General features: G+C 71.1%; 54 protein-coding genes (2 of these 54 only partly in view). 19 read left to right on the plus strand and 35 right to left on the minus strand.

Going from position 1 to position 56,086, the window contains the following annotated elements:
- From EV375_RS25685 to EV375_RS25695, 3 genes are all read left to right on the plus strand, one after another.
- Positions 1-146, plus strand: the end of a protein-coding gene (locus EV375_RS25685) for a GNAT family N-acetyltransferase (protein WP_130302321.1). The gene continues 373 nt to the left of window position 1, outside the view; 146 of the gene's 519 nt are visible here — the last part of the coding sequence; its start codon lies off the left edge, out of view; its stop codon occupies positions 144-146.
- Positions 147-286: 140 nt separating this feature from the next.
- Positions 287-1,300 carry a non-homologous end-joining DNA ligase gene (gene ligD / locus EV375_RS25690; protein ID WP_130302322.1) on the plus strand — a complete coding sequence of 338 codons (1,014 nt, stop codon included), beginning with the start codon at positions 287-289 and terminating at the stop codon, positions 1,298-1,300.
- Between the two features lie 265 nt (positions 1,301-1,565).
- On the plus strand, positions 1,566-3,179 hold the full coding sequence (locus EV375_RS25695) for a serine/threonine-protein kinase (RefSeq protein WP_130302323.1): 1,614 nt from the start codon (positions 1,566-1,568) through the stop codon (positions 3,177-3,179).
- Positions 3,180-3,218: 39 nt separating this feature from the next.
- Here the strand turns inward: EV375_RS25695 and EV375_RS25700 are convergent, their stop codons facing one another.
- The gene (locus tag EV375_RS25700; RefSeq protein WP_130302324.1) at positions 3,219-3,860 is read right to left on the minus strand and encodes a TetR family transcriptional regulator; all 642 of its coding nucleotides are present in this window, start codon (positions 3,858-3,860) and stop codon (positions 3,219-3,221) included.
- Positions 3,861-4,042: 182 nt separating this feature from the next.
- Here EV375_RS25700 and EV375_RS29280 point away from each other — a divergent pair, with 182 nt between their 5' ends.
- Together EV375_RS29280 and EV375_RS25705 are read left to right on the plus strand one after the other, a co-directional pair.
- Positions 4,043-4,201: a hypothetical protein gene (locus EV375_RS29280; RefSeq protein WP_165434852.1), complete on the plus strand. Its 159-nt coding sequence runs from the start codon at positions 4,043-4,045 to the stop codon at positions 4,199-4,201.
- Between the two features lie 77 nt (positions 4,202-4,278).
- Positions 4,279-4,551 (plus strand): DUF4190 domain-containing protein, encoded by a 273-nt coding sequence (locus EV375_RS25705; protein WP_486588871.1) that lies wholly within the window; start codon positions 4,279-4,281, stop codon positions 4,549-4,551.
- On the opposite strand, the gene egtD is transcribed toward EV375_RS25705, so the two are convergent.
- The 4 genes from egtD to egtA form a co-directional block, all read right to left on the minus strand.
- Positions 4,541-5,551, minus strand: a complete 1,011-nt coding sequence (egtD, locus tag EV375_RS25710; protein WP_130302325.1) for an L-histidine N(alpha)-methyltransferase — start codon at positions 5,549-5,551, stop codon at positions 4,541-4,543. The genes EV375_RS25705 and egtD overlap by 11 nt on opposite strands.
- Positions 5,551-6,411: an ergothioneine biosynthesis protein EgtC gene (gene egtC / locus EV375_RS25715; RefSeq protein ID WP_130302326.1), complete on the minus strand. Its 861-nt coding sequence runs from the start codon at positions 6,409-6,411 to the stop codon at positions 5,551-5,553. The genes egtD and egtC overlap by 1 nt, the downstream gene beginning before the upstream one ends.
- Positions 6,411-7,766: an ergothioneine biosynthesis protein EgtB gene (gene egtB / locus EV375_RS25720; RefSeq protein WP_130302327.1), complete on the minus strand. Its 1,356-nt coding sequence runs from the start codon at positions 7,764-7,766 to the stop codon at positions 6,411-6,413. Before egtB ends, egtC begins: the two co-directional genes overlap by 1 nt.
- A gap of 142 nt (positions 7,767-7,908) precedes the next feature.
- Positions 7,909-9,129 carry an ergothioneine biosynthesis glutamate--cysteine ligase EgtA gene (egtA, locus tag EV375_RS25725; RefSeq protein WP_130302328.1) on the minus strand — a complete coding sequence of 407 codons (1,221 nt, stop codon included), beginning with the start codon at positions 9,127-9,129 and terminating at the stop codon, positions 7,909-7,911.
- Positions 9,130-9,332: 203 nt separating this feature from the next.
- Between egtA and EV375_RS29980 the strand changes: the two genes are divergently transcribed.
- On the plus strand, positions 9,333-9,464 hold the full coding sequence (locus EV375_RS29980) for a hypothetical protein (protein ID WP_486588809.1): 132 nt from the start codon (positions 9,333-9,335) through the stop codon (positions 9,462-9,464).
- Positions 9,465-9,790: 326 nt separating this feature from the next.
- Here EV375_RS29980 and EV375_RS25735 read toward each other — a convergent pair whose 3' ends face one another.
- The 3 genes from EV375_RS25735 to EV375_RS25745 all read right to left on the minus strand — a co-directional run bounded on the left by EV375_RS25735 (position 9,791) and on the right by EV375_RS25745 (position 12,673).
- Complete coding sequence (locus EV375_RS25735; protein ID WP_130302329.1) at positions 9,791-11,263, minus strand: dihydrolipoyl dehydrogenase family protein; 1,473 nt, start codon at positions 11,261-11,263, stop codon at positions 9,791-9,793.
- Positions 11,264-11,367: 104 nt separating this feature from the next.
- Positions 11,368-12,267 (minus strand): universal stress protein, encoded by a 900-nt coding sequence (locus EV375_RS25740; RefSeq protein WP_130302330.1) that lies wholly within the window; start codon positions 12,265-12,267, stop codon positions 11,368-11,370.
- A gap of 202 nt (positions 12,268-12,469) precedes the next feature.
- A complete protein-coding gene (locus EV375_RS25745) occupies positions 12,470-12,673 on the minus strand; it encodes a hypothetical protein (RefSeq protein WP_130302331.1) in 204 nt (67 codons plus the stop codon).
- 212 nt (positions 12,674-12,885) lie between these two features.
- Here EV375_RS25745 and EV375_RS25750 point away from each other — a divergent pair, with 212 nt between their 5' ends.
- Both EV375_RS25750 and EV375_RS25755 read left to right on the plus strand, forming a co-directional pair.
- Positions 12,886-13,128 (plus strand): DUF397 domain-containing protein, encoded by a 243-nt coding sequence (locus EV375_RS25750; protein ID WP_130302884.1) that lies wholly within the window; start codon positions 12,886-12,888, stop codon positions 13,126-13,128.
- 172 nt (positions 13,129-13,300) lie between these two features.
- Entirely contained in the window at positions 13,301-14,218 is a 918-nt protein-coding gene (locus EV375_RS25755) for a Scr1 family TA system antitoxin-like transcriptional regulator (protein ID WP_130302332.1), read from the plus strand.
- A 190-nt stretch (positions 14,219-14,408) separates the two neighbouring features.
- Here EV375_RS25755 and EV375_RS25760 read toward each other — a convergent pair whose 3' ends face one another.
- Both EV375_RS25760 and EV375_RS25765 read right to left on the minus strand, forming a co-directional pair.
- Positions 14,409-15,224, minus strand: coding sequence for an SAM-dependent methyltransferase (locus EV375_RS25760; RefSeq protein WP_130302333.1), 816 nt, complete (start codon positions 15,222-15,224; stop codon positions 14,409-14,411).
- Positions 15,225-15,397: 173 nt separating this feature from the next.
- Positions 15,398-15,850, minus strand: coding sequence for an ATP-binding protein (locus tag EV375_RS25765; RefSeq protein WP_486588810.1), 453 nt, complete (start codon positions 15,848-15,850; stop codon positions 15,398-15,400).
- Between the two features lie 256 nt (positions 15,851-16,106).
- Between EV375_RS25765 and EV375_RS25770 the strand changes: the two genes are divergently transcribed.
- The 4 genes from EV375_RS25770 to EV375_RS25785 all read left to right on the plus strand — a co-directional run bounded on the left by EV375_RS25770 (position 16,107) and on the right by EV375_RS25785 (position 20,044).
- Entirely contained in the window at positions 16,107-16,928 is an 822-nt protein-coding gene (locus EV375_RS25770) for a helix-turn-helix domain-containing protein (RefSeq protein WP_207228519.1), read from the plus strand.
- Positions 16,929-16,932: 4 nt separating this feature from the next.
- Positions 16,933-17,190 (plus strand): DUF397 domain-containing protein, encoded by a 258-nt coding sequence (locus tag EV375_RS25775; protein WP_130302336.1) that lies wholly within the window; start codon positions 16,933-16,935, stop codon positions 17,188-17,190.
- A gap of 60 nt (positions 17,191-17,250) precedes the next feature.
- Positions 17,251-18,132, plus strand: coding sequence for a class I SAM-dependent methyltransferase (locus tag EV375_RS25780; RefSeq protein ID WP_486588872.1), 882 nt, complete (start codon positions 17,251-17,253; stop codon positions 18,130-18,132).
- Positions 18,133-18,223: 91 nt separating this feature from the next.
- Positions 18,224-20,044 carry an acyl-CoA dehydrogenase gene (locus EV375_RS25785; protein ID WP_486588811.1) on the plus strand — a complete coding sequence of 607 codons (1,821 nt, stop codon included), beginning with the start codon at positions 18,224-18,226 and terminating at the stop codon, positions 20,042-20,044.
- A gap of 201 nt (positions 20,045-20,245) precedes the next feature.
- Here EV375_RS25785 and EV375_RS25790 read toward each other — a convergent pair whose 3' ends face one another.
- On the minus strand, positions 20,246-21,754 hold the full coding sequence (locus EV375_RS25790) for an LCP family protein (protein ID WP_130302338.1): 1,509 nt from the start codon (positions 21,752-21,754) through the stop codon (positions 20,246-20,248).
- 163 nt (positions 21,755-21,917) lie between these two features.
- Positions 21,918-23,465: an FAD-dependent oxidoreductase gene (locus EV375_RS25795; RefSeq protein ID WP_130302339.1), complete on the minus strand. Its 1,548-nt coding sequence runs from the start codon at positions 23,463-23,465 to the stop codon at positions 21,918-21,920.
- Positions 23,466-23,748: 283 nt separating this feature from the next.
- On the opposite strand from EV375_RS25795, the gene EV375_RS25800 reads away from it, so the two are divergent.
- Positions 23,749-24,930, plus strand: coding sequence for an alcohol dehydrogenase catalytic domain-containing protein (locus EV375_RS25800; protein WP_130302340.1), 1,182 nt, complete (start codon positions 23,749-23,751; stop codon positions 24,928-24,930).
- Between the two features lie 219 nt (positions 24,931-25,149).
- On the opposite strand, the gene EV375_RS25805 is transcribed toward EV375_RS25800, so the two are convergent.
- Positions 25,150-25,794, minus strand: a complete 645-nt coding sequence (locus EV375_RS25805; RefSeq protein WP_130302341.1) for a phosphoribosyltransferase family protein — start codon at positions 25,792-25,794, stop codon at positions 25,150-25,152.
- Positions 25,795-25,990: 196 nt separating this feature from the next.
- Here EV375_RS25805 and EV375_RS25810 point away from each other — a divergent pair, with 196 nt between their 5' ends.
- Both EV375_RS25810 and EV375_RS25815 read left to right on the plus strand, forming a co-directional pair.
- Complete coding sequence (locus tag EV375_RS25810) at positions 25,991-26,764, plus strand: DUF6227 family protein (RefSeq protein ID WP_130302342.1); 774 nt, start codon at positions 25,991-25,993, stop codon at positions 26,762-26,764.
- A 171-nt stretch (positions 26,765-26,935) separates the two neighbouring features.
- Positions 26,936-28,309, plus strand: a complete 1,374-nt coding sequence (locus tag EV375_RS25815) for a transglycosylase family protein (RefSeq protein ID WP_130302343.1) — start codon at positions 26,936-26,938, stop codon at positions 28,307-28,309.
- A gap of 126 nt (positions 28,310-28,435) precedes the next feature.
- Here EV375_RS25815 and EV375_RS25820 read toward each other — a convergent pair whose 3' ends face one another.
- The 3 genes from EV375_RS25820 to EV375_RS25830 form a co-directional block, all read right to left on the minus strand.
- On the minus strand, positions 28,436-28,936 hold the full coding sequence (locus EV375_RS25820; protein ID WP_207228464.1) for a hypothetical protein: 501 nt from the start codon (positions 28,934-28,936) through the stop codon (positions 28,436-28,438).
- Between the two features lie 50 nt (positions 28,937-28,986).
- Positions 28,987-29,325, minus strand: coding sequence for a DUF6343 family protein (locus tag EV375_RS25825; RefSeq protein WP_486588812.1), 339 nt, complete (start codon positions 29,323-29,325; stop codon positions 28,987-28,989).
- A 145-nt stretch (positions 29,326-29,470) separates the two neighbouring features.
- Complete coding sequence (locus EV375_RS25830) at positions 29,471-29,671, minus strand: DUF2180 family protein (RefSeq protein ID WP_130302344.1); 201 nt, start codon at positions 29,669-29,671, stop codon at positions 29,471-29,473.
- A gap of 585 nt (positions 29,672-30,256) precedes the next feature.
- On the opposite strand from EV375_RS25830, the gene EV375_RS25835 reads away from it, so the two are divergent.
- Together EV375_RS25835 and EV375_RS25840 are read left to right on the plus strand one after the other, a co-directional pair.
- Positions 30,257-31,078 carry an SAM-dependent methyltransferase gene (locus EV375_RS25835; RefSeq protein ID WP_130302887.1) on the plus strand — a complete coding sequence of 274 codons (822 nt, stop codon included), beginning with the start codon at positions 30,257-30,259 and terminating at the stop codon, positions 31,076-31,078.
- Positions 31,075-33,288: an EAL domain-containing protein gene (locus EV375_RS25840; RefSeq protein WP_130302345.1), complete on the plus strand. Its 2,214-nt coding sequence runs from the start codon at positions 31,075-31,077 to the stop codon at positions 33,286-33,288. The genes EV375_RS25835 and EV375_RS25840 overlap by 4 nt, the downstream gene beginning before the upstream one ends.
- Before the next feature lie 63 nt (positions 33,289-33,351).
- On the opposite strand, the gene EV375_RS25845 is transcribed toward EV375_RS25840, so the two are convergent.
- The gene (locus EV375_RS25845; protein ID WP_486588873.1) at positions 33,352-33,642 is read right to left on the minus strand and encodes an MmcQ/YjbR family DNA-binding protein; all 291 of its coding nucleotides are present in this window, start codon (positions 33,640-33,642) and stop codon (positions 33,352-33,354) included.
- A 104-nt stretch (positions 33,643-33,746) separates the two neighbouring features.
- Complete coding sequence (locus tag EV375_RS25850) at positions 33,747-34,688, minus strand: alpha/beta hydrolase (protein WP_130302347.1); 942 nt, start codon at positions 34,686-34,688, stop codon at positions 33,747-33,749.
- Positions 34,689-35,356: 668 nt separating this feature from the next.
- Here EV375_RS25850 and EV375_RS25855 point away from each other — a divergent pair.
- Positions 35,357-36,559 carry an acyl-CoA dehydrogenase family protein gene (locus EV375_RS25855; protein ID WP_130302348.1) on the plus strand — a complete coding sequence of 401 codons (1,203 nt, stop codon included), beginning with the start codon at positions 35,357-35,359 and terminating at the stop codon, positions 36,557-36,559.
- A 76-nt stretch (positions 36,560-36,635) separates the two neighbouring features.
- Here the strand turns inward: EV375_RS25855 and EV375_RS25860 are convergent, their stop codons facing one another.
- The 5 genes from EV375_RS25860 to EV375_RS25880 form a co-directional block, all read right to left on the minus strand.
- Entirely contained in the window at positions 36,636-37,214 is a 579-nt protein-coding gene (locus tag EV375_RS25860) for a GAF domain-containing protein (RefSeq protein ID WP_055486646.1), read from the minus strand.
- A complete protein-coding gene (locus EV375_RS25865) occupies positions 37,195-37,800 on the minus strand; it encodes an ATP/GTP-binding protein (RefSeq protein ID WP_130302349.1) in 606 nt (201 codons plus the stop codon). The genes EV375_RS25860 and EV375_RS25865 overlap by 20 nt, the downstream gene beginning before the upstream one ends.
- Positions 37,778-38,161 (minus strand): DUF742 domain-containing protein, encoded by a 384-nt coding sequence (locus EV375_RS25870; protein WP_055486644.1) that lies wholly within the window; start codon positions 38,159-38,161, stop codon positions 37,778-37,780. The genes EV375_RS25865 and EV375_RS25870 overlap by 23 nt, the downstream gene beginning before the upstream one ends.
- Positions 38,162-38,170: 9 nt before the next feature.
- Entirely contained in the window at positions 38,171-38,587 is a 417-nt protein-coding gene (locus tag EV375_RS25875) for a roadblock/LC7 domain-containing protein (protein ID WP_130302350.1), read from the minus strand.
- A 216-nt stretch (positions 38,588-38,803) separates the two neighbouring features.
- Complete coding sequence (locus EV375_RS25880) at positions 38,804-40,795, minus strand: sensor histidine kinase (RefSeq protein ID WP_486588813.1); 1,992 nt, start codon at positions 40,793-40,795, stop codon at positions 38,804-38,806.
- Between the two features lie 737 nt (positions 40,796-41,532).
- Between EV375_RS25880 and EV375_RS25885 the strand changes: the two genes are divergently transcribed.
- On the plus strand, positions 41,533-42,324 hold the full coding sequence (locus EV375_RS25885) for a tyrosine-protein phosphatase (protein ID WP_165434854.1): 792 nt from the start codon (positions 41,533-41,535) through the stop codon (positions 42,322-42,324).
- A 21-nt stretch (positions 42,325-42,345) separates the two neighbouring features.
- Here the strand turns inward: EV375_RS25885 and EV375_RS25890 are convergent, their stop codons facing one another.
- The 12 genes from EV375_RS25890 to EV375_RS25945 all read right to left on the minus strand — a co-directional run.
- Complete coding sequence (locus EV375_RS25890) at positions 42,346-43,728, minus strand: class-III pyridoxal-phosphate-dependent aminotransferase (protein ID WP_130302352.1); 1,383 nt, start codon at positions 43,726-43,728, stop codon at positions 42,346-42,348.
- 81 nt (positions 43,729-43,809) lie between these two features.
- Entirely contained in the window at positions 43,810-44,823 is a 1,014-nt protein-coding gene (gene hpnH / locus EV375_RS25895; RefSeq protein ID WP_130302353.1) for an adenosyl-hopene transferase HpnH, read from the minus strand.
- Positions 44,824-44,830: 7 nt separating this feature from the next.
- Positions 44,831-45,523 carry a phosphorylase family protein gene (locus EV375_RS25900; RefSeq protein ID WP_130302354.1) on the minus strand — a complete coding sequence of 231 codons (693 nt, stop codon included), beginning with the start codon at positions 45,521-45,523 and terminating at the stop codon, positions 44,831-44,833.
- Positions 45,520-47,532 carry a squalene--hopene cyclase gene (shc, locus tag EV375_RS25905; RefSeq protein WP_130302355.1) on the minus strand — a complete coding sequence of 671 codons (2,013 nt, stop codon included), beginning with the start codon at positions 47,530-47,532 and terminating at the stop codon, positions 45,520-45,522. Before shc ends, EV375_RS25900 begins: the two co-directional genes overlap by 4 nt.
- Positions 47,533-47,581: 49 nt before the next feature.
- The gene (locus EV375_RS25910) at positions 47,582-48,652 is read right to left on the minus strand and encodes a polyprenyl synthetase family protein (RefSeq protein WP_130302356.1); all 1,071 of its coding nucleotides are present in this window, start codon (positions 48,650-48,652) and stop codon (positions 47,582-47,584) included.
- Complete coding sequence (gene hpnE / locus EV375_RS25915) at positions 48,649-50,226, minus strand: hydroxysqualene dehydroxylase HpnE (protein ID WP_130302357.1); 1,578 nt, start codon at positions 50,224-50,226, stop codon at positions 48,649-48,651. The genes EV375_RS25910 and hpnE overlap by 4 nt, the downstream gene beginning before the upstream one ends.
- On the minus strand, positions 50,223-51,164 hold the full coding sequence (gene hpnD, locus EV375_RS25920; RefSeq protein ID WP_130302358.1) for a presqualene diphosphate synthase HpnD: 942 nt from the start codon (positions 51,162-51,164) through the stop codon (positions 50,223-50,225). Before hpnD ends, hpnE begins: the two co-directional genes overlap by 4 nt.
- Before the next feature lie 7 nt (positions 51,165-51,171).
- Positions 51,172-52,086, minus strand: coding sequence for a squalene synthase HpnC (gene hpnC / locus EV375_RS25925; protein ID WP_130302359.1), 915 nt, complete (start codon positions 52,084-52,086; stop codon positions 51,172-51,174).
- A 679-nt stretch (positions 52,087-52,765) separates the two neighbouring features.
- Positions 52,766-53,599, minus strand: a complete 834-nt coding sequence (locus EV375_RS25930; protein WP_055486633.1) for an ABC transporter ATP-binding protein — start codon at positions 53,597-53,599, stop codon at positions 52,766-52,768.
- Positions 53,586-54,527, minus strand: coding sequence for an ABC transporter permease (locus EV375_RS25935; protein ID WP_130302360.1), 942 nt, complete (start codon positions 54,525-54,527; stop codon positions 53,586-53,588). Before EV375_RS25935 ends, EV375_RS25930 begins: the two co-directional genes overlap by 14 nt.
- 67 nt (positions 54,528-54,594) lie before the next feature.
- Positions 54,595-55,503, minus strand: coding sequence for a glycosyltransferase (locus tag EV375_RS25940; protein WP_130302361.1), 909 nt, complete (start codon positions 55,501-55,503; stop codon positions 54,595-54,597).
- A 14-nt stretch (positions 55,504-55,517) separates the two neighbouring features.
- Positions 55,518-56,086, minus strand: the 3' portion of a protein-coding gene (locus tag EV375_RS25945; RefSeq protein WP_130302362.1) for a CDP-alcohol phosphatidyltransferase family protein. The gene runs 211 nt beyond the window's last position; the window shows 569 of its 780 coding nt (coding positions 212-780); its start codon lies beyond the right edge, outside the window; its stop codon occupies positions 55,518-55,520.

Below are 56,086 nucleotides of genomic sequence, written 5' to 3' on the forward strand. Positions count from 1 at the left end.
CGCGGTTCGGTTTCGCCCGGGCCTCCGTCCACGGCATCCGCCTCCCCATCGAGGTACCGGACGAGGCGGCGATGGCCCTCGCTCTCGGGTCCGGTGGGCGGCTGCCCCGGGGAACGGTGCGCTACGCCGCGCCGTTCGGCATCTGACGTCCGCGGTGCGGGGGCCCGCGCCCCCGCACCGCACGTCCGCGCCGGCCTCCGCCGACGGACGCCGGGAGGCCGTGGCAGCCCGAAGCTTTACCGTCCGCCGGGAGGCGGCACGGCACCGGGCCGCATAGCGTTGCGGCATGGGTGAGGCGGTGGAGCTGACGGTCGGCGGGCAGAAGGTGCGGCTGTCCAGCCCGGACAAGGTCTACTTCCCCGAGCGCGGGCTCACCAAGCTCGACGTGGCCCGCTACTACCTGACCGTCGGGGAGGGCATCGCACGGGCGCTGTACGAACGGCCGACGACGCTCGAGCGTTATCCGGAGGGCGTGGGCGGCGAGTCGTTCTTCCAGAAGCGCGCCCCCAAGAACCTGCCCGGCTGGATCCCCACCGCCAGGATCAGCTTCCCCAGCGGGCGGCACGCCGACGAGATCTGCCCGACGGGCCCCGCGGCGGTGCTGTGGGCCGCGAACCTCGGCTGTCTCACCTTCCACCCCTGGCCGGTGCGCAGGGCCGACACCGACCACCCGGACGAACTGCGCATCGACCTCGATCCGCAGCCGGGCACGGACTTCGAGGACGCTGTGCGGGCTGCGCAGCAACTCCAACCGCTGCTGGAGGAGTTGGGGCTGCACGGATGGCCGAAGACCTCCGGCGGGCGCGGACTGCACGTCTTCGTGCCCATCGAGCCCGAGTGGAACTTCGCACAGGTGCGGCGGGCCGCCATCGCTGTCGGCAGGGAGCTGGAGCGGCGCGACCCGTCCCGCATCACGACTGCGTGGTGGAAGGAGGAGCGCGGCAGCCGCATCTTCGTCGACTACAACCAGACGGCGCGGGACCGCACCATCGCCAGCGCCTACTCCGTACGTCCCAACCGGCGTGCCACCGTCTCCGCCCCGTTGCGCTGGGAGGAGCTGGGCAGCGCGCACCCCGACGACTTCGACGTGGTGACGATGCCGCTGCGGTACGCCGAAGTCGGCGACGTGCACGCGGAGATGGACGCGCACCGGTGCCGTCTCGACGCGGCCCTGGAGCTGGCCAACAGGGACGAGCGCGAGCACGGGCTGGGTGATCTTCCCTATCCGCCGGAGCACCCGAAGGTGAAGGGCGAGCCCAAGCGCGTCCAGCCGAGCAGGGCGAAACGCACCGACGGCTGAACCGCTCACGGCAGTCGGCAGGCCCGGGACCTCAGGCAGACGACGTGGCGCCGCAGTTGAGGGCTCGCGCCGGTCGAGAGGGCACGCCCGTCGAGGGGCCCGGTGTACGAGGCGCCGTCCGGTCTCCGGCCGCGGCGACACCGCCCGCCGGGACGGTCCGTGCGCTCCCCCCTCCCCCGCCTGAGCGTTCCCCCGCCACAACTGGGGTGGCGGGGGCTAGGGTTCCCCACTGGAACGGGTGTTCAGGGGGATCGGGGAGTTCGAAGTGACCGACGAGGACCGGCTGCTGGCGGGGAGGTACCGGCTCTCCCGGCAGCTCGGCCGCGGGGGCATGGGAACGGTGTGGCTCGCGGACGACACGCTGCTCGACCGGCGCGTGGCCGTCAAGAAGCTACATGTGCCGCCGCATCTGGAGGACGAGGAGCTGACACGGCTCTACGAGCGCACGCGCCGCGAGGCACGAAGTGCGGCACGGATAAGCCACCCCGGGGTCATCGTCGTACACGACGTGGTCGAGGAGGACGGGCTGCCGTGCATCGTCATGGAGTACGTGCCCTCCCGCTCGCTCAGCGATGTCCTGCGCGAGGACGGGCCGTTGCCGCCGGAGGCGGCCGCCCGCACAGGAGTGGCGATGGCCTCGGCGCTGCGCGCCGCCCATGCGGCGGGAGTTCTGCACCGTGACGTGAAGCCCGCCAACGTCCTGCTGTCGCAGGACACCGAGCGCGTCGTCCTCACCGACTTCGGCATCGCCGCGGCCTCCGGGACGACCACCCTCACGCGCACGGGGGAGTTCGTCGGCTCCATCGACTACGCGGCGCCGGAACGGATGCAGGGCGGTGAATCGGGCCCTGCCGCCGACGCGTGGGCGCTGGGGGCGACGCTCTACGAAGCGGTGGAGGGGACCGCACCGTTCCGCAGGGGCACCTGGGTGGAGACGGCGTACGCCACGGCGAGCGAACCGCCCCGGCCGATGGAACAGGCCGGTGCCCTGGGCGAGTTGATCGAAGCGCTGCTCGCGAAGGACCCCGGCGGGCGGCCGACGCTCCAGCAGGCGGAGGAGTGGCTGGCGGGTGCGGCGGGCACCGTGGCGCTGCCGCAGGGTGCGCCGTGGGACGAGCGCGAGCGGGGGCCGGGCGCCCGGAACCACGACGGGGCCCGGGGGCCCGCATCCGCCCCCGAGTCGTCCGCCGCCGCACCGTCGCCCGCGCCATCCGCCACCGACCCCGCGCCGGCCGCCGCCCCGCGAAGGCGCGGGTCGCGTGCCGCCGCCTGGGCGGTGTGCGCGGTGGTGGCCGTGGCCGCCGTCGCCGGAGGGGGATGGTGGCTGGCACGGGAAGGCGCGGACCAGGGAGGCGATGCCGGCAAGCCGGGCCCGTCCTCGTCCCACTCCTCGGGACAGTCCTCGACGGCGCTCCCTCCGCGGCCACCGGCCGCGGAGGGGTACCGGCGCGTGAAGGAGAACCTCGGCTTCTCCGTGGACGTGCCCGAGGGCTGGAAGCGGCAGGAGAAGCCCGGCGGCCAGGAGGTCGACTTCCTGGACCCGTCAGGCCGTACGGAACTCACCTTCAGCGTGCTGGACTTCGCGGACGCCAGTCCCCTGAAGCACTGGCGCCGGCTGGAGCCCGAAGTCCGGGCGAAGTCGCCGGGCTACCGCAACCTCCGTATGAACGCCACGACTTACCAGGGCCGGGAGGCCGCCATCTGGGAGTACACCTGGCAGGGCCGGGCACGGACCTACCACGCGCTGGACCTCGGCTTCGGCACGGAGGGCGAGCAGCACTACGCGCTGTATCTCTCGGCGCCGGACGCCGAATGGGGCGGGTCCAAGAGGTACTTCGACATGGCGGTGAAGACCTTCCGCATCGCCCGGGGCGGTTGACGGGCGGGCCGTCGTTCCGCCGGCCACGGGGACGGCGGCTCAGCCGTCCTGCCAGTGGCGCCGGCCGGCGCTGATCAGCAGCAGCTGGCGGCGGGCGGTGTGCGCGACGCTCTCCTCGTCGGGGCCCTCGCCGAGTTCGGCGTCCAGGAAGGCCGACGCCGTCATCACCATGTGGTCGACGAAGAGTTCGCCGAGCATCCGCATGTCCTGCGCGCTCCATCCCGCGGAGACCTCGTCCGTGGACAGTGCGCCGGCGACCTCGTCGGCGAAGCGGTCCAACTGGGCTCCTATGGCGGCCCGTACGGCAGGGACGCCGCCGTGGCGCTCGCGCACGACGAAGCGGATGTGCGTCGGGTGCTCGCGCACGTAGCGGGCGATGGCGGTGACGGTGCGCTCGATGCGGGCCGACTCGTCGGCGGGGCCGGCGAGGATCTCGCGCACGACGGCGTGGAGCGACCCGAGCGACTCCTCGACGAGGGCCACCCCCAGGTCGCTCATGTCCCTGAAGTGCCGGTAGAAGGCGGCCGGGGCCACTCCCACGACGCGTGTGACCTCGCGCAGGCCGAGGCTGCTGAGACTCTGGTGCTCCAGCAGCCGCAGGCCCGCATCGAGCAGGGCGCTGCGGGTCCTGGCCTTCTGCGTCTCACGGGCGGTCGGGGCGGACGCGGGGGTGTGGCTCATGTCATTGAGTAAACAGGTGTTCTCGCCCGTGTGCCAAGGTACTCTGTTCTCAGTGAACAGTTGTAATTACAACTGTTCACTGAGAAGTGGAGAAGCGGTGAACAGTTGTAATTACAACTGTTCACTGAGAAGTGGAGAAGCGGGTGCCGCGCGCACCGCCCCTCCGAGACGAAGGGCCACACATGATCTTCATCGTTGCCGCATTCCTCCTGCTGGGACTCCTGGTGGGAACCGCGGCCCACATCCCGGTCCCTGCAACCCTCGCCGCAGCCGCGGCCATCGGTACCTGGCTGCTGATCTTCGCCGTCCGTGAACGCAAGCACCACCGTCAGGGGAGCTGACCGTGAACGCCTTGAACACCCTTGTCCGCCCCGGCACTTCGCACTCGAAGGACCACAAGGTGGACGACTCCGGCACCATCGGCGACCAGCCGCGCACCGCGGCCGCAGCACGTCTGCACGACGCCGACGGCATGGCCGTCGCCTCCTTCGTGATGGGCCTGGCCGGACTGCTCGTCTTCAACCTCGTCCTCGGCCCGTGCGCCCTGGTGCTCTCCGGCCTCGCCCTGATGCGCGGCACGACGCGCCGCGCCCGGGCGGTCCTCGGGATGACGCTCGGCGTCGCCGACCTCGCCGTACTCGCTACGGTCGCCGCCGCCGACCAGTCCTTCTCCTGGAGCATCACCGGCTGAGCGGCCCCGGACCGGGCCGCGCCGGCGACGGCTCGGCCAGCATGAGCGCGAACCGCCCCTCCTCGTCCGTCCACCAGTGGCTCAACACGAAGCCACCACGCGCGAGTTCGTCCGTAAGAGCGCCGCGGCGGAACTTCACGGCGATCTCCGTGAGGATCTCCTCGCCCTCCTCGAACTCCGCGGTCATCTCCAGGGCGGGCAGCTCCACCGCCTGCGCACGGAGCGAGCGCAGCCGCATCTCGATCCGCTCCTCCCGCTCGTTCCACACCGCGACGTGCCGGAAGGCGGCCGGGTCGAAACGCGCACCGAGTTCGCGGTTGAGCACCCGCAGCACGTTCTTGTTGAACTCCGCGGTCACTCCCTGCGCGTCGTCGTACGCCGGGACGAGCACCCCCGGGTCTTTCACCAGGTCGGCGCCGAGCAACAGCGCGTCCCCCGGCCGGAGTCCGGCGCGCAGGGCGGCGTAGAACGCGGGCCGCGCCTCGCCGCCCAGGTTGCCGAGGGTGCCCCCGAGGAAGGCCACCAGACGCGGCCCGGGAGCGGTCTCCGGAATCCCGAGGTCGGTCTCCAGGTCGGTCACACAGCCGGTCACCCGCAGGCCGGGATAGTCGCGGCACAGCTGCTCGCCCGCCTCGCGCAGCGCGTCGGCGCTGACGTCGAGCGCCGCGTAGGCCTCCAGAGTGCCGTGCCGCAGCAGGCTGTCGAGGAGCAGCCGCGTCTTGCGCGACGAACCGGAGCCGAGCTCCACGAGTGTGCGGGCGCCGGTCGCCGCGGCGATCTCGTCGCAGCGCTCGGTGAGGATCGCGTGTTCGGCCCGCGTCGGGTAGTACTCGGGCAACTGCGTGATCTCTTCGAAGAGTTCGCTTCCGCGGGCGTCGTAGAACCACTTCGGCGGCAGCGTCTTCGGTCGGCCGGTGAGCCCCTTGAGCACGTCGGTGTGGAGCGCGTCGGTGAAGTACCCGTCGGGCAGGCGGCGGGTGAGGTCGAAGCGGCCCGTCATCAGGATCTCCTCGCGTGGATGCCGGTGCTGCCCCCGGACACGTCTGCCGGAGGCCGCGGTGCGGTGTGGACCAGAGGTGCTGTGCGTACGGACGAGACGGTGGCCACGAGCAGCGAGTCCTCGGGGACCTCCTGCCAGCCGGCCTCGGAGTCGTCAGCGGGCGCGTCGTCCGGCTCGGAGGCCACGCGCACGCTTCCGGGCCCCGTGCGGTACCAGAGGGTGTCGCCGCAGCGGCTGGCCCATACGGTGCGGCCGTCCGTGAGAAGGAAGTTGAGCCGGGCGCCCGGACGTATGTCCCTGATGCGCACCGCGAGCCACGCCAGGGCGTCCTCGGTCGGCTCGCCCGCGCGGATGCGGCCGGTCAGCAGTGCCCACAGCAGCGCGGAGTCGCAGCGGGCCTCCAGCCGGAGCAGTTCGGCGGGCTCCAGCGCCAGACCGAGGTCCTCCACCAGGCGCTCCCAGTCGCGCACGGCGCCGTTGTGGCTGAAGAGGAGCCGGCCGTCCGCGTACGGTGCCGCGGCTGTCTCGTCCTGGGCGGTGCCCTCGGTCGCGTCGCGCACGGCGGCGAGCACGGCCGTGCTGTGCACCGTCCGTGCGAGGTCGGGCAGGTTCACATCGGCCCAGACGGGGACGGCGCGCCGGTAGCGGGCCGGGAGCTGCTCGTCGTCCGCGGCCGCCGCGCCGCCGTCCCGCGGCGTCTGCGTCGCGGGATACCAACCGAGCCCGAAACCGTCGGCGTTGACGGTCCCGTACCGCTGCATCCGAGGAGCCCACGACTGCTCGTACAGCCCGCCCGCGGGAGAGATCACCAGGTCCGCAAGGGACGACGGCGGGCCGAGGTAGGCGAGGTGGCGGCACATCAGTCCGCTCCCCCGCTGCTGCGCGCCGTCCGGAAGCCCGCGAAGATCTGGCGGCGCACCGGCAGATCCCAGTTGCGGAACGTGCCCCGGCAGGCGACCGCGTCGGTGCCGAACGACCCGCCGCGCAGCACCTTGTGGTCGCTGCCGAAGAAGACCTCGGAGTACTCGCGGTAGGGGAAGGCCCGGAAGCCCGGGTAGCCGGTGAAGTCCGAGGACGTCCACTCCCACACGTCTCCGATCAGCTGCCGGGCGCCGCACGGAGCGGAACCGGCCGGGTAGGCGCCGGCGGGGGCGGGACGCAGATGGCGCTGGCCCAGGTTGGCGCGTCCCGCGTCGGGTTCCGCGTCACCCCACGGGTAGCGGCGGGATTCACCGGTCCGCGGGTCGTGGCGGGCCGCCTTCTCCCACTCGGCCTCCGTCGGCAGCCGGCGCCCGGCCCAGCGGGCGTACGCGTCGGCCTCGTACCAGGACACGTGCATCACCGGTTCGCCGGGCGGGACGCGCTCGATGTAGCCGAAGCGGCGCCGCAGCCACATCTCGCCGTCCCTGCGCCAGAACAGGGGGGCGGACAGTTCCGCCTTCTGCACGTACGCCCAGCCCTCGGGGTGCCACCAGCGCTCGTCACGGTATCCGCCGTCCTCGATGAAACGCTGGTAGGCGCCGTTCGTCACCGGTACGGCGTCCAGGTCGAAGGCGGGTACGTCGACGGTGTGCGCGGGACGCTCGTTGTCCAGCGCCCAGGGTTCGGTGGAGGTGCCCATCGTGAACGGCCCGGCGGGCACGTGCACTTCACCGTGCCTGTCTTCCGTGGCCCGGGAGGTGGGCGCGGGAGGATCGGGGGCGTCGAGCACGGCGGGGCCCCGGCGAAGCTGGTGCGTGGCGAGCATGGTCTCGTCGTGCTGCTGCTCGTGCTGGGCGACCATGCCGAAGACGAAGTCGCCCTCGAAGAGCGCACTGTCGGCGCCGTCGGGCGCTCCTGCGGCGAGCACCTCCAGCGCGCGGGCGCGCACTTCGGCGATGTAGGCGCGGGCCGCGTCGGGCGGGAGCATCGGCAGGGCGGGGCGGTCGGCGCGCGGGGTCCGGAATGCGTCGTAGACGGCGTCGAGATCGGGACGCACCCCGCCGGTGCCGCCCGCCTCGCGCAGCAGCCAGATGTCCTCCTGGTTGCCCACGTGCGCCAGGTCCCACGCCAGTGGTGACATCAACTTGGAGTGCTGGGCGGTCAGTTCGGCCTCGTCCAGACAGTCCGTGAGGGCCGCGGTGCGCCGCCGTGCCCGCTCCAGGGCGGCGAGCGCGCGCTCACGGCCCGCGGGTTCGGCGGTGGTGGTGGCCTGCGCGGCTGAGCGTTCGGACATCTTCGGTGTCTCTCCTCTCGTGTGGGCACCTGGGGGCACTCCCCCTCGCTTCATGGGGAGGTGCCCCAGGGGGGTCCCCACCCGTGCCGATGGCCCGGGGGGAGGGCGGGCGCGAAGGCGCGCGGCGTATCAGCCGCAGGTCTCAGCCGCGCATGGCGTCCAGTTGGTCGTGGGCGGGGCAGCGTCCGCGCTCGGAGTAGCGCTCGGCGAATTCGGCCACGGCACTGTGCACGAGGCTGCCGTGGTCACGGCGGGAGAGCCCCGACTCGGCCGCCGCGACGCACCGGCGCACCGCCGGTCCCAGCAGCGGGTCTGCGGGGCCGTTCCTCGCGGCGCGCTGCCACAGCACCGGGTCGCTCTCCAGGGGTTCCGTCGCCGCCCACGCCGTGTCCGCGGCGACGGGGTCGTCCAGCAGCGTCGCCACGACGGCCGTGGCCGCGATCCAGCCGTCGCCGCACTGCGCGTCGATCATCCGCAGTTCCAGCCAGCCGCGCGGCCGCACCGGCGGGAAGAGCGTGCCGAGGTGGTAGTCGAGGTCGTCGCGCGTGGGCGGGCGTTCCCGGTGGGCACCCTTCAGCCAGGCGCGGAAGGAGAGCCGGGGAGGCGCCGTCCATTCGGCCGGCGGGTCGCGGCGCAGGCAGAGCAGTTCGGCGTCGAGTGCGTGGCGTGCCCAGCCCTCGCGGGGGTCGCTGTGCGGGCGCGGCGGGCTGGTGCGCGCAGGGTCGGCGCGGGCCCACACGCTCTGCCGGGTGGAGACCCACCCGGTCGGACGGGAGCGCCACAGCGGCGAGTTGGCGAAGGCCGCCACGAGTACGGGGCCGAGACGGTGTGCGAGCCGCCAGCGGTAGCGGTACCCGGAGGGCCCGTCGGAGTCGTCACCCGCGTCCAGGCTGACCTGGACGGCGGCGGTGGCCCTCATCATCATCCGGCCCCAGGGGCCGGAACGGTCGAAGTGCGCCTCCATGGCGCGGTAGCGGGGATCCTCCAGCACCCGCGGGGGGCTGAGATACGGGTCGAGGCCCCGTCCGTACAGCAGCGCCCCCGAGTCGCGCACCCGGTGACGCAGAACAGTCAGATCGGCGGCGGTGGTGGCGATGCACTCGTCGAGCGTCTCGCCGGGCGGGGAGGAGACTTCGAGCTGACCGCCGGGTTCCCTTGTGAGCCTGCTGCCGCCCGGCAGGCCACGGGTCCACAGCGGCTCCAGCGCCTTCTTCAGCCGGCCGGGGGGCACGGCGCGGGACGGCGCGGAACGATCGCGGATGAGCCATTCCAGCTCCACTCCCACGCGGCGCGGCGGCCCGGTCTTGAAACAGATGCCGCCGACGTACGCGGCTGCTTCGTCCTCGTTCAGCACGGCATCCATGGGATCCGGCGCCTCCAGTCGGATACGGAACAGTGCATGCGGGTTGGTCCCGTGGAGTCCGAGACTGCTTCGGGGACGCGCTGCGCGCAAGACGGCAGAGCCCGCCGGGGTGCGGGCCGGGTGACCCCCGGGTGACGTACGAAACCGCCTGGAGAGGGCCGAATGGCGGTTTGCGCCACCGGGAACGGTCAACTCGTCGCGACGTGAAGGACATCGAGATCAGCGGGCCGGAGAAGGTGCTCTTCCCGGACGACGGGATCTCCAAGAGCGAACTCCCGGGCCACTACCGGCGCGTGGCCCCCGTGCCGTGCCGCGGCAGCGCGGCCGGGCCCTGATGACGGAGCGGCATCCGGACGGTATCGGCGGAAGCCGCTGATGCAGAGGAACGCCCCGGACCGCTTCCCGGAGTGGGTGCACACCGCCGAACTGCCCGGTGTGTGCCCGGCCGGGCGCACCCGTGGCCACTCCGGTCGGGTGGCCGGAGCTGGAGGACGCGAAGCTGCGCCCCGACCGGTGGAACGTCCGCAACATCGCCGACAGGCTGAGCGAGGACGATCCGTGGGCGGGAACGGCCTCGCGGGGCCGGTCGGTGCGGGCGGCGGACAGGCGCCTGCCGGAAAGGTCTGACGCCCCTTCCGGCCGGCGCCCGCGTCGGCCGGGCTCAGCCGCGGCAGGCCTCCAGCAGCCGCAACCAGACCTCGCTGACCGTGGGGTAGGCGGGCACGGCATGCCACAGCCGCTCCAGCGGCACCTCGCCGGCGACGGCGACGGTCGCGGAGTGCAGCAGTTCGCTGACGCCGGGACCGACGAAGGTGACGCCCGCGACCACCCCGCGGTCGGCGTCGACGACCATCCGGGCGCGCCCCCGGTAGCCGTCGGCGTAGAGCGCGGCCCCCGCGACCTCCGCCATGTCAAGGTCCGCCACCCGCACCCGCATGCCCCGCTGTTCCGCCTCCGTGGCCGTCAGCCCCACCGACGCGGCCTCCGGGTCGGTGAAGACGACCTGCGGCACGGCGTCGTGGTCGGCGGTGGCCGAGTGCGCGCCCCAGCGGTCGGTCTCCAGCAGCGGAACGCCCGCCGCACGCGCGCCGATGGCGCTGCCCGCGATGCGGGCCTGGTACTTGCCCTGGTGCGTGAGGAGGGAACGGCCGTTGGCGTCGCCCACGGCGTACAGCCACCCGCCGTGCACGTCCTTCACCCGGAGGCTGTCGTCCACGGTCAGCCAGCTGCCCGGCTCGCAGCCCACCGTCTCCAGGCCCAGGTCGTCGGTGCGCGGCTTGCGGCCGGTGGCGAAGAGGACCTCGTCGGCCTCGAGCGTGCTGCCGTCGCTGAGTGACAGGGTGACGGGCCGGTCCGGGGAGGGCCGCTCCAGGCGCTCGACGGAGACGCCGGTACGCACCGTCGCACCGGCCTCCGTGAGCGATTCGGCGACCATCTCTCCGGCGAAGGGCTCCATGCGGGCCAGCAGCCCGTCTCCGCGGACGAGCAGCGTCACCTCGGAGCCCAGGGCCTGCCACGCGGTCGCCATCTCCGCTCCGACCGCTCCCCCGCCGACGACCGCGAGGCGCCCCGGCACCTCCTTGGAGGACGTGGCCTCCCGGCTGGTCCAGGGCTCCGCCCCGGCCATGCCCGGCAGGTCCGGGAGGGCCGCGCGGCTGCCGGTGCACACGGCGACGGCATGGCGGGCGGTGAGGGTGCGGGAGGAGCCGTCCGGCGTCTCGACGGTCACGCGGCGCGGGCCGTCGAGCCGGCCGTGGCCGCGTACGAGGTCCACGGGGACGGAGCGGAGCCAGTCGACCTGGCTCCCGTCCTGCCAGTTCGAGGTGAACGAGGTGCGCCGCGCCAGGACCGCGTCCGCGTCGAGCACGCCGCCGACGGCCTGCGCGGCCCCGGCCACGCGCCGGGCGTCGGCGAGGGCGGCGACGGGACGGAGCAGCGCCTTGCTGGGCATGCACGCCCAGTAGGAGCATTCGCCGCCCACGAGTTCACTCTCGACGACGACCGCCCCGAGTCCCATCGCATGGGCGCGCTCGGCCACGTTCTCCCCGACCGGGCCCGCTCCGATCACGATGACGTCGTACTCGTCGCCGTCAGGGGCTGCCGTGGTCGGAGCGGTCGCCTCGGAGCGTGTCATGTCGGCCTCCACGTGCTGGGTTCTGGAGTTTGCGGGTGCGCCCAGGCACCGGCCGTAAACGGGCCAGGAGGCCGGTGGAGTGTTCGTGCGCCCGCGGGTGCGGCTCAGCCCGCCGGGGTGGGCACCAGCACCACCGGGCAGTGCGCATGGTGCAGCACCGCGTGCGCGACCGGCCCGAGCTGCAGTCCCAGGCGGCGGTGCGGGCGGCGGTGCACGGCGATCACGAGGACGTCGGCGGCGCGGCTGGCCTCGATGAGGGTGGCTGCCGGGCTGCCGCCCTGTTCGCCGGCGCTGACCTCCACGCCGGGGTGGTCCTTGCTGACCGGGTCCACCAGCTTGCGTACGAGTTCCGACGCGGCCGAGCGGGCCTGCTGGGCCTCGCTGGGCGGCAGTTGGAGCCTGCCGGGCATGCGGGGCTGGTGCCAGGCGTGCAGGACGCGCAGCGACGAACCGCGGCGGCCGGCCTCCTCGAAGCCGAAGCGCAGCGCGGCGTCGTCCGACTCGGAGTGCATGCCGACCATGACGGTGCCGCGGTCGTTGGCGCCGTCCTTGCGGCTGTCGCCGACGACCAGCAGCGGGCCCGCGCAGTGCGTGGCGACGCGGAGGCTGACCGAGCCGATGAGCAGCCCGGAGAATCCGCCGTGCCCGCGCGTGCCGACGACGGTCAGCGCGGCGCTGCGGCTGGCCTTGACGAGGGTGTCGGCCGCCAGGGCCTCGGTGTGGACCTGCGCCACGACGCGCAGTCCGGGAACGCGCTCGTGGGCTCGCTGCCCCGCCGCGTCCAGGACGGCCGCCGCGGCGGACCTGATGCGTTCGGTGTCGGCCTCCAGCACGGGGACCCTGGAGCGGCGGGGCCATCCGGCGGAAATCACCATCTCGAGCGTGACGCCTCTCCGGTCCGCCTCTTCGGCGGCCATGTCGAGGGCACGCAGCGAGGGTTCGGATCCGTCGACGCCGACGACCACGCGGCCTTCGGCGGCCGGGGCTGCGGAGCGGTCATTCATCGGGCGGTTCTCCTCGGGTGGGCTCGTCCGTTTGTCCCCAGTGTGCGGGATTCGGGCGAAGGCCGGGAGAAGGCGTGGCGCCCGCGAAGTGACGAGGTGACGGGCCGGCCCGAATGTGACGGCGCAAGGCTGACGCGGAGTGAACTGACGCGCCGGGGGCGTCGTGACGTCCGGAGCGGAGGTGTGCGGGACCCGCCGGAGGTCAGGCGTCCGACGAGTGACCGGAGCCGCCGCGCCGTGCGCCGCGGGCGACCTCCCGCAGCCAGGCGGGCCGGTCGGCGATCTCCAGCAGCAGGAGCAGACGCGTCAACGGGGCGTCCCAGTCGCAGTGTTCGAGCTCCGCGACGGCGGCCTGAGCGTCCAGCGGCCCGGCCGAGGCGGGACGTTCGGATCCGAATGAGGTCACCAGGACTCCAGAGTGAGGGACAGATGAGCCGAACTGCGGTGATTCCGGGGCACGTTCACCGTTCAGTGCCGCTGCGTCAGCCATTCTCCACCGCGCGTACTTACGCCTGCAAGTACATCTGCAATTACAGATGCAAGAACGCGCGGCTGTGAGACAGTACGACCCAACTACCCCCGTACGGCTGTCAGATGGACGTCACAGAGAGGGCATTCATGCAGATCGAGAACGGAATCGAGGCCACCCGGCTCAAGAACGTCACCTGGCGCAAGAGCGCGCGCAGCAACCCCAACGGCAACTGCGTCGAGCTGGCCGGCCTGCCGGGCGGTCACGTCGCCGTGCGCAACTCGCGCCACCCTTCGGGCCCCGCGCTGGTCTATACGCCCGCCGAGATGGCGGCGTTCGTGCAGGGCGCCAAGGACGGCGACTTCGACGACCTGCTGACCGCGGGCGGCTGACCCGGGCGGAGCCGGATCAGGCAGCGGGGGGCGCGTGGCCCCCGGCCGTATGCGGCGCCACGACGGTGTGGCACATGGCCGGGGTATGTGCAAGCAGCATGACTGTACGGGCCGTTGACCGAGTGGGACACTGGGCGCTCGGCTCGTCACTCACGGGAGCAGGGAAGACCTGATGTCAGCAGAGCGGGAAAGCGATTCCTCGGTCAGGCGGATCCTGGACCATCCCCGTGGCGGACCGACGATTCTGCGCATCGTGCTCGGTACACAGCTGCGCAGGCTCCGCGAGGGACGCGGCATCACCCGTGAAGAGGCCGGGGACGCGATCCGGGGCTCCCACGCCAAGATCAGCCGCCTCGAACTGGGCAGAGTGGGCTGCAAGGAGCGGGACGTCGCCGATCTGCTCTCGCTCTACGGAGTCACCTCGGCACCGGAGCGCGAGGAGTATCTGGTGCTGGCGCGGCACGCCAACACCCCCGGCTGGTGGCAGAAGTACAGCGACGTGATGTCGCCGTGGTTCGACAGACTCATCGGCCTGGAGGAAGCCGCCTCCGTCATTCGCATGTACGAAGTGCAGTTCGTTCCGGGCCTGTTGCAGACGGAGGACTATGCCCGTGCCGTCATGAGGCTGGGTCATCCGCGCGCATCGACGGAGGAGATCGAGCGACGCGTGGAGCTCCGCCAGGACCGGCAGGCCATCCTCACCCGGCCGCACAGCCCCAAGCTGTGGGCGGTCGTCGACGAAGCGGCCCTGCAACGCCCTCTCGGTGGTGCGTTGGTGATGCGCGAGCAGATCAAACGGTTGCTGTGGGCGACCGAGCAGCCCAACATCACCGTGCAGATCGCACCGTTCGCGATCGGCGGCCTCGCTGCGGCCGGCGGGCCTGTGACGATACTCCGCTTCCAGGAGCCGGACCTGCCGGACATCGTCTATCTGGAACAGCTCACCTCCTCGCTGTACTTGGAGAAGCGCGACGAGGTGGAGAACTACATGGTGGTCATGGACCGGCTGTGCGCCACGGCCGAACCACCGTCGATGACGGTCGAGTTCCTGGAGGGGCTGCTGAGCCGCTTCGAGCGGCACTCGGGCTAGGGCCTGTGCGCCGATACGGTGCTGCCGAAACCAAGCCGTCCGGTCGAGGGCGAGCTGTCCGGCATGCTCCGCCGGACAGGCCCTGACCGCGGCCAGATGCGGACCGGCCCCGCGTACTGGAGCCGCGGCGGCCCGGCGGTACCTCCGTGCGGCGGGGCCCGCCCTGCGGACCCCGCCCCGCCGCCGGTGCTCAGCGCTTGCGGGCGACGCCTCCGAACTCGTACCACTCGTCGGTGAGTTGCTTCGGCCCGAGGTCCGAGTCCGGCCGCCAGTCGTTGATCTCCCCCAGGCCCGGCTCCAGGATCTCCAGACCGTCGAAGTAGCGCTCGACCTCGTGCGCCTGACGCACCCTGCCCCAGCGGTCGCCGGTGGCCTTCGCCATGAAGTCCGTGACGAAGTCCCGGGTCGCCTTGTCCTCGCTCACCAGCTGGTTGATCACCAGGAAGCTGCCCGACGGAAGGCGTTCGGCGACGCGGCGCAGCACGGCCGCCGGGTCGGAGGAGTCGGGGATGCAGTGCATCACGGAGACGAACAGGGCACCGACGGGCTTCGAGAGGTCTATCAGCCGGCCCACCTCGGGGTGCGCGAAGATCTCGTCGGTGTCGCGCAGATCCGCCTGGATGACCGCGGTGTTGGTGTTCTCGTCCAGCAGGGCCCGGCCGTGGGCCAGCACGATGGGGTCGTTGTCGACGTAGACGACCCGCGCCTGCGGGTCGACGCGCTGCGCGACCTGGTGCACGTTGTCCTGCGTCGGCAGGCCTGACCCGTGGTCGAGGAACTGCCGTACGCCGTACTCCTCCGCGAGGATGCGTACGGCGCGCCGGAGGAAGCGGCGGTTGTTGACGGCCAGCGGCCGCGTGCTCGGTACGACCTTGTCGAGTTCCTCGACGGCCTGACGGTCGACCTCGTAGTTGTCCTTTCCGCCGAGGTAGTGGTCGTACATACGCGCCACACTGGGAGTTGTGACGTCCACTCCCTGACCTTCCGCGACTTCGTCTTCGCGCATGCGTCCCTCACCGTCCGCCGTGCACGCGTCCCGTTGCGTACACGTTCCGTCACGGCGAAGCATGGCACGGCGATGTGGCGAAGAGCACCGCAACTACCCAGTAGGGAAAGGAAATTCGCAAGCCGTGCGACCACTGCTGCGGCAGGGACGCGAGTGACGTATGTGACATGCGGTCACAGTCCGGGGAGAGGCAGCTCCGCCCACACGACGCGCCCGGAGTCCGAGTCCTCCGGGCGCACACCCCAGCTCTCCGCGACCGCGTTCACGAGTTGCAGCCCGCGGCCGTTCACATCCTCCGCGGACGCCCGGCGGGGAGCCACCTCGTCGCATCCCACGCCCTCGTCGCACACCTCTATGCGCAGCCGCTGCTCGCAGACCTGGAGTCTGCAGCGGACGCGGCAGCTGTCGGTATGCACCACGGCATTGGTGAAGAACTCCGAGACGACGAGCTGCGCCGTACGGCCGACCTCCTCCGGCAGGCCCCAGCCGCGCACCTGACCGCGCACCATCTCGCGGGCCTCGGCCACCGCCGTGGCGTGTGCGGGCAGCTCGAAGCCCCCGCGACGCACGAGCGCCCCTGCGGGCGCGGACGGGGAGAGCGGTATGACAGGGCGGGACAAGGCCACGGTTGGTCGACGCCTTCCGACTACCTGCTGCGGGGAGGGACAGGGCCCGGAGGCAGCACCATGCGGCGCATGAGCTGTATCACATCCATCACTATGCGCCGTGCTCATCCCAGTTGGCAATAGTCGGTCTGCGAATTGCAGAATCGGAGGAACAGAGTGGCCTGTGCATTGATCGCATGGGACACTTCTAGCCGGGCAAGTCCGGTGGAAGGGAAGCGTCTTGGCTGACGGCCGTACCGCTCCGACCGTGGGTCAGATGGTCCTCGGCATGCGACTACGGGACTTGCGTGAGGCCGCCGGATGCTCCTTCGCCGAAGCGGCCGCGGCCCTGAGCGTGAACACCACCACGGTCCGCCGCATGGAGAAGGCCGAGGTGGGCCTCAAGCCGCCGTACGTGGAGAAACTTCTCAAAACGTACGGAATTCCCGAGAACGAGATCACCGCCTTTCTCGAACTGGTCGACGAAGCCAACCAGCCCGGCTGGTGGCAGGGATTCCGCGACGTACTGCCCCAGTGGTTCAGCCTCTACGTCAGCCTGGAGGGCGAGGCGAGCCTGATCCGCGCCTACGAGCCGCACTGCGTGCACGGGCTGCTCCAGACCGAGGAGTACGCGCGGGCGCTGCTGCGCACCGGCTTCCCCAACGCCGGGGAGGAGGAGCTGGGCCGCCGGGTCGCCCTGCGCATGGAGCGCCAGGAACTGCTGAGGCGGACGGACGGGCCGCGGCTGTGGGTGCTGCTGGAGGAACAGGTCCTGCGGCGTCACGTCGGCGCTCCGCAGGTGATGCGCGGCCAGATCGACCGGCTGATCGAGAGCGCCGCCCTGCCTCACGTCACCGTGCAGATCATCCCGTTCGCCTCCGGGGCGCACCCCGCCATGTTCGGGCCGTTCCAGCTCTTCCGGTTCGACATCCCCGAGCTGCCCGACATCGTCTACGCCGAGAGCCTCAGCGGCGCCGTCTACTACGACGAGCGCCGCGACACCACCGTCTACCTGGAGGCACTGGACCGCATAGGTGCGCAGGCCGCACCGGCACGACGCACCGAGGCTCTCCTCGGTGAGATCCGCAAGGAGTTCTGACTGCATGGGCCGCGATACGACACAGGACATCTACAACGGCATGCCCTCCCGGGAGCTGGGTGCCGAGGGCTGGCACAAGCCGTGGAGCGGCCCGAACGGCGGGAACTGCCTGGAGGCCATGAAGCTCGGGGACGGCCGCATCGCGCTGCGGCAGTCCACCGACCCGGACGGCCCCGCCCTGATATACGACCCCGCCGAGATCGACACCTTCATACGCGGCGCCAAGCGCGGTGAGGCCGACTTCCTGCTCACCCACGGATGACCACGACCGCCCAGCACGGAAACGGAGCCACCGTTGACTGGAGTGACTGGAGTGACCGGAGTGACTGGACCGCCGGGACGGACGGGAGCGGCGCGGCCCGCGGGATCCTCCCGCGGCGGCCGCGCCGGGGGCCGGGCGGGACCGGCACCGGAGCCCGGAAGAGCGCACCCGGCCCGCATGCACGACTACTACCTGGGCGGCCGCGACCACTCGGACGCCGACGTGCGGGCTGCGGAAGCCATGGCCACCGCGATGCCGGCGGTGCGCACCGCGGCACGCGCCAACCGGGACTTCATGCTCCGGGCGACCCGCTGGCTCGCGTCCGAGCGCGGCGTCGGGCAGTTCCTGGACATAGGGTCCGGCATCCCCACCGAGCCGAATCTGCACCAGGCAGCCCGGGAGGCCGCCCCCGGGGCGAAGGTCGTCTACAGCGACAACGACCCCCTCGTCCTGCGGCACGCCCGTGAGGCTCTCGACGACAACGACGAGGGCCGCACCGCCTATGTGCACGCGGATCTCACGGACCCGGAGAGCATCCTCGACGCCCCCGGCCTGAGCGACACCATCGACCTGGGCCGCCCCGTGGGCCTCTCCCTCAGCGCTGTGCTGCACTTCGTGCGCGACGAGCAGCATCCGTACGACATCGTCCGCACGCTGCTCGGCGCGCTCCCCGCCGGCAGCCATCTCGTCCTCACGCACGCGACGGCCGACTTCCTCGACACCGCCGCCGCGGCGCGGGCCGAGACGGTGCTCGGGACGTATGCGAGCGGCTGCCCGCTGCGGCCCCGTACGCGCTCGGAGGTGGCCCGCTTCTTCGACGGTCTGGAGCTGGCCGACCCCGGACTCGTACTCCCCCATCAGTGGCGCCCGGGCCCGGACACCCCGGCGCAACTGTCCGGCGAAGAGGTGCCGAGCTACGCGGGGGTCGCCCGTAAACCGTGACCGGGCACCTCGAGGGGCAGCCGTTGACACGGGGTGCCGCGCGGACGCACGATAAGCAAGCGCTTAGGAATGCGCCCGTACGCCGCCGACCGTGATCGGATCACGCCACATGGCCAATTCGTCGCTCCTGCTCTCCCGCCGGGATCTGGACTTCCTCCTCCACCAGTGGCTCGACGCCGAGGAGCTGACCCGGCGCCCGCGCTTCGCCGAGCACTCACGCGAGACCTTCGACGCCGTGCTCGACCTGAGCGAGCAGATCGCCACACGCCGGTTCGCGACGCACAACAAGAAGAACGACCAGCAGGAGCCCCGCTTCGACGGTGAACGCGTGCACACCGTGCCGGAGGTGAAGGAGGCGCTGGACGCCTTCGCCAAGGCCGACCTGCTGGCCGCCCCCATGGACGAGGAACTGGGCGGCATGCAGCTGCCGCAGCTGATGACGACCGCCTGCTTCAGCTGGTTCCAGGCGGCGAACATCGGCACGTCCGCCTACGTCTTTCTCACCCTCGGCAACGCCAGGCTCCTGTGCGAGTACGGATCCCCCCAGCAGATCGACACCTATGTACGGCCCATGCTCGCCGGCCGCTTCTTCGGCACCATGTGCCTCTCCGAGCCGCAGGCGGGCTCTTCGCTGGCCGATGTCGCCACCCGCGCCGAACCCCAACCGGACGGCAGCTACCGGCTGTTCGGCAGCAAAATGTGGATCTCGGCGGGCGACCACGAGCTCGCGGAGAACATCGTCCATCTGGTCCTGGCCCGCATCCCCGGGGCGCCCCCGGGCGTCAAGGGCCTCTCGCTGTTCATCGTGCCCAAGTACCTCGTCGGTGAGGACGGCACCCTCGGCGAGCGCAACGACGTCGTGACGGCCGGGCTCAACCACAAGATGGGCTACCGGGGCACGACCAACACCCTGCTCAACTTCGGTGAGGGCGCGCACATTCCGGGCGGCGCCCCGGGCGCGGCCGCGTACCTCGTGGGCCTGCCGAACTGCGGGCTCACGTACATGTTCCACATGATGAACGGCGCCCGCATCGGAGTCGGCGCCGGGGCCATGGCCCTGGGCTACACCGGCTATCTGAAGTCGCTCGAGTACGCGCGCGAACGCCCGCAGGGCCGGCCCGCCGCCGGCAAGGACGCCTCCGCGCCGCAGGTGCCCATCATCGAACACGCCGACGTGCGGCGGATGCTGCTCGCCCAGAAGTCGTACGTCGAGGGCGCGCTCGCACTTCTGCTGTACTGCTCGCGGCTCGTCGACGAGCAGCAGACCGCCGAGCACGAGGAGGAGCGCGCGCACGCACGTCTCCTGCTGGACGTGCTCACCCCGATCGCCAAGAGCTGGCCCTCGCAGTGGTGCCTGGAGGCCAACAACCTCGCGATTCAGGTGCACGGCGGTTACGGCTACACCCGTGAGTACGACGTCGAGCAGCACTACCGCGACAACCGCCTCAACCCCATCCACGAGGGGACGCACGGCATCCAGGCCCTCGACCTGCTCGGCCGCAAGGCCGTCATGGACGGCGGAGCCGGTCTCGTGGCGCTCGGCGAGACCATCGGCAAGACGGTGGAGCGGGCACTGGCCACCGAGGGCGAGGCGGCCGAACTGGGCGCCGCCCTGCGGGAGTCGTGGGAGCGGGTCACCAAGGTCACCGCGCGGCTGTGGGGCACCGGCGATCCGTCGGTGGCCCTCGCGAACGCCTCCGTGTATCTGGAGGCGGTGGGGCACACCGTCGTGGCGTGGATATGGCTCGGCCAGTTCCTGGCGACGGCCGGTCACGACGACGCCTTCCACCAGGGCAAGCGGCAGGCGGCGCGCTACTTCTTCCGTCACGAACTGCCCCGCACGGCACCGCAGTTCGACCTGCTGGAGTCGCTCGACACCACCACGCTGGAGACCGAGCCGGACTGGTTCTAGGCGGCTCCGGGCCCAACGGCTCCGGGGCCCAACGGGAGCCCCGGGCTCCGGTTGGTCCCCGGCAGGAGGAGCCTCGGCCCGCCCTCGGGGGCCCCGCGTCGTGCGGGCACCGAAAGTCCGGGCGCGGCCCACGAGTTGACCGAGCCGCGCCCGGACTGCTGCGCCGTCCTTGTTGTCGGTCCGTGCTGTCAGTCCTTCTTGTCAGTCCTTGTTGTGCGGTGTGCGCCCGTCGCAGCCGAGTTCGTCACCGCGTACCGGGGCGCCCTCGACGCTGCTGCGGTCGTAGACGACGTCGGCCACGTCGGTGCCCTTCGTACCGGGCCTCACCGTGAAGACCTGCGAGTGCTTGGTGCCCTTAACCTTCTGGGGCCGCATCACCGCCCCGGGCATCGCTGCCGAGACGGTGCTCGCCTTGCGCTGCCAGTGGGCGTCGTAGGTGATCTCCGTGCGTCCGCCGCCGGCACCGGCGGCGGTGGCCCGCCGCGGGCTGATGACCTGGAAGCCGTTGTCCCGCAGTTCCTGTGCGATGTGCTCGGCGGTCTTTCCGCTTCCCTCCACCCGGACCTTGACCTCCTCCGGCCGGTACGGCACGGGCGTGGCGCCGGGCGCCGGGCCCGTGACGGTGTTTCCGGTGATGGGCCGGTCCGCGCGCAGATCGGCGAAGAGGGCACGGGCTCGCGGGCCGTCCCATCGGAGGGTGGAGCCCCACACGGGTGCGCGGTGGTCGAAGTCCTGGAGCGGCACGGTCGCGAACTCCGTGCGCTTCGCCGTCAGGCCGCGCAGGTCGTGTGCCAGCCGTGCCAGCTGTCCCGTCGTGAAGCCCTTGTCCCAGCGGACCGAGCCGCGCAACGCGGCGGCGGCACGTACCACTTCGAGCGGTCTCCCGGCAGTCCGGTCGCTGGTGAGCGTGCGCAGGAGCTCGCCGAGGACGTGCTGCTGCCGGCGGATGCGGCCGAGGTCGCCGGGCGGGTCGACGTGCCGGGCGCGCACGAACCGCAGCGCGTGGTTCCCGTTCAGCGTGTGCGTGCCCGCCGCGAGTTTCAGGCCGCTGTTCTTGTCCTTCAGCGGTTCGGCGGAGCAGACCTGAGCCCCCTTCAGCCGGTCCACGGTCTTCTCGAACCCGGGGAAGTCGGTCTCGGCGTAGTGATCGATGCGGACCCCGGTGCTCTGCTCGACGGTGCGGATGGTGAGCGCGGGGCCGCCGTGGGCGTACGCACTGTTGATCTTGCCGAGGTGGCGCGTGGTGCGTTCGGTGATCTTGCCGAAGCCCTTGCCGTGGTCGCGGTGCGCGGCGAACCGCACGTAGGAGTCCCGGGGAATGCTCACCACGCTGACACGTCGCCGGTCGGCGGAGATGTGAAGCAGCATCATCACGTCCGTGCAGTCGCACTGCTCGCCGTTCACATGCAGCCGGTTCTTCGTCTTCTGGGAGAGCCCCTCACGCCGGTCGAGTCCGACGAGAAGGATGTTCATGCCCGGACCCCGGGCGGGACGGGCGGCCTCGGAGAGCTTCTCGAAGGCGTTGCTCACGCGCTCCGAATCGCCGGGCGGGACGGGCGCGTTCGTCGCGACCGCCTTCGCGTCGAGCGCGGCGCCGCATGTGAGCGCGGCACACACGGTGCAGGCCACGGCGAGCAGCCGGCGAGCGCGCGGGGACCGGGCGGGACGGGCGGGACGCGGGGACCGGGCGGGGCTGGAGAGAGGGGACATGAGTCGGTGCACCTCCGGCGGAATGTGGGATTCCGCATGCTAGGCACGGCCCGTGCCCGTACTCCGGCGATACGTCGTGCTCACCCGTACGGCTCACCCGGTCAGATGAACGCCAGTCGATCCTGCCCGCCTCACCCGTCCCCGCGGGGCTCTCCCCCACGGTTCACGTCACGTCGTCGCGCCGTTCCAGAGGCCTGGTCGCAGGGCCCTGGATCACCCGTCCCTCGGTGTCGAAGCGCGAGCCGTGGCAGGGGCACTCCCACGCGCCCTCGGCGTCGTTGAACCTCACAAGGCACCCCAGATGCGTGCAGCGCGGCGAGAGCGCACGCACCTCGCCCTCCGGCGTGCGGTGCACCGCGCAGCGGCGCCCCCGCACCCGCACGATCGCGCCCGTACCCGGTGCGACCTCCTCCACGGAGTCGGCGTACGACGAGCGCAGCCGGTCACCGACGAAGCGGCCCGCGACCGCCGACTGAAGCCGCAGCATCGCCGGCGCCTCACGGGGACTCAGCCGGCGCGGCTCGTACAACTTCGCCCAGGGCGGCAGCGCTTCACCGGTGATGTACGCGGTGAGAATCTGCCCGGCCAGCACGCCGCCGGACATTCCCCAGCCGCCGAAGCCGGTGGCCACCCAGGTGTGCTGCGACGCCGGGTGGAAGGCGCCGATGTAGGGGACGCGGTCGGTGGTGTCGTTGTCCTGGGTCGCCCAGCGGTGCACGAGCCGGGCGTCGGGGAAGCGTTCGTACGTCCACGCCGCGAGCCGCTCGTAGCCCGCGGCCACCGAACCCTGTCCCCCGGTTCCCGGCGTGAACTTCTCACCGGTGACGATCAGCAGCCGCTTTCCCTTCCCGAACGGATAGGGAGCGGTCCGCACCGAACGCGTGCCGCGTTCCGGGGTGAGGTAGGCGCCGCGGGGGTCCTGGCCGTCCGGCAGCAGCGCGGAGACGACGAGTTCCCGGCGGGGCTCCAGCCTGGAGAACATCAACGCCCGGTCGAAGACGGGGTAGTGAGTGGCCACCACGACGTCACGGGCGACGACCTCGGCGTCGTTCTCGGTGACCACCCGGCACGGATCGCCCTCGTCCAGGCCGGTGACACGGGTGCGCTCGTGGATGCGCCCGCCGCGCCGCAGCAGGTCCTCGGCGAGAGCGAGCAGGTACTTGCGCGGATGGAACTGTGCCTGGTCCTCGACGCGTACGGCCGCGCACACCGGAAAGGGAAGCCCGGTCTCCGTGACGAAGGACGCGGGCAGCCCGGCCTCCAGGGCCGCCTCGGCCTCGGCCTGTATCTCGTCCGCGTGGTGCTCGGACTCGACAAAGGTGTACGCGGGGATCCGCTCCAGGTCACAGCCGATCCCCAACTCCTCTGTCACGTCCTCGAGATGGTCGATGGCCTGCTGCTGGGAGGAAGCGTAGAGGCGGGCGTCCTCGACGCCGCGCCTCTCCCGCAGATACGAGTAGACAAGACCGTGCAGGGCCGAGACCTTGCCGGTCGTGTGGCCCGTGACTCCCGCGGCGATGCGGTCGGCCTCGAGCACGGCGACGCTCCTGCCCGCCCGCGCCAGCTCCCACGCGACGGACAGGCCGGCCACTCCGCCGCCGACGACCGCGACGTCCACTTCCGTCACGCTCCCGGCCGGAAGCGGTGGATGGGCCGACGCCCCGGCCGACAGCATCCAGTAGGACTCGTAACCGACGGGCAGTGTGGTCACCGCTGCTCCTCGTGATCGTCCGCGGCTCGCCGGCTCATCCGGCTCGTCCGGGTCGTGCTGTTGTCCGCCGGGCCGTGCACCGGCGTCCGCCGTATGCACGTCCCGCGTGCCTCCCCCGCTGGATCTCCGTGGCATCCCCAGTACCACTGTCGGGCTGTTCAACCCTGCTGTGATTCCCGTCGCCGCACGGGTCACGCGTGACGGCGGGGTTTCCGCGGCCGTCTCCGCGTGTCCGGGGAGGGCTCCCGGGTACCCGGCCGCCTTCTACGGAGGTGATGAGGAAATGAAGGCAGTCGTCTGGCAGGGAAAGCGGGACGTGCAGGTCGCCGAGGTGCCCGACCCCGTCGTGCAGGAGCCGACCGACGCGGTCATCCGGATCACGTCGACCGGGCTGTGCGGCTCGGACCTGCACCTCTACGAGGTTCTGACACCGCTGATGACACCGGGCGACATCCTCGGGCACGAACCGATGGGTGTCGTCGAGGAGGTCGGCAGTGAAGTGACGCATCTGAAGCCGGGCGACCGCGTGGTCGTGCCCTTCCAGATCGCCTGCGGCTCCTGCTTCATGTGTGACCAGGGCCTGCAGACCCAATGCGAGACGACACAGGTCCGTGAGCACGGTGTGGGCGCGCCGCTGTACGGCTACACGAAGCTCTACGGGGCCGTGCCCGGCGCCCAGGCGGAGTATCTGCGCGTGCCGCAGGCCCAGTACGGACCCGTCAAGGTCCCCGACGGGCCGCATGACGACCGCTTCCTGTTCCTCTCGGACGTCCTGCCGACGGCCTGGCAGGCCGTCGAGTACGCGGACGTCCCCAAGGGCGGAACCGTGACCGTCATCGGTCTCGGCCCGATCGGCGACATGGCATGCCGGATCGCGCTGCACCGTGGAGCGGGGCAGGTCATCGGCATCGACCTGGTACCCGAACGGCTCGCGCGGGCGCGCGCCCGCGGCGCAGAGGTGCTGGACCTCACGGAGCACGACGACATCGGCGCCGCCGTACGGGACATGACACACGGACGCGGCACGGACGCCGTCATCGACGCCGTCGGCATGGAGGCACACGGCAACGTCGCGGGCAAGGTGGCACAGACCATGGGCGGCATGCTCCCCGGGAAGCTGGCCGAGAAGGTCATCACCAAGGCCGGGGTGGACCGGCTCTCCGCCTTCCAGGCCGCTATCGACATCGTGCGCCGCGGCGGGACGATCTCGCTCTCCGGTCTGTACGGCGGCGCCGCCGACCCCCTGCCGATGCTGACGCTCTTCGACAAGCAGATCCAGCTGCGCATGGGACAGGCCAACGTCAAGCGTTGGGTGCCGGACATCCTGCCGCTGCTCTCCGACGAGGACGTCCTCGGGGTGGACGACTTCGCCACCCACCACCTGCCGCTGGTGCAGGCGCCGGAGGCCTACGAGATGTTCCAGAAGAAGGCCGACGGCGCGGTGAAGGTCGTCATGCGGCCGTGACCGCGCCGGGACGTTGCCGAGCGGGGTCCTGTGCGGGGATTCGCTACGGGGATTCGCTACGGGGCAGCACCGCACGGGTCGACTGCACTGCTGAGCACGGGAGTTGAGCACTGCGACGACGGGCGCGCGCCGCTCGCGCGGGCGCCCCGGCGGCGCTTCTGCTTCCTGCTGCCGGATCAGTTCGCGGAGCAGGCCCCTGGTCCCCTCGTCACGAGGGAGTCACCTCGTCACGTGCAGGATGTCCAGCACCTCGTTGTCGCTCAGCTGCGGGAAACTCCCGTACCAGAAGCCGACCGAGCCGAACGCCGGCGGCACGTACGCGCAGACGATCTCGTCGGCCTCACCGGCCAGTTGATCCGTCGCCTCCCGCGAGCACACGGGAGCCGCGAGCACCGTGCGTGCGGGACCGGCCTGCCGCACGGCACGCAGCGCGGCGCGCGCCGTCGAGCCCGTGGCGACGCCGTCGTCGACGACGACAGCGGATCGGCCCGCGAGGTCCAGGGCGCCACGGCCCCGCCGGTAGGCCTCCTCCCGCCGCTTCAGCTCGGCCTGTTCGAGTTCGGCGGTGCGCGCCAGGTCGCGTTCGCTCAGCCCCAACTCCCCCAGAAGAACGGGGTCGTAGACGGGCGCGGCGTCACCCGCCACTGCTCCCACGCCCAGCTCCGGCTGGAAGGGAGCACCGATCTTGCGGGCGACGACGACGTCCAGCGGCGCACCCAGCGCCCGGGCGATCTCGTCGGCGACGGGTACACCGCCGCGCGGCAGCGCCAGCACGACGGGTTCCGGCAGCCGTCCCTCATGCTGCTGCCGGGTCAGCTTCTCGGCCAGGGCCTTCCCCGCCTCCCGGCGGTCACGGAACTGCATGACTGCCTCCTCCCTCCATGCGGGGAGCTGTGCCGTTCGCGGTACCCGTCTTCAGAGAAGCTACACAGTCCGCGGTACGGAAGTTCCCCTTCCGACACCGGAATTCCATCGAATCCGCTCCCGTGAGCGTGCCCGGAGGACTACGGTGTGTCGCTGCGGGGGTCGTCGTTTGCCGAATGCCGGGAGGGGCTCCGCCATGGGCGTGCAAGCAGTGCCGACGCCTGCTCTACACGTGCGACAGATGCTGGCGCGGGCCCGGAATCCGTTCGACATCTCCGACGCCGTGCTCGCCCGCGTCGAGAACGCCCTGCTGTGCCACGTGGAGCTGCACGGCTGGCGCCAGCGCAAGGCACCGGCGCCGAGCCTGCGGTGCACCAGCCACCGGCACGTCTTCCTGCTGCCCGACGGGGATCTCCTGTCGCTGTGGGAGCTCAGCTACGACAGCGACGACGGCGCCGGAGGCCGTGTTCTGCACGAGTTGTACGAGAGCGAGGAGGCCCTGGTCCGCTCGGAGCAGCGGGTGCACCAGGCGCACCGGTCCGCCGCGCACGGCCCGCGGAACCCCCGGCCGGTCCGCGACGTACCCGTAGAGCTGCTGCTGACGGCGGACCATCCCTTCGGCAGGCGTACGTACAGCGAGACCGACTCCCCCGACCACGCCCGCCGCCTTCTGCGCCGCGCGGAGAACGCCGACCGGCCGGGCGAGGAGATCGTGCGGCTGCTGGAGACGGCCCGCGGCCACGAGATCCTCCCCGTGCCGAGGCCGCAGGTGCTGGCCCACGAGCGGCACGTGTGGTGCACGGTCTACGAGCACGCGTTCCTGCTGGCCGACGGCTCCGAGATCAGCCTGTACGAGGTCGAGCACGACCTGTCCGGCACGGGAGCGCTGGTATGCGAGGTCTACCTGGAAGAGGGGTTCGCGGACCGTGCCGTGAACCGTCTGGTGCGTGACCGCGGCTTCGGTTCCTGAACGTCCGAGTTTCGGACCTGTCCGGCGACGGCTCAGGTGTGTGCCTCTGTGCGACTTGTCGTGACCCCTTGTGACTTTCCGGGCGCCGAACGTATCGTGGGCGCGCTCCGTAACCTCACTGACGCTCCGTAACTCCCAAGACGGGGTGCCCACTTGACCGGAGGTCCCGCCATGGCCGCTCGTGGACGTCACCGCCGCAATCGCACCGGCACGTTCTCCCGCACGTCGCTCAAGGTCACCGCGGGCGGTGCCGGCGTCGCGTTACCCCTTGTCGGGGCACAGCTCGTGCATGCCGCTCCGGACGGGGCCTGGCAGAAGGTCGCCGCGTGCGAGAGCGGCGGGGACTGGGAAATCAACACGGGCAACGGCCACTTCGGCGGGCTCCAGTTCTCACAGAGCACCTGGGAGGCCTACGGCGGCAGGGCCTACGCGCCCCGCGCGGACCTGGCGACGAAGGGCCAGCAGATCGCCGTCGCGGAGAAGGTGCTGTCGGGTCAGGGCCCCAAGGCGTGGCCCAACTGCGGCCCCCGGGCGGGACTTTCGGCCGCAGGCGTACAGGCACGGGCGGCGCGGGCGGCGGACACCGAGCGGCATACGGAGAGCGGGAAGCACGCGGCGCGCGGGGACGGTGCCGAGCAGGCGGAGCGGGCCGAGAGGGCCGAACGGGCAAGAGCGGACCGCTCGAAGAAGGCGACGACGTACGAGGTGGTGGGCGGCGACAGCCTCTCCTCCATCGCGGAGGAACACGAGGTGAAGGGGGGCTGGCCGGGCCTGTACGAGCGCAACCGCAAGACCGTCGGCGGCGACCCGGATCTCATCCTCCCCGGGCAGCGCCTGAACCTGGACAGCACGCACCGTACGGACAAGCCGCGGGCGAAGCCGGGGAACCGGAAGGAAGCCGGACCCGGGGCCGGTTCCGGCGCGGGGTCACGGGCAGAATCCGGAGCCGCCGAGGACTCCCGGCGATCCGGGCAGTCCGCCGGGAAGGACCGGGGCGAGGCGGCCGGGAAGGACCGGGGCGAGGCGAAGGCCGAAGCGAAGGCCGAAGCCGAACGGAAGGCCCAGGCGAGGGCGGTCGCGCAGCAGAGGGCCGAAGCGAAGCGGAAGGCCCGGGCACCGGAACGGAAGCCCGCGTCCCCCGCCGCGTCCGCCCCGGTCAGCGGCGTCGGCCCCGGCACGGCGTACAGGGCGGCGGGCAGCAGCTGGTCCTCCGGCCACCACACGGGCGTCGACTTCCCCGTGCCCACAGGAACCACCGTGAAGGCCGTCTCGGCCGCCAAGGTCGTCTCGGCGGGCTGGGCCGACGCCTACGGCTACGAGGTGGTGCTGCGCCACCGCGACGGCAGGTACAGCCAGTACGGGCACCTCTCGGCGATCTCGGTGCGGGCGGGCCAGAGCGTGAGCCCCGGCCAGCGCCTGGGCCGCTCGGGCTCAACCGGCAACGCCACGGGCCCGCACCTGCACTTCGAGATCCGTACAGGCCCGGGCTACGGCACGGACATCGATCCGCTCGGGTATCTGCGGGGGCACGGCGTGCGTCTGTGACGGCCGCGGCCGCCGATCCCGCGGAGTGCCGACGGCAGTGACCCGGGGACGCGGAACAACTCCTCGTCACCGCTTCCGGTCACCACCGGCACCGCCGGCAGGCATGCCACTGCCGGCCACGGCCCGTCACTGGTCCTCGTCGGTGTCCAGGTCCACCTGTTGCGGTCCCGCCGGGCGGGGCGGCCGATGGTCGACGCCTTCCGCCGCCTCGTCGATGTCCTCGACATCCAGGCCGAGTTCGACATCGTCGTCCTCCGCGACGTGCATGGCCGTCTCCTCCCCCGACAGCCCCTGCGCCGGTGACGCCGTGGAGAAGGTGTCCTGGTTGGCGGCCCGCCACGCCAGCGGATCGTCGCTCAGCTGGCCGGCTTGCTCGTCGGGGAGTTCCTCGGCTCCCTCGTCGCCGACGTCGGGCTCCTCCTCGGCCAGGCGGTCGTCCAGGGACTCGCCCTCGACCTGCTCGGAGAAGGTGGTTCCGTAGCTCTCCACGGCCACCGGCTCGTCCCCCGGTACGGGCGCCCGCTGGGGGTCGTCGGCCAGTTCCGCCTCGGGCGAGCCGTCCTGGAGGTCGGGAATTCCCTCGTCCTCCGGCTCCGCCCCCGGGTCGTGGCCCTCGTCCTCAGTCATGCCACCCGGCGGTACCCGTGTGGTCCAGTCGAAAACGTCCATGACAGGCCTCACCGGGAAGGTGGCGGACGCCGCCTGCGCCTGCGCCGCAGCACGACGATCAGGTCGGTGAGGGCGAACAGCGACAGGCCCCCGCAGATGGCGGTGAGTGTGTACAGAGAGTCGGCGCCCGGCACCGAACCGGGGTCCGTCTGCGTCGCCCAGAACCAGAACAGGGCGGTTCCGGCCAGAAAGACAGGGGTGAAGAGCACCGCGAGTATCAGCCGGACGCCCATGGCGCTACGGGCCGTGACCGGCTCGGTCCCCGTGCGTGGCCAGTACCGTTCGAACGGCTGGGGCGGCTCCGGGCGCTGCGTGCCGACCCGCTGTCCGGGACGGCGAAGTGTCATCTCTCTCGCCTCTTCCCGTTCCGGGGTGGTTCCACTTCCAGTGTCCTCCACAGCGCCCCGCGGGAGCACGGCTGCCGGCCGTCCCGGGCGGCCCCGGCCTGCGGGCCCCCGGCTCCGGGCTCCGGCTCAGGGCTCCGGGCTCCGCTCAGGCCTCGGCCTCGTGGCACACACCGCAGGTGAGACGTCTTGCGTTCGGCGTATGCGTGGACCTGCCCGTTCCGGCCGCCTCGTGAACGGTCTGCGGCGCCACGTGTGCGTGGTCCATGCACAGACCCGCACCGCAGCGGCTGCACACGGCCACCGCGACGGTGTTCTCCTGCAGTGCCCGGCAGTCGTAGCAGTTCATGACCGGTCTCCCTTCGGCAGCCTGCGGCAAGCCGGGCGGGCCCGCCGCGTCCGGACCGGGTTGCCACCGCTGCGGCCGCGGAAACGGCGCACCGTCGGTACGGCGCTCGCCGCATCGGTGACGCGGGCCCCCGGCCGCGACGGATTCGGTACCCGGCACCGAGACCTGGATGCGGGCGCCCTCAACAGCCCGGGGCGGGCGCCGGGTTGACACACGCTCCGGTCAGGGGCGCAGGAGACGGCATGCCGCACGCACCTCCCCGTACGGAATTCGAACCCCAGGTCCGTGGTTCCCGGGCGCCCGCACGCCGATGAGGGTTACGGTGCCATGCATCCGCGCGACGCGTCCGGCGCCGCCGGGTGAACCGGAAGCCAACACAGGTGCGGGGCGGGCCAGTTCGTCCCGTTCTCGGGGCCCTCATCCGGCCGGGAGAAACTTGCCGGGGTGCTATGCCCCGGAAACTCCCGTACCAGCGGACAAGATCAAGCCGTAGAGTTCCCGATTCCTTCCAACTGCCCGGCACCTGTCAGTAGCCTCATGACTCAGCGGCAACCGGCCGTGGAGTGGAACGAGCTGGAGACCCAGATGGAGCGTCCTGCCTGGGCCCCGCAGGGCATAGACCTGACGGTGCCGAGCGTGTCCAGAATGTATGACTACTACCTGGGCGGCTCGCACAACTTCGAGGTGGACAGGGAAGCGGCAAAACGCGCCATCGAAGCCTGGCCGGGGCTGCCGAAAATCATGCAGGCGAATCGTGCCTTCATGCGCCGCGCCATCCGCTACGCGATCAGCGAGGGCGTCACCCAGTTCCTGGACATCGGCTCGGGCATTCCCACCTTCGGCAACGTCCACGAAGCCGCGCAGTCAGCGGACGCCTCCGCCCGCGTCGTCTACGTCGACAACGACCCCGTGGCCGTCGCGCACAGCCGGGCGGTGCTGGAGGGCAACGACTTCGCCGACGTGATCTCGGCCGACTTCCGATCCCCGCAGGACATCCTCGGCAGTGCGGAAGCGGAACGGCTCCTGGACTTCGGGAGGCCCGTCGCGCTGCTGCTCGTCGCACTGCTGCACTTCGTCGAGGACAAGGACGAGCCCTGGAAGACCGTCGGCGAGATCAGGGACTCGCTCGCACCCGGCAGTCTTCTTGTGCTGTCGCACAGTTCGGCGGACGAGGGCCCGATGCGCACCCTCGGCTCGGGCGTACGCGACGTCTACAGACAGACGAGCTCACCACTGATCACCCGCACCCGCCAGGAGATCAAGCAGTTCTTCGACGGCTTCGAACTCGTCGAACCGGGGCTGGTGCCGCTGCCCCGCTGGCGTCCCGAGGACATGCCCGAAGCGGAGGATCCCCTCCTCCTCAGCGGCTACGCAGGGGTGGGCCGCAAGGCGGGAAGCGTCGGGTGAATCCAGGGTCGCAGGAGTCCGAAGGGCTCGAGAAGGACGGACTACGGCGCTTCGCGACCATCTGGAGCCGCGCCGTCTACCCGGTCACGCAGACCTCGATGACGCGTGCCGAACTGGAGGACTACCTCCACCCGTTGGCCGTGCGGCTCTGCGACGCGCTCCACGCCCAGCCCTTCACACCCACCGTGGGCCGTGACGTCGGGGTCGCGCTCGTCGCCGGTCACTTCACGAGCCCGGACGCGCTGCCGCACCTGCTCGGCGTCATCGACTCCTATCTGGTTCTCTACGGGCGCGACCCGGAGAACAGCACTCTCGACGTCGACGAGGCGCGCTCCCGCTGCTCCCGCCTCCAGCACGCCATCGCCGCAGGTTTCACGCAGGCCCTGCGCGACCGCACCCTCAGCGAGCAGGAGTCCCTCTCCAGGGCGGCGCTGGCCGCTCAGACCGCCGTCGAGGAGGCACTGCACGCCAGCGAGACCCGGTTCCGCGCCGTCTTCAACGACGCCACCATCGGCATCTCCATCGCCGACATGGACGGGCGCATCCGGGACGCCAACGGTGCGCTGGCCCGGATGTTCGGCCGCTCCGAGGAGGAGATGCGGCGGCGGAACGTCAACGAGTGGGTGCACCCGGACGACGCTCCCCATGTGTGGCGCATGCACCGGCAGTTGGTGCGGGGCGAACGCGACCACTTCCGCGTGGAGAAGCCGTACCACCGGCCCGACGGCACGGTCCTGTGGACCAACCTCACCGTCTCGCTGCTGCGCGACGCGGACGGCGAGCCGCGCTACCAGCTCGCGCTGCTGGAGGACATCACCGAGCGCCGACTGCTGCATCTGCGTCTGCGCTACGAGGCGACCCACGACGAGCTGACCGGGCTGCCCAACCGCACCCTGTTCGCGGAACGGCTCGACCGGCTGCTCTCGACGAGCGGCGACGTGAAGCGCTTCGGGCTGTGCTATCTCGACATCGACGGTTTCAAGGCCGTCAACGACAGCCTGGGACACGCCGTGGGCGACCAGTTGCTGATCGCCGTGGCGGAGCGGCTGCAGTCCTGCACGGCCGGCTCGGGTCACCTCGTGGCACGCATAGGCGGCGACGAGTTCGCCGCACTCGTCACCGACCCGTCCGGCCCCGAGGAGGTCGCGGAGCTCGCCCGGCAGGTGCTGGCGGCCCTCGCGACGCCGATAGGCGTCGACGGACGTGAGCTGTCCGTACGGGCGAGCATCGGCATCGTCGAGGGGCCGAGCGGCGAGCTGCGCCCCGAAGAGGTCATGCGCAGCGCCGACATCACCATGTACCGCGCGAAGGACGCCGGCGGCAACCGCTACGAGCTTGCCGACCCCGACTCGGACGCGCGTGCCATAGACCGGCACAGTCTCACCAACCGTCTGCCCGCGGCGCTGGAGCGGGACGAATTCTTCCTGGAGTACCAGCCGCTGATCCGCATGAGCGACGGCCACGTGGACGGCGCCGAGGCACTGGTGCGCTGGAAGCACCCGGTGCACGGGCTGCTGGGCCCGGACCGCTTCATCCCGCTGGCCGAACACACGGGTCTCATCGTCCCGTTGGGGCGCTGGGTGATGGAGCAGGCCGTACGGCAGGCGTGCGCGTGGCACGAGGAGCGCAACGCGGGCAGGAAGAAGGGACAGGGCGGCAAGGGCAAGGCAAGAGGCAAGGGCAACGACGACAGCAGGCCGCTGCGGGTCAATGTGAACCTCTCCCCCCGGCAGCTGCACCACCCGGATCTGGTGCCCGACACGGTGGCGGTGCTGGAGGCAGCCGGCATGGCGCCCTCCTCGCTCTGTCTGGAGGTGACGGAGAGCGCACTGATCGGCGCCGACGAGGACGAGCTCAAGCCGCTGCGCCAACTCGCCGAACTCGGCGTGGAGATCGCGCTCGACGACTTCGGCACCGGTTACTCCAACCTCGCCAATCTGCGCCGGCTGCCCGCCACCACGCTGAAACTGGACCGCTCCTTCACCCGGGGGCTGCAGCAGCACCCGGCCGACCCGGCCGACGTCACCTTCGTCGAGGGAATCGTGACGCTCGCGCACGCTCTGGGCCTGGCCGTGACCGTGGAGGGCGTGGAGACCGAGCACCAGGCCTCGAAGCTGCGGGATCTCGGCTGTGACACCGCGCAGGGCTGGTACTACGCGCGTCCGGGGCCGCCCTCCAGCTTCCAGCAGGGGTTCGCGAGTCTTCCCTGAAGCCGGCATCGGCCGCGGGCCGGCAGGTCCGTTCGGCGGCCCGCGGGTCCAGTGGTGCGGGGTTCAGCTGTGCAGCCGCTTGGGCGCCGCCTGCCGCCAGGAGTCGAGGAGGATGTCGCGGAGCTCCTCCACGTCCTCGAGTGCTTCCAGACGTACCCGCACGAAGTTGTAGTTGTCGTCGTGACCCGGCTTGACGAAGAACTTCGCGGGTTCGGCGGCGATCAGTTCGGCCCGTTCCTCCCTCGGGCACTTCACGCCGATCGTCGTGTCGTCGTCGCCGAGCGAGGCGAACATCCTGCCCGCGACGCGGAACGTCGGCTGTCCCCAGGCGAGCTTCTCCGTCGCCCCGGGCATCGACAACGCCACTTCGCGGACGTCGTCGGCCGAGACCGCCCCTGGTCTTTCACCGTCCCTCTTCTTCACCTCTGCTGCTCCCTCCGGACATCCCCGCGCGCGTCTCACACGTGCGCGTCGAGCCATTGCAGCAGGTCGGTGTGGACCTCGTCGCGGTTCGTCTCGTTGAGGATCTCGTGGCGTGCGTCCGCGTAGGCCCGCCAGTCCAGCTCGCGCATCCCCACGTACCGGAAGTCCTCCAAAAGTTCGTAGACGAGGGTCATGCCCTGGTTGCACGGGTCCTGGTCACCGACCGCGATGTGCACGGGAAGGTCGCGCGGAATCCGTGCCAGCTGCGCGGGGTCGTTGATCTTGCGGCTGCCGAGCACCCAGTCCAGGGAGAGCCCCGCGCTGAAGGCGAACCCGCAGCGCTCGTCGCCGGCGTAGACGTCGACTTCGTCCTCGTCGCGGGAGAGCCATTCGAACCCGGTGCGGTGCGGGTACGGGTCGTTGAACGAGCTGAACAGATCGGGCACGAAGTCCGAGACGGCGTCACGGCCGCCCTTGTCGATCTCGTGCTCGAGCTGCCGGATCGCCATGCCGGCCTCGCACCCGGGCAAGGAGCGGAAGGTGCCCGAGAGGATGAGACCGGCCACCCCCTCCCCGTACTCCTGGGCGTAGTCGCGGGCCAGCTGCGAGCCCATGCTGTGGCCGAAGAAGACGAACGGCGTTCCGTCCGGCAGTTCGGCGCGCACACGGTCGCCGACGGCCTTGAGGTCGTCGACGGTCGCCCGCCAGCCGCTCTCCCCCACCACGCCGTATCCGCCCGTGTGCTCGGCGGTGGCGCCGTGACCGCGGTGGTCGGAGGCGACGACGGCGTAGCCGAAGCGGCCGAGGAAGCGTGCGAACCGGTCGTAGCGCTGGGCGTGTTCGGCCGCGCCGTGTGCGATCTGCACGAGAGCACGCGGGGCCCTGCCGGCGCCCTCGGCGTCGTCGGGGAGCCAGGTGTAGGTGGCGATCGTGGTGCCGTCCGCTGCTGTCGTGTGGTCCCGCCGTACGCCGCCCACGGTCTCCGCCTCCTCGCTCGCTGGTTCGCTCGCAGAGGGTAACCGTACGCGGCGGTTCGTGTGCCGTGAAGGTCACCGCCCCTCGATGAGAGCGCCTACTGCGGCCCCCGAGCCATGTGTCTCATTCACGACGTACTGGCCGTACTCGTCGCGCAGTTCAAGCCACCTTCATCGGGTCGAGCGCACTCAGTCGGCCGTGCGCCGTCTTTATGGCACTCGCGATGGCGCGAGTGCGGCACGCGGCGCCTGATCCGGAACGCGCCGGCGCTCCGGGAGCGGCCATGAGACACCACCAAATGGGAGCAAAAACATACAGAGTTCAACGATAGACGGCGCACCCTCGCGAACCCTCACCGGCTTTCCTCGGTGTCGACTTGCCGCCATTGGGCAGGAATTGCTCCCTGCAAGCGGTAGCGAGGCTATGCCGGTGGGTAATGCTGGTGGGGCGCCCCCACAGGCACCGCCCCTGGGCCGGTGTCATGCGCCCCTTTGCACAAGCCAGTTGAAGTTGCAGTAGGGAGGGTTTCAGCCAAACCGGCTGAATGATCTTGAACTGGCGGTGCAACTGTGGAGCATAATGCGGACGGTCTATGCCAGGGGCGGGTTCAAAGCCGATGCACGACCTCCGCCCAACCGGAAGCGGAGCCACCCGCGCAGAAGGGCTCGTCATGCAAAGCTACTTCACGGACCATCAGCACGAGGAACTGCGTCAGTCGGTCCGGGAGTTCGCTGAGACCGAGGTCACGCCCCGAATAGCCGAGATGGAGAAGACCCGTACGGCCTCCGTCGGACTCTCCCGTCTGATCGCCCGTCAGGGGTGGATCGGCGCCACCGTGCCACCCGGATACGGAGGCATGGGCGTGGGCCACCTCGGCAAGACGGTGGTGATCGAGGAACTGGCCAGGGTGAGCGGCGCGATGGGCGCCATGGTGCAGGCGTCACAGCTCGGTGTCGCCAAGATCATTCACTTCGGCAACGAAGAGCAAAAGAAAACCTGGCTGCCGGCAATTGCCTCGGGCGACTGCCTCCCGACCATAGCCGTGACAGAACCCGAGTCCGGGGGGCACGTACTCGGAATGTCGAGCTCCGCCGTGCGTGACGGGGACGACTACATCCTCAACGGCAGCAAGGTCTACGTCGGGAACTCCCACGTGGGGGACCTGCACGGCGTAGTGGCCCGCACCGGAGAGGGCTCCGGCGGCCTCACCGCCTTCCTCGTGGAGGCCGACACCCCCGGCTTCTCGCTCGGCCGTCAGCGTCCCGCCATGGGTCTGCACGGCTTCAGCTTCGGCGAGCTGATCTTCGATAACTGCCGCGTGCCGGCGGCCAACCGGCTCGGCGAGGAGGGTGACGGGCTCGCCGTCGCCTACTCCTCCAGCGTTCTGTACGGGCGCGCGAACCTCACCGCCGTCTCCCTCGGCATCCACCAGGCGATCCTCGACGAGACCTCCGCGTTCTGCGCCGAGCGCCAGCGATACGGCGCACCACTGGGCGAGCTCGGCTCCGTCAAGCTCAAGCTGGGCCAGATGCAGTCACGGCTGATGACGTCACGCCTCGCCGCGTACCACGCCGTGCACCTGCTCGACCAAGGGCATTCGTGCGACGCGGAGTTGATGAACGCCAAGCTGGTGAACGTGGAGAGCGCCCTGGACTCCGCGCGTGACGCCATGGAGATCCACGCTGCGTGCGGGCTCTTCACCGACCGCCCGGTCGAACGCTATCTGCGCGACGCACACCACATCTTCGCTCCCGCCGGCACCTCGGACATCCAGCGGCTGCGCCTGGGCGAGATCGCCCTCGGCACGGCCAAGGGCTCCTGGTCCCAGCGACTGAGCGAACTCGTGCGGCGCGAGGCTGAACCCGTCCGCTGAGCGGAGCGGAAAGCGGCGTCCCGAAGGCCCCGCCGGGCCCCGGAGCCCGAACCCCGGCCCCCTGCCGGAACGGGCTTCAGGGCCCCTGGTGCTCCCGCCGGTGGATCTGCTCCACGAGGTCCGCCGCCATCGACTTGATGGTCTCCAGGCCCTGCCGTCCCCACGGCCGCGGCTCCTGGTCGACGACACACACGGTGCCGAGAGCCATGCCCGTCCGGTCTATGAGCGGGGCCCCCAGGTAGGAGCGGATGCCGATCTCGTCGACGACGGGATTGCCGGCGAATCGCGGATAGTCGCACACGTCCTCCAGCACCAGCGCCTTGCGCCGCACGATGACGTGCGGGCAGTAACCGTGGTCGCGGGCCATCACACGGCCGACCGAACCGCCCGCGTTCGACGACGAGTCCAGCTCAACGGCCTGGTCGGACCCGGGTGCGTACAGACCGGCGAAGTACTGCTTGTCCTCGTCGATGAAGTTCACCATCGCGTAGGGCGCGCCGGTGACCCGCGCGAGATGGCGGGCGAAGTCGTCGAACTCGGGGACGGGAGACTCCCCGAGGCCCAACTCCCTCAGCCGCACCACCCTGTTGGGGGCCTCGGCATCCTCGGGGGTCAGCAGCAGGTGGCTGGTGGGGTCATACGGTGTCGGTGCCATGGGAACTCCTCGTGTTGAGCAGATGCTGGACAAGAGAGACGAGAACCTGCGTGCTGGAAGAGGCCTGCCGGGCGTCACACAGCACCACCGGCACGTCGGGCTTGAGGTCGATCGCGGCCCGCACCTCCTCGGGCTCGTAGTGGTAGGAGTTTTCGAACTCGTTGACGGCGACGATGAAGCTGATGCCGCGCCGTTCGAAGAAGTCCACCGCCGCGAAGCTGTGTTCGAGCCTTCTGGTGTCGGCGAGCACCACGGCACCCAGTGCGCCCTCGGAGAGTTCGTTCCACATGAACCAGAAGCGCTCCTGGCCCGGCGTGCCGAAGAGGTAGAGCACGTGCGAGGCGCTGAGGGTGATGCGTCCGAAGTCCATGGCGACGGTGGTGGTGGACTTGTTCTCGACGCCCTCCAGGCTGTCGGTCGGAGCGCTGACCTGGGTCAGCAGCTCTTCCGTACTGAGCGGCTCGATCTCACTCACCGCGCCGACGAACGTCGTCTTGCCGACGCCGAAGCCGCCGGCCACAAGGATCTTCAGCGCGGTAGGGAACGGATCGGCACGGCTCGCCTCAGAGTCGTCTACGGAGCCCATCCAGCACCGCCTCCAGCAATTCTCGATCGGTCGGGTCGTTTCCCAGCGGCGCACGTCCCGGGGAACGCGAAGTGATGGCTCCGCAGTCCACGAGGTCGGACAGCAGCACCTTGGTGACCACTGCAGGCTGGGCTATCTGTGCGGCGATCTCTGCGACGGAGACGGGACCGCCGCAGAGTTTCAGAACATGGCTGTGGTCAGGGCCCAGGTAGCTCTGCGGCCGGGTCCCGGTGGCCATCACCATGGTCAGAAGGTCGAACTGAGCAGTGGGCTTCGTACGCCCATTGCTGACGGTGTACGGGCGGACCAGCCGTCCCGCGTCGTCGTCCAGCAACGGCTCTTCTAAGGGCTCTTGTCTCATGCAGCCGCCTCAGTGGCCGGCCGGCTGCCGCGCAGGCGTGCCCAGATACGGGCGGACGCTCTTCACCAGCATCGCCATCTCGTATCCGAGCACGGCGGCGTCGGCCTCGCTGCCGGCGAGCACGGCGATGCAGGCGCCCTGCCCGGCGGTCGAGACGAAGAGCAGCGACGTGTCGAGTTCCACCACCACTTGGCGCACCTGGCCGCCCTCGCCGAACCGCACCCCTGCGCTGCGCGCCAGCGAGTACAGCCCGGAGGCGAGCGCCGCCAAATGGTCGGCAGTGTCGGTCTCCAGCCCGTGCGCGGCCTTCACCAGGCCGTCGGAGGACAGCAGCAGCGCGCTGCGCGTGTGGGGCACGCGCTGGACGAGTCCGGTCAGCAGCCAGGAGAGGTCTGTCGTGTGGCCGATTGGGGCTTCGCTCACCATGATCGCGTTCTTCTCCTTCAGGGCGTGAACCGCAGAGCGGGCGGGAGCCGGGCCGACGAGCGGGCCGGGTCCGTCGGAATCTTGGGATCAGACCCGCGGCGCGTGATGCGTACGTACGACCGCGGGCTCGGGGACATCTGATCCGCCTGGCCGGTGAACGGCTGGGAGAGTCCATGCCGAAGGCCGGGGGATCGCGGGCGAGGCACCGGCACAGCCCTAGTCGGCGGGGTGAGGTGCGCCGCGTCCGGTGCTGTCGGTGCTGCGGCCGGCCTCCTCCGCGAGACTGGTTCCCCGCTGGAACGCTGCCATCAGGCCCGGATCGTGGCCTTGCGCCGCCACGTCCCACTCGGCCTCCGCCTGCCCGCCGCGGTCGGCGGGCGCCTCGCGGAGTTCGGGTACGAGGTGCTCCTGGCGGCGGCGCCTGGGGAGTTCGGGGCGCTCACTGTTCGGGGCACCGCCGGCGGACCCGGAGCGTTGAGGCCGGGGCTGGGGGCGGGGCGTGCCGTGCGCCGCGACGGAGGACGAAGAAGGTGACGGGGACGGTGAGGCAGACGGGGACCGTTCGGGCTGGGGCAGCGGCTGCCGCCCGGAGTAGGAGCGGGAAGGCGACTGGGGGCCGGGCGCGTACGGGAGCCTTCCGGGCTCCTCCGGGCGGCGGGCTCCGGGTTGAGCGGCACCAGGCATGGGCGACGGGGAGGGCGGGCGCTCCTGCGGGTGTTCGGTGCTCTCCGTCCTCGCGGGCGGCAGGGGCACCGTGTCACTCGTGGCACCGTTCGTCCCCGCGGTGCCGTGGGCACGCGCGCCGACCGCGGCTCCCGACTGTTCGCCGGCGGCGGGCTCGTCGCCGAGCACCTCACGCGGGAGCACCAGAACAGCCTGGATGCCGCCATAGATGTTGCTCTGCAGTTGCACGACGATGCCGTGCCGCTGCGCCAGCGCCGACACCACGAACAGCCCGATCCGGCCGTCCTGGAGCAGCTCCCCGACATCGATGCGGTCGGGGTCGGAGAGCACCGCGTTCATGCGGTCCTGTTCGGCGACGGGCATCCCCAGGCCGCGGTCCTCGACCTCGATGGCCAGACCCGCCGTCACATGCTGCGCGCGCAGCAGTACCTGGGTCTGCGGTGCGGAGAAGACCGTTGCGTTCTCGACGAGTTCGGCGAGCAGGTGGATCACGTCGGCGACGGCGTGGCCGCGCAGGGTGCCCTCGATCGGCGGCACGAGCTTGACGCGGGGATAGTGCTCGACCTCGGCGATGGAGGAGCGCAGCACCTCGGTCATGGTGACGGGACGGCTCCACTGGCGGCGGGATACGGCGCCGCCGAGCACGGCGAGGTTCTCCGCATGGCGCCGGATGCGGGTGGCGAGGTGGTCGACGTGGAAGAGCCCCTTGAGCAGATCGGGGTCCTCGACCTCGTTCTCCAGCTCGTCGAGGAGCTCGATCTCGCGGTGCACCAGGGACTGCAGACGGCGGGCGAGATTGACGAAGACCTCGACCTTCTCCTCGCTGCCGCCGGAGCTGCTGCGCACCAGTGCCACGGCGTCGGTGACGGCCCGTTCGGCGGCGTGCTGGGCGTGGGCGAGTTCGTACGTGAGGAGTTCGAACGCGTCGGCGTCCGGGGCCGGCTGGGGCGGCAACGGCCTGAGACCCGCAGATGGGCGCTCCCCCCGCTCCAGAGCGCCGAGCAGGGCGCGGATCTCGGAACGTCCGCGTGCCACGGACCGCCGGAGCACGGTGTGGCGCTCCAGTGCGGCGCGGGCGTGTGCGGTGGCGAAGTGCGCGGCACCGAAGACGACGCCGCAGACGAGAAGGAGCCCAGCGCCGAGGACGCTCCAGAGCACGGCGCCGTCTGTGCCCTGCGCGGGCGAGCCCGAGGCACCCGTGCTCCCCTCGACGCTCATGACATACGCCACCACCGCGGCGCCGGCCACAGCGACGATCACCGCGGGAAGCACGGCCAGGCGCACCATGCTGTGCCGGAGCGCGGCGTCGCCCTGAGTCAGCGGTGCCGGGGAGCGTCCGTGCCGCCGCCGGGAGCCGCTCGCCGCGGCCGCGCCCGGGGCTCCCGGTCCGACGTGCAGGGTCGCTCCGTCGGGTCCCGGCGTGGCTACGGGCAGCGGGGCGTTCCCGGAGCGGGGCCCGGAGGCGTGCGCGGGACCGGGGGTGCCCCTTCCTGTCTGCACCGCATGGCTCGGGGGTTCAGGCATCGGATTCCTCGGTTGACTTGATGTCTGCTGGTGGGCCTCTACGAAGCACGAGCACGGTGGCGCATCGACTCGGGCAGAGCCACGGACACGCTAGTGCTCGCAACCACTCATCGCGGACGCAGATGACATATTCGCCACCCTTCGCCAGCTCCTTAAGAGTGAACCTCGCAGCCGTTTGTGCGGGGCACGCGGGGTGATCGTAACGCCCATAAACGGCCCCGCAGTTACTCTTCGCCACACCTGCGCGGATGCGGGCAGGTGTGGTGAGGGGTGCTGTGCAACTCTGCGCCGAACAGGCCGAGTTCGTTCCCCCAAAGGCGCTGAGCTGCGAAATCGCCCGCGCCACGGCCTTGTTGGGAATGCTGGCCGACCGTACCGGGCGGCACGATCACCATCATGACGAACCGTTTCCGGATCGGAATAAATCCGGCCGCCCGGTTTCGGAAGGCGAACCGGGGCCAAGTGCCCATACGCACATATCGGGGACCCGTGAACGCTTGCTGACGCAGGCATATTCACCGCGCGCACACGCACTCGCCACTCAATTCACAAGCTCGCACAATGGGCCGGAAATCGACCCCCCGGGAGGCGTTCCACCGCACGGGCGGACACCGGCGCCACCCTCCGCGTCCGGCCGGGCACCATGTGTCACTTCCCGCCTGCGTGCTCCGTTCACGAGCCTCCCCATGTCGTATCGTCGGATCGGGCATCGGCTGTCGCACAGACGAGGAGCATCCGTGAGCCAGCAGTCCACCGAACCCACGTTGACCGGGGTACGCAACTTCCGCGACCTCGGCGGAATCCCGACGGCGGACGGGCGCCGCCTGCGGCACGGGATGCTCTTCCGCAGCGGCCACCTCGCCCACGCGACGCCGCAGGACGCCGCCTTCCTGGGCGGCCTCGGCCTGCACACCGTCTTCGACTTCCGCAACTCCGCCGACCAGGCCCTCGAGGGCCCGGACGTGGACCTGCCGGGCGTGCGCAACCTGAACATCCCGCTGTCCGACCCGGCGGACGGCGCCGAGTTCTGGAAGATGGTGCGCGACGGCGAGCTGGAACAGCTGCGGACGGTTCTCTCCGACGGCCAGGCCGCGGCCCGCATGATCGCCTCGTACCGTTCGATGGTCAAGAACCGCACGGCGGAGCACAGCCGGATCCTGCACGCCCTCGCGGAGGACAGCGTCCCCGCGCTCATGCACTGCGCGGCGGGCAAGGACCGTGCCGGCCTCTCCGTCGCGGTGACACTGCTGGCTCTCGGCGTGGAGCAGGAGGCGATCGAGGAGGACTATCTGCAGTCCAACTCCCCGCACCGCCGCTACAAGATGCACCGCGGTTCGAACGGAACCGTCTCCCCCGAGGTGGCGGAACTGCTCTCACCGCTCTTCGACGCGCGCGTCGCCTATCTGCACGCCGCCCTCAACACCATCGACGAGATGTGGGGCGGCGTCGAGCCGTACCTCACCGAGGGGCTCGGCCTGGAGCGGGCCACCCGCGAGAGCCTCCGGGAGAAGCTGCTGGAGGACGGCTGACGCGGGGCGGAGCCTGCCTCGTCAGCGGTTCGCCGCCGCCTGTCTGATCAGGTTCCGCCCGAACTCCCACATCAGGCCGCCACCGCCGTGGGCCTCGTCCATGATCTCCTTGAAGGCATGGACGAACCGGTCCACCTCCGGCTCGCCGATCACCAACGGCGGCGTGAGCTTGATGACTTCGAGTTCGTCGCCGGAGACCTGGGTGAGGATGCGGTGCCGCTGGAGCAGCGGCACCACCACCATCTGCGCGAACAGTCCCTTGCGCGCCGCCTGGAGCATCGTCCAACGCCCCCGCAGCTTCAGGGACTCGGGCCTGCCGAACTCGATGCCGATCATCAGGCCGCGCCCGCGCACCTCGTACAGCATCTCGTACTCCCCGACGAGCGCCGCGAGCCGGCCGCGCAGCAGGTCGCCCGTGCGGCGGGCCCTGGCGGTGAGGTCCTCGTTCTCCAGCACGGCCAGGGTCGCCAGTCCGGCGGCCATCGCCTGTGCGTTGGCCCCGAAGCTGGCCGAGTGGATCTGCACCCGGTCCATCGAGGAGTAGACCTTCTTGAAGATCCAGTCCTTCCCGAGCGTCGCGCCGACGGGCACATAGCCCCCGGAGAGCGCCTTGGCGACACACACGAGGTCCGGCCGCACATCCGGCTCGTGCTGGTGGGCGAAGAAGTCCCCGGTGCGCCCCAGCCCCGTCTGCACCTCGTCCACGATCAGCAGCGCACCGTGGCGGTGCAGCAGTTCACGGGCGGCGGCCAGATATCCCGGCGGCGCGGGGTGCACGCCCTTGCCCTGGATCGGCTCGACGATGAGCGCCGCGACCCGGCCGCTCTTCAACTCCCGCTCCAGAGCCTCCAGATCGCCCAGCGGCACGGCCGTGTCCGGCAGGAGCGGGTCGAACCCGCGCCGGAAGACCGCCTCCCCGTTGACGGACAGCGAACCCGTGGTGAGCCCGTGGAAGGCGTGGTCGCAGTAGAGGATGCGCGGGCGGCCGGTGGCGTACCGGGCGAACTTCAGCGCCGTCTCGACGGCCTCCGTGCCGCTGTTGCCGAAGAACACCCGCTCCATCCCGGGCGCGTGGGCGAGAAGCCGCTCCGCGAGGAGCCCCGGCAGCGGGGGGCAGTCGAAGCGGGTCAGGTCCGCGAGCTGCACCTCCAGAACGTCGTGCAGTGCCTGCCGCACCACGGGGTGATGACGTCCGATCCCCATCACGCCGAACCCGGCGAGCATGTCGAGGTAATCGCGCCCCTCGGCGTCGAAGAGCCATGCACCCTCGGCCCGTTCGTAGGCCTTGTCGAAGCCGATGGTCCGCAGCATGCGCAACTGCTGGTGGTTGAGGTGCCGCGCGTGCAGCTCGTACCGCTCGGCTCCGCGCTGCGCCAGCAGTTCAATGAGGTCGAAGTCGCTCATCTCCCGGCCCCCTTCACGGTGTCGGTTGCCTCATGGTGATACGGGCGGCACCGCGTGACGCCGCGCCGCGGAGGTACGGGCTCAGGCCCGTGCGGTCTCCCGGGCCGCGCGGAGCGACTCCTTGAGGGAACCCATGGTGGCCAGCACGGCGGTGGGCTCGTAGCCGCAGTGCGCCATGCAGTTGGCGCAGCGGGCGTCACGGCCCCGGCCGTAGGCCTCCCAGTCGGTCTCCTCCACGAGTTCTCTGTACGTGGTCACGTAGCCGTCGCTCATCAGGTAGCAGGGCCGCTGCCAGCCCAGGAGGGAGTAGTTGGGGATCGCCCAGGCCGTGCAGGGGAAGTCCGCCTTGCCTTCGAGGAAGTCGAGGAAGAGCGGGCTGTGATTGAGCCGCCAGCGGCGCCTGTTGCCCCCTTCGAAGGCTTTGCGGAACAGCTCGCGGGTCTGCTCGACACCCAGGAAGTGCTCCTGGTCCGGGGCCTTTTCGTACGCGTAGGCGGGCGAGATCATCATCTCGTCCACCTTCAGGTCGTCGTTGAGGAAGTCGAGCACCTCGATGACGGTCTGAGGCGTGTCGGTGTTGAAGAAAGTGGAGTTGGTCGTGACGCGGAACCCGCGCCGCTTGGCCTCCTTCATCGCCTCGACCGCCTCGTCGAAGACGCCTTCCTTCGCGACGGATTCGTCGTGCCGCTCACGCAGCCCGTCGATGTGCACCGCGAAGGCGAAGTAGCGGGAGGGTGTGAACTCCTCCAGCTTCTTGCGCAGCAGCATGGCGTTGGTGCACAGGAAGACATACTTCTTCTTCGCCACCAGCTGCCTGACGATCTCACCGATCTGGGGGTGCATCAGCGGCTCGCCGCCGGCGATCGAGACCATCGGCGCACCGGACTCCATCACCGCGCCCACGGCCTGCGCCACCGGCATCCGCTGCTTGAGGAGTCCCGCGGGGTGCTGGATCTTCCCGCATCCCTCGCACTTCAGGTTGCACGCGAACAGCGGTTCCAGCTCCACGATCAACGGGAACTTCTCGCGGCCTCGCAGCTTCTGCCGGAAGAGGTAGCTGCCGATTCGGACGGTCTGACGCAGAGGCATGGCCATGACTCGCTCACCTCCAGGGGAGCAGCAAGGATCGGTGCCATTCGAGGAATGCGGGCACAACTCCGCTGAGCATGCGGAATGCCGATATTCCACCTCGCAGTGTCCCGAGACGGATCAGTTCATGTCCGGGCGCGTCCACCACCACCCGTACGGCCGCAACGGGACGTCTGCGCCCCGGCGCCGAGGGGTCCGGCCCGCCGCGCGCGCCGCGCCGTCCGGCGGGCGTCGTGGCGGTGCGGAGCGTGGCGGCCGACTCCATGTCGGCGGCGACCGCGGAGGTGGCGGTGCGCAGAGCGGAGCGTGAGGGTCCGCGCACGATGTGCGCGGAACCGGCGAGCGGTCCCACGTGCACCGTTCCGTACGGGCGCAGCGCCTCGGCCAGCAGCTCCGTGCCGGTGCACTCCGTACGGCCCGACGCGTCCCGCGTCTCGTCGGCCACGACGAGGTCGCCGGGATGCATGCCGGGCAGGAGCCCGGCGCAGAATCCCGTCGCCACCACGGCGGTGCCGCCGGCCTCCGGCTCGTCCCGCAGCGCCCTGGCGACCGCGCGCTCGGCGGCCAGCGGCCCCATTCCGGTGCGCAGTACGGTGACCGGGCCGGCCGCCCCTTCCGGGATGACGCCGAAGCGACGCAGCGCGAGCCGCTCGATGCCCATCGCGCAGGCGATCAGGAGGGGGCCGCGGTCACCGGAGACCGTCATCTCTCTTCCTGCCGCCCGGCTCCGGTGCCCGGGCCGTGCAGGTAGCGGCCCAGTGCGGTGAGCGGGAAGACCTGCCGGTAGAGGTGGTAGTTGATGGAGAAGTCCCACGGGAATCCGGTGCCGGTGAAGTGCGGCTCGTCCCAGGTGCCGTCCTCTCGCTGCGTCCGCACGAGCCAGTTGATCCCCTGCTCCACCGCCATCGAGTCCCGCTCGCCCGCCGCGAGCAGTGCGAGCAGGGCCCAGCCGGTCTGCGAGGCGGTCGAGGTGCCGCGTCCGGCCCACTCGCGCTCATGGCCGGGACGGTAGGAGCGCAGGTCCTCGCCCCAGCCGCCGTCCCCGTTCTGGACGCTCTCCAGCCAGTAGACGGCGCGGCGGACGGCCGGGTGGGACGGCGCGAGCCCCGAGGCGACGAGCGCGGGCACCACGCAGCCGGTGCCGTAGATGTAGTTGACGCCCCAGCGTCCGAACCAGGCGCCGCTGACCTCCTGTTCGGACAGCAGCCAGGAGACCGCCCTGCGCACCCGTGGGTCGTCGCGCCTGCCCTCGGCGGAGAGCATCTCCACCATGTGCGCCGTGACGTCGGCGGAGGGCGGGTCGATGACTTCGCCGAAGTCGCAGAAGGGAAGCCGGTTGGGGAAGGTGCTGTCGTTGTCGGCGTCGAAGGCGCCCCAGGCACCGTTCCTGGACTGCATGCCCAGGCTCCAGCGGACGGCCCTGCGTACGGCGGTCTCCACACGCTCCTCGTCGTGGTGGCGTACGCGGCGCAGGGCGAGGACGACCTCGGCGGTGTCGTCGATGTCGGGGTAGTTGTCGTTGTGGAACTCGAACGCCCAGCCGCCCGGCGGCAGTTGGGGCTTGCGTACGGACCAGTCGCCCCGCCGCAGGACCTGCTCGCCGAGCATCCAGCCGGCCGCCTTGACGAGCGCGGGGTGGTCGGGGGCCAGGCCGGCGTCGGCGAGAGCGATGGTGGCCAGGCAGGTGTCCCATACCGGGGACTGGCAGGCCTCGACCATCCGCATCGGGCCGTCCTGCTCCTCGCCTGCCCCGCCGACCCGGTCCGCTCCGTAGCGGACGGTGAAGTTGTCGAGGGCCGCCAGGCCCGCCCGCATGACCGGGTGGTCCAGGTCGTAGCCGAGCAGGCGCAGAGCGATCAGCGAGTACACGGCGGGAGGCTGGATGCCGCCCCAGCAGCCGTCGTTCTCCTGCCGCTCGACGATCCACCGGGCGGCACTGCGCAGCGCGGCCCGGCGCAGCGAGCGGGAGGCGACCCTGCGGTAGGCGTGCAGGCTCCGGTCGAGGCGCTGGAAGAAGCCCTCCCAGGTGGCCGCAGGCGCCATGGCGCGGGGAGGGTTCGGGCGGGCCGGGTCGCGGTGCAGCTCGTCCAGCGAGAACGGTGCCGCACGGACGGGGCGCTTCGCGCACACGACGGTCAGCGGGACGATCGTCTGCCGGGCCCAGCAGCCGAAGTCGTAGATGTTGAGCGGGAACCACTTCGGCAGCCAGATCATCTCCGGCGGCATCTCGGGCAGGTCTGCCCAGCGCCACCAGCCGAAGAGCGCCAGCCAGATCCGGGTGAAGACCCGGCTGGCGACGACTCCGCCCTGCTCGCGCACCCATGCCGAGGCCCGCGCCATGTGCGGTGCGTCCGGGGGGTCGCCGGCGAGCCGGAGCGCGACGTACGCCTCGACGGTCGTGGAGAGGTCTGCCGGCCCGCCGTGGAAGGTCGCCCAGGTGCCGTCCTCCCGCTGCCGGGACCGAACGAAGCGGGCCGCCTCCCGCGTCGTCTTCTCGTCGCGGATGCCGAGGAACTCCCGCAGCAGCAGATCCTCGGCATCCATGGTGACGTTGGTCTCCAGGTCGCCCTTCCACCAGCCCGCCACGTCCTGCCTGGCGAGCAGGTTCTCCACGGCGAGGGCGGTCGCGTGCTCCGCGCGGCCCGCGAGGCTCTCGGGAGCCGCCGGCACCGCAGTGGCCATCGCCCCGGCGCCACTGTCCGTCGTCGCTGTCATCTCATTACCTTCCAGAGGACCCGGCGACGCGGCGAGCGCCGGGGTGCGGTCATCGCTGGCGTACGACGACGAAGTCGGCCAGCGCGGTCAGCTGATCGCGCACGTGCGCGGGCAGGTCGAGGGGCTGGAGGGCCGCGAGGGCGGTGGCGTGCTGCCGCTGCGCCTCCCCCGAGGTCCACTCGCGGCCGCCCGCCTCCTCGATCAGCGCGGCACGCGTGGCGAACTCGGCCTCGTCGAAGTCCTCGATCTCGGCCTGGCTCTTCTTCGCGTCCGCCCTCATCAGTTCGGCCAGACGGGTGGCGGCCGGGTCGGGCGAGGCGAGTGCGGCCACCACGGGCAGGGACTTCTTGCGCTGGCGCAGGTCGCTCCAGGCCTGCTTGCCCGTGGCACCGGGGTCGCCCCAGATGCCGAGCAGGTCGTCGACGGCCTGGAAGGCGAGCCCGAGGTGGTAGCCGTAGGACTCCAGCGCGTCGGCCGTGGGGTCGTCGGCCCCGCCGAGCACCGCGCCGATGGAGACGGCGCAGGCCAGCAGCGCGCCGGTCTTGTTGCCCTCCATCTCCAGGCATTCCTCGACCGTGACCTGCTCGCGGTGCTCGTAGGAGATGTCCTGCGCCTGCCCGTCGATGAGCTTGCGCGTGGCCCGCGTCAGCCGCCGTGTCGCGCGGCCGGCCTCGGGGGTGCCCGCCTCCAGCAGTATTTCGTTGGCCAGGGCGAAGAGCGCGTCGCCGACGAGGATCGCCTGAGCCGGGCCGTGCACCTTCCAGACGGTGTCGCGGTGCCGCCGCTGCTCGTCCCCGTCCATCAGGTCGTCGTGCAGCAGCGAGAAGTTGTGCACCAGCTCCACGGCGACGGCGCCGGGCAGGCCGGTCTCCGGTGGCGCCCCGGTGACCTCGGCCGAGAGCAGGGCGAGCGCCGGGCGTACGGCCTTGCCGCCGTCGGCCGCCGAGGGGCGTCCGGTCTCGTCGATCCATCCGAAGTGGTAGGCGGCGACGGTGTCCATCGGTGGAGCGAGCCGCTCGACCGCGGCGCGCAGCAGCGGGGTGGCGAGCCGCTTGCCTCGCTCCAGCAGAGCGCTGACGCTCGTGTTGTCGACGACGGTGTGCTGGTTCGCCGTGGTCACGGGGTCTCCTCTGCGTTCGGTGCCGTGCGTGCGGGTACCGCTGACCGCGGTGCTGCTGTGGGGGAGTTCTGCGGTGTTGTCCGTCTGCGTCGGCCGGACGTGCCGTCTGTGTCGGCGCTGATCATGCCACCGCCCTTTCGTGTGGTGCCGGGCACCTGATCATTGTCGTACCGGTGGCCCATGACAGTGAGAGCTTCCCGGGCGGCGGTCATTCCACTCCGTACGGCGCCCTCCATCGTCGCCGGCCAGCCAGTATCGGTCCAAGCTCCGGCGAGGCAGACACCAGGCGCCGCGGTGCGGGAGGCGGGGCGCAGCCGTCCGACGCCGGGGCGAGGGTCGAAGGTGGCCGTGCGTTCGCGGGTGACGAAGAAGTCGACGACGCGGGCGGTGCGGGCAGCGGGCAGCAGCCGCGCCAGTTCCGGCAGGTACCGCTCGCGAAGGGCCGCCACGGACCGGTCGATCTCCCCGTGCGCGGCCGACTGGGAGACGGCGAGGTACTGGCCGCCGCCGAGGCCCGAGGGGCCCGTGCGGTCGAAGACCCACTGGACGGGCGATCCGAGCGCGGCGAAGAAGGGCCGGCGCAGCACACGGCGGTCGTAGACGACGTGGAGATTGAGGATCGGGGCCGTACCGATCTGCAGCAGCCTGCCCGGCGACGGCAGCGCCCCCTCCGGCAGCAGCTCGTGCGCCTCGCGCTGGGGCACGGCGAGCACGACGGCGTCTGCGTAGTGCTCCGCGGCCACCCCCCGCCCGTCGCCGGCGGACACGGTCCAGCCTCCGCCGGGCGTAGCGGCGACGGCACGGACGCGGGTCTGCGTGACGACGTTCACGCCTGCCGCGCGCAGGGCTTCGCGGGCGAGCGTGTCGTGAAGGTGACCCAGCGGCACGCGGGAGATCCCGATGTCGGCGGCGCCCGGCGCGGAGAGCAGTCCCGTTCTGAAGACCGTCGCGGCGAGGCCCAGCGAGGCGTGCGAAGCACGGGCGTTGAGCGTGGCGGTGCCCACCAGGTCCCACAGCGCGCTGATCGCACGGTCGCTCTGGCCCTGCGCCCGCAGCCAGGTCGCGAAGTCGACGTCGTCCAGGGCCGGATCGGCCGGGTCGAGTGCGCCCATCGCGAGCGCCGCGCGGGCCGCCTTGCCTCTCTCGGCCGGCGTGAGGTGCCGGTAGGTGGCCAGTGACGCGGCCAAGTGCATCGGTACGGGCAGGCAGTTGCGTCGCAGCCTGCTCAACAGGGGCCGGGCGCCTGCCACGTCGAGGACGGGCACATCGAGTCGGCGTTGCAGCGGGGCGAGACTCACGCCGCCGATCCGCCGCAGGAACCAGGTGTAGGCGGTGCAGCAACGCAGGTGCACGTGCTGCCCGTTGTCGACGGTGAGCGGGCCGGCCGGCGAGTGGCGGCGGAAGGAGAAGGCGAGGCCGCCCAGCCGCGGACGCGACTCGAGGAGGGTGGTGGGCACGCCCGCGTCGGCGAGCCGGAGCGCTGCTGTGGCTCCGGCGATCCCGCCGCCGACGACGACGGCACGACGTTCGCGGGTGGCGTGAGTGGCCCCCAGCCCGGTCTCGGATCCGGTCATGCGCGTGCGCTCCGCCTCGCTGCGTGCCGCGCGTCGACGCCGGTGAGCCCACGCACGGCGACGTACGCCTTCTGCCTGTTCGGGAGCGAGACACGCTCGCGCAGCACCGCGTGCGGATCGGCGGCGATACGTTCCAGCAGACGGTGGTAGATGCCGGCCATGGCGGCGACACAGGCGCCGGATCTGCGGTCGAGCAACGGCAGCAGCCGGTACCCCTGCGCGAACAGGGCGCGGGCGCGCTGCACTTCGTGATGGACGAGCCCCCGGAAGTCGCTTCCGGGCTTCGCCTCGCCGTTGTGGAAGTCGGCGGAGCAGCCGAACTTCTCGAGATCCTCGGCAGGAAGATACGTGCGTCCGTGAACGGCGTCCTCCCGGAGGTCCCGGAGAATGTTGGTGAGCTGGAGCGCCAGGCCGAGAGTGTCGGCGTACTCGGGGGCGCGGACCGAGTCCCCCACACCGGGAAGAGTTCCGAGGACGCCGAGAGAGAGCCGGCCGATCGCACCGGCCACGCACCGGCAGTACACCTCCAGCTCCTCCCAGCTGTCGTACCTGGTGCCGCGCACGTCCAGCAGGACTCCGTCGATCAGTTCGTCGAGCCCGCCCAGTGGGACGGGGTAGTGGCGTGCCGCGTCGCTGAGCGCGACCGCGACGGGGTCGGTGTCGTCCTGGTCGATGCCGCCCTCACGGATGCGTCCCAGCAGCTCGCGGGTCTGCTCCAGCCTTGCGATCTTCACGGACTGGTCGAGAGGGCCGTCGCCGATGTCGTCGACGCGCCGTGAGAATGCGTAGAGCGCGGACATCGCCCGGCGCTTCCCGGTCGGGAGCAGCCGGATTCCGTAGGCGAAATTGCGGGCCTGCTGGCCCGTGACGGACTCGCAGTAGTCGTACGCGGCGGCCACCGACGGCGGCACGTACGGTACGGGCCGGGCTCTGTCCACGGTCCGCTCACCCCTCTCGTCGCAGGGTTGCGGCCACCTCGCGCAGCAGCCCGCGCGTGGTGGCCCGGGGAGGTCCTGGGAGTACGTCGTAACCGGCACGGCGGAGGGCGCGGAGGACGGCACGTCCACCGCCGGTGAAGCCCGCGAGCAGCAGCCTCAGGCGCCCGCGGACGCTGGCGGCGAGCGGGTCGCCCGACGAGAGCAGCACGCGGGCACGGTCCGCCTCGAAGGCCAGCAGGGCGCGAACCGACGCGTTGGCGCTCGGGGCGGCGAGGTCGGACTCGGTGACGTGGAAGCGGGCCATGTCCTCGGCGGGCAGGTAGATGCGGTCGCGGCCGAGGTCCTCGGCGACGTCCTGGAGGTGTTCGACGATCTGGAGCCCGGTGCACACGTCGTCCGCGTAACGGATCCGCTCGGGGGTAGCGGTTCCGGTGATGGCGAGGACGAGGTGGCCCACGGGGTTGGCGGACAGCTCGCAGTAGCCGAGCAGTTCGGCGTGGTCGGCGTAGCGGCGGACCTTCTGGTCCTGGCGGTTGGCCTCGATGAGGGCGAGGAACGGTTCGGGCGTCAGGTTCCGGCGGCGCACCGTCGGAGCGAGGGCCCGCAGCAGGGGATGCGCGGGGGCGGGACGTCTGGTTTCGAAGAGGCCGCGCAGGTCGGCCTCGAACGCGTCGAGCATCGCGAGGCGGTCGGCTCCGGCCTCGCTGCCCCATTCGGGGCCGAGCCCCAGATACTTCGCGTCGAGGCCGCCGGGGGCGAGATCGCCGTCGCCGATGTCGTCGACGAGCCGGGCGTACCCGTACACGGCCATCAGGTCGTAGCGCCACTCGCGCGGCAGGAATCCGGGCGCCACTGGGAAGTTCTCCCGCGTGGCCTTGGCGAGGACGGCACGCGCATGGGCGTCCGCCTCCGCGCTCACCACGTGCTGCCAGAAGCCATTGCCGTCACATCTCCGTTTCTACACCGCTGGGTCAAAACATCCTATTTCGGACACGCCGCTCCAGCACGGCGGTGAGGGGCGGTCCGTAGCAGCCCCACGCGCGGCGCCGAACGGGGAGGCAGGGGGCGCGGGTCCGGCCCGCCGGGGCTGCCGGTGAGGGCGGCACACGCGCCGGCGGGCGCTCGGCCTGGCGGATCCCGCGACGGGGCCGGCGAAGGCGCGCTCGGCCACGGCATGCGTCTCCCGGCGGGCAGGGACGCGGCAGCCGTCACGCGCGGCCACTCCCGCACCGGGCGGACCGTGACGTCGGCGGCGGGCTCCGGGCGGAAGCTGCTTCGCCTTCGCCATCAGCGAGCTGCGGCTTCTGCGGATGTGCGGCCCGGGCGGCGGGCCCGGCGATCCGCGCCGTGGCCGACACGGCGGTTCCGGTGCTGGGGAAGCTGCCCGGCAGACTCGGCCCGGAAGAGACGGCAGCCCCGGACCGTGCGGGGTCCGGCCCGCCCGGCACGAGCAGGGGCCCGCGAGGCACGGCACCGGCGCAGGAGACCACGTGCGAGGACCGTCCGATCAGGGCCGGCCCCCGCACGGAAAGCGGCGGCCGGTCCGGAACCAGGTCCGGGCCGGCCGCCGCCTCAGCTCGCGGTGGCGCGCGTGAGCGGGCCTACTTGCCCGTGAATTTTTCGTACTCCTTGAGCACTTCCTCGGTCGGGCCGTCGTGCACGAGTTCGCCCTTCTCCAGCCACAGCGTCCGCTCGCAGGTGTCGCGGATCGACTTGTTGTTGTGGCTGACGAGGAAGACCGTGCCGGCCTCCTCCCGAAGCTGCCGGACGCGCTGCTCCGAGCGGCGCTGGAACTTCTTGTCGCCCGTCGCCAGCGCCTCGTCGATCATCAGCACGTCGTGGTTCTTCGCGGCGGCGATGGAGAACCGCAGCCGGGCCGCCATGCCGGAGGAGTACGTGCGCATCGGCAGGGTGATGAAGTCGCCCTTCTCGTTGATGCCGGAGAAGTCGACGATCCCCTGGTAGCGCTCGGCGACCTCCTCGCGGGACATCCCCATGGCCAGCCCGCCGAGCACGACGTTCCGCTCGCCGGTGAGGTCGTTCATCAGCGCGGCGTTGACACCGAGCAGCGACGGCTGGCCGTTGGTGTAGACGCGGCCGCTCTCGGCGGGCAGGAGGCCCGCGATGGCCCGCAGCAGCGTCGACTTGCCCGAACCGTTGGAGCCGATCAGGCCGATGGCCTGGCCGCGGTAGGCGGTGAAGCTGACGCCCTTGACCGCGTGCACCTCCCGGACGCTGCCACCGCCCGGCTTGCGCCGGATGATGCGGTTCAGAGCCGCCGTGGCGCTGCCCTTGCCCTTCGCGCCCCCGTAGACGCGATAGACGATGTGCAGGTCCTCGGCGATGACGGTGGGGACCCACGGCTTCTCCGTCGCGGGGCCCTCCGCCTGGTGGATCACATCTGTCTTCTCCTGGGTGTCCTCAGCCACGGCCATAACGCTCCTCCGACTTCCAGAAGAAAACAAATCCGCCGATGCCGGCGAGCACGCCCCAGCCGAGCGCGAGCGCCCACACGTGCGGCGGGAGGGACGAGGCGGGGTAGCCGTCGATGAACGCGAACCGGATCAGGTCCATGTACACGGCCGCCGGGTTCGCCTGGAGGACGTCGACCATCCAGGCCGGTGCGTCGATCCTCGAGAGCTGGTACGGCAGGAAGAACATCACGCCGGACGCATACAGCCAGGTCCGTGTGATGAACGGCATCAGCTGGGCCAGGTCCGGGGTCTTGCTGCCCAGCCTCGCCATGATCAGGGCCAGCCCGGTGTTGAAGAGGAACTGGCAGAGCAGCGCGGGGAGGATCAGCATCCAGGACCAGGCCGGGAAGTGCCGGAACGAGACGAGGATGACGACCAGCACGATCATCGAGTACAGCAGCTGCTGGAGCTGCTGCAGGCAGATGGAGATCGGCAGGGAGGCCCGCGGGAAGTGGAGCGCGCGGACGAGGCCCAGGTTGCTGGAGATGGCGCGCACCCCGTTGAGCACCGAGGTCTGGGTGAAGGTGAACACGAACACACCCGTCACGAGGAACGGGATGTAGTTCTCCTGACCGCCCGGGATGCCCTTACGGCCGCCCATGATCACGCCGAAGATGAGGAAGTAGACAGCGGCGTTCAGCAGGGGCGTGACCACCTGCCACACCTGGCCCAGCTTCGCCTGGCTGTACTGAGCGGTGAGTTTGGCCCTGGAGAAGGCCAGGATGAAGTGGCGTCTCGCCCAGAGCTGCCGCACGTACTCCGGCAGCGAGGGCCGGGCACCGCTCACGGAGAGCCCGTACTTGGCCGCCAGGTCGGCCGGGGACAGACGGTCGTCCGGGGTGGGCGGAGGCTTCACGCCCACAGCACCGCCGTGCGTTGTCTCGGTCACGTTGGAAACTTTCGTCCTCACACGCGCAAGTGAACTGGAAGAAGTGATGGTGCTTGAGACGAGCTTGTCAGATCACGGGCGGGCGACCTAGTCGGGTCAGCCGCCACACGGTACGCCAGCGCATCGGCCTGCGCGGGCCGCACGGTTCGGCCCACCCCTCCCGGAATCCCCCGAGCCACGCGCGCAGGGCCGGGCGCGAGGGGCGGCGGGCGAGAGTGAGGAACAGCCAGACGCCGAGGTAGACGGGTACGAGCAGGGCCGGCAGGTTCCGGCGGGCGAGCCAGACGCGGTTGCGGGCGACCATGCGGTGGTAGACCGCGTGCCGGCTGGGCGCCGTCGTGGGGTGGTGCAGCACCATGTCGGCGCGGTAGTCGATCGACCAGCCCGCGTCCAGGGCCCGCCAGGCAAGGTCCGTCTCCTCGTGGGCGTAGAAGAACTCGTCCGGCAGTCCGCCGACTTCGGCGATGACCCTCGTACGGACGGCGTTGGCGCCGCCGAGGAAGGTCGTGACCCGGGAGGAGCGCATCGGGTCCGCGGCGCGCAGCCTGGGCACATGGCGGCGCTGTGTCTCACCGGTGTCCGGGTCGGCGATGCGGAAGCTGATGATGCCCAGCGACGGGTCGGCGGCGAAGGCCTCGCGCACGAGCTCGGCGGTGCCGGTGTCCGGAAGCAGTCCGTCGTCGTCGAGGAAGAGCAGGGCGTCGACCTCGGCGCCCGACGGGCCGAAGGCCTCGATGCCGACGTTCCGGCCTCCGGGGATGCCGAGATTTTCCGGAAGCTCGACCGTCCGTACACCTTCCGGCAACGCCGGCAGCGGCGCACCGTTACCGACCACGACGGTCTCGATCGCGTCTCCGTCCTGTTTGGCGACGGAGTCGAGCAGCGCCCGCAGTTCCTCGGGACGGTTGCCCATCGTGAGGATGACGGCGCCGAGCCTCGGGGTCTGTGCGGATCGCTCCGGGCTCTGCTGCGGCATGGTGGCTCCCTCCGTCACTTGAGCCTGCTGGAGGCGAGGATGGACACCAGATGCAGCAGCGTCTGGACGACGGCGATGCCGGCGAGCACGGCGACACCGAGCCTGGTGAAGAAGAGGTCCCCTCTGATCTCGTCCAGAACCGCGAGGAACAGGATGAGCAGCGACGCCTCGATCCCGAGGATCAGCCGGTGGAACTTCAGCGCGGCGGCGGCCTTCCGGGCCAGCGCCACCCCCGACGAGCGGGGCTCGCTCGCGGCCTCCTTCACGGGCGGCAGTCCGCTCTGATGGCGGGCCACGCCGACCAGATCGGTCTCGGCCTTGATCAGTACGGCACCGAGCGCGGCGAGGGTGCCCAGGAAGGCCCACAGCCAGTCGATCCGGCCGACGCCCCACAGGTCCGCGGCGCGCAGGCCGAAGCCCAGCAGCACGGCGGCGTCGCACAGATAGGCCCCGACCCGGTCCAGGTAGACCCCGCCGAGCGAGTACTGCTGCTTCCAGCGGGCGAGTTCGCCGTCCACGCAGTCGAGCAGCAGGTAGAGCTGGACCATCACCACGCCGAGCACGGCCCCGCCGATCCCCGGCA

The organism is Streptomyces sp. CNZ301 (genome assembly GCF_004217425.1).

Bases quoted from the DNA above. Each gene is read 5' to 3' on its own strand.
- EV375_RS25755 (WP_130302332.1), top strand. From the start codon at position 13,301: ATGTCAGCAGAGCGGGAAAGCGATTCCTCGGTCAGGCGGATCCTGGAC.
- EV375_RS25820 (WP_207228464.1), bottom strand. From the start codon at position 28,936: ATGACTGAGGACGAGGGCCACGACCCGGGGGCGGAGCCGGAGGACGAG.
- EV375_RS25830 (WP_130302344.1), bottom strand. From the start codon at position 29,671: ATGAACTGCTACGACTGCCGGGCACTGCAGGAGAACACCGTCGCGGTG.
- EV375_RS25940 (WP_130302361.1), bottom strand. From the start codon at position 55,503: ATGCCGCAGCAGAGCCCGGAGCGATCCGCACAGACCCCGAGGCTCGGC.
- EV375_RS25890 (WP_130302352.1), bottom strand. From the start codon at position 43,728: ATGAGCGACTTCGACCTCATTGAACTGCTGGCGCAGCGCGGAGCCGAG.
- EV375_RS25740 (WP_130302330.1), bottom strand. From the start codon at position 12,267: ATGAATGACCGCTCCGCAGCCCCGGCCGCCGAAGGCCGCGTGGTCGTC.
- EV375_RS25775 (WP_130302336.1), top strand. From the start codon at position 16,933: ATGGGCCGCGATACGACACAGGACATCTACAACGGCATGCCCTCCCGG.
- EV375_RS25855 (WP_130302348.1), top strand. From the start codon at position 35,357: ATGCAAAGCTACTTCACGGACCATCAGCACGAGGAACTGCGTCAGTCG.
- EV375_RS25800 (WP_130302340.1), top strand. From the start codon at position 23,749: ATGAAGGCAGTCGTCTGGCAGGGAAAGCGGGACGTGCAGGTCGCCGAG.
- EV375_RS25870 (WP_055486644.1), bottom strand. From the start codon at position 38,161: ATGAGACAAGAGCCCTTAGAAGAGCCGTTGCTGGACGACGACGCGGGA.
- shc (WP_130302355.1), bottom strand. From the start codon at position 47,532: ATGACAGCGACGACGGACAGTGGCGCCGGGGCGATGGCCACTGCGGTG.
- EV375_RS25815 (WP_130302343.1), top strand. From the start codon at position 26,936: ATGGCCGCTCGTGGACGTCACCGCCGCAATCGCACCGGCACGTTCTCC.
- egtC (WP_130302326.1), bottom strand. From the start codon at position 6,411: ATGTGCCGCCACCTCGCCTACCTCGGCCCGCCGTCGTCCCTTGCGGAC.
- EV375_RS25825 (WP_486588812.1), bottom strand. From the start codon at position 29,325: ATGACACTTCGCCGTCCCGGACAGCGGGTCGGCACGCAGCGCCCGGAG.
- EV375_RS25790 (WP_130302338.1), bottom strand. From the start codon at position 21,754: ATGTCCCCTCTCTCCAGCCCCGCCCGGTCCCCGCGTCCCGCCCGTCCC.
- egtA (WP_130302328.1), bottom strand. From the start codon at position 9,129: ATGGATGCCGTGCTGAACGAGGACGAAGCAGCCGCGTACGTCGGCGGC.
- EV375_RS25735 (WP_130302329.1), bottom strand. From the start codon at position 11,263: ATGACACGCTCCGAGGCGACCGCTCCGACCACGGCAGCCCCTGACGGC.
- EV375_RS25930 (WP_055486633.1), bottom strand. From the start codon at position 53,599: ATGGCCGTGGCTGAGGACACCCAGGAGAAGACAGATGTGATCCACCAG.
- EV375_RS25835 (WP_130302887.1), top strand. From the start codon at position 30,257: ATGGAGCGTCCTGCCTGGGCCCCGCAGGGCATAGACCTGACGGTGCCG.
- hpnH (WP_130302353.1), bottom strand. From the start codon at position 44,823: ATGGCCATGCCTCTGCGTCAGACCGTCCGAATCGGCAGCTACCTCTTC.
- EV375_RS25875 (WP_130302350.1), bottom strand. From the start codon at position 38,587: ATGGTGAGCGAAGCCCCAATCGGCCACACGACAGACCTCTCCTGGCTG.
- egtB (WP_130302327.1), bottom strand. From the start codon at position 7,766: ATGTCCGAACGCTCAGCCGCGCAGGCCACCACCACCGCCGAACCCGCG.
- hpnE (WP_130302357.1), bottom strand. From the start codon at position 50,226: ATGACCGGATCCGAGACCGGGCTGGGGGCCACTCACGCCACCCGCGAA.
- EV375_RS25810 (WP_130302342.1), top strand. From the start codon at position 25,991: ATGGGCGTGCAAGCAGTGCCGACGCCTGCTCTACACGTGCGACAGATG.
- egtD (WP_130302325.1), bottom strand. From the start codon at position 5,551: ATGACGGGCCGCTTCGACCTCACCCGCCGCCTGCCCGACGGGTACTTC.
- ligD (WP_130302322.1), top strand. From the start codon at position 287: ATGGGTGAGGCGGTGGAGCTGACGGTCGGCGGGCAGAAGGTGCGGCTG.
- EV375_RS25865 (WP_130302349.1), bottom strand. From the start codon at position 37,800: ATGGGCTCCGTAGACGACTCTGAGGCGAGCCGTGCCGATCCGTTCCCT.
- EV375_RS25805 (WP_130302341.1), bottom strand. From the start codon at position 25,794: ATGCAGTTCCGTGACCGCCGGGAGGCGGGGAAGGCCCTGGCCGAGAAG.
- EV375_RS25900 (WP_130302354.1), bottom strand. From the start codon at position 45,523: ATGACGGTCTCCGGTGACCGCGGCCCCCTCCTGATCGCCTGCGCGATG.
- EV375_RS25750 (WP_130302884.1), top strand. From the start codon at position 12,886: ATGCAGATCGAGAACGGAATCGAGGCCACCCGGCTCAAGAACGTCACC.
- EV375_RS25770 (WP_207228519.1), top strand. From the start codon at position 16,107: ATGGTCCTCGGCATGCGACTACGGGACTTGCGTGAGGCCGCCGGATGC.
- EV375_RS25760 (WP_130302333.1), bottom strand. From the start codon at position 15,224: ATGCGCGAAGACGAAGTCGCGGAAGGTCAGGGAGTGGACGTCACAACT.
- EV375_RS25880 (WP_486588813.1), bottom strand. From the start codon at position 40,795: ATGCCTGAACCCCCGAGCCATGCGGTGCAGACAGGAAGGGGCACCCCC.
- EV375_RS25860 (WP_055486646.1), bottom strand. From the start codon at position 37,214: ATGGCACCGACACCGTATGACCCCACCAGCCACCTGCTGCTGACCCCC.
- EV375_RS29280 (WP_165434852.1), top strand. From the start codon at position 4,043: ATGATCTTCATCGTTGCCGCATTCCTCCTGCTGGGACTCCTGGTGGGA.
- EV375_RS25845 (WP_486588873.1), bottom strand. From the start codon at position 33,642: ATGCCCGGGGCGACGGAGAAGCTCGCCTGGGGACAGCCGACGTTCCGC.
- EV375_RS25700 (WP_130302324.1), bottom strand. From the start codon at position 3,860: ATGAGCCACACCCCCGCGTCCGCCCCGACCGCCCGTGAGACGCAGAAG.